Raw genomic sequence first — 55,005 nt, forward strand, 5'->3', positions numbered from 1 at the left:
GACGCCACCAACATCCGCTGCAGCATCCGCCGCGAAGGCGACGAATACGTCATCAACGGGCGCAAGTGGTACATCACCGGCGCGATGCACGAGCGCTGCGAAATCTTCGTGCTCATGGGCAAGACCGACCCCGACAACGCCGACCGCCACAAGCAGCAGTCGATGGTGCTGGTGCCCAAAAACACGCCCGGCGTGACCATCGTGCGCGACATGCAGTTGCTCGGCATGTACGACCCGCCGTTCGGCCACCCAGAGATCGTGTTCGACAACGTGCGCGTGCCGGTCGGGAACATCCTGCTGGGCGAGGGCCGCGGCTTCGAGATTGCGCAGGGCCGCCTCGGCCCGGGCCGCATCCACCACTGCATGCGCGCCATCGGCATGGCCGAGTCGGCGCTGGAAATGATGTGCCAGCGGCTGGTGTCGCGCACCGCGTTCCACAAGCCGTTGTCGGAGCAGGGCGTGTGGCGCGAGCGCATCGCCGAGTCGCGCATGCTCATCGAGCAGTCGCGCTGGATGGTGCTCAACGCCGCCTACCGCATGGACACCGTGGGCAACAAGGTCGCCGCGAAGGAAATCGCGATGATCAAGGTGCTCACGCCGAACAACTGCGTGAAGGTGATCGACTGGGCCATGCAGGCCTTCGGCGCCATGGGCCTGAGCCAGGACACCCTGCTTACGCACTTCTACGCCTACGAGCGCCACCTGCGCGTGGCGGACGGCCCCGACGAGGTGCACCGCAACGCCATCGCCAAGCAGGAGCTGGCGGCCTACCGCTGAGAAAAAAGAAGGCAGAACGCGGCGCCGCGCCGCGTTCAGTTCCCGGCTTCGGCCGGCGCCTCCCACGCGAAGCCCACGCCATACACCGAGCGGATCCAGTCGTGTGCCGGCGTCACCGCGCCCAGCTTGCGGCGCAGGTTCTTCACGTGGCTGTCGATGGCGCGTTCGGTCACGTCCACCGTGTCGTCGTAGGCCAGCTCCAGCAGGCGGGCGCGCGAGAAGATGCGCCCCGGGTGCCGCGACAGCACCTGCAGCAGCCCGAACTCGCGCCGCGTGAGGTTCAGCGGCGCGCCTTCGAGCGAGGCGCGCCAGTGCACGTCGTCCAGCACCAGCCCTGGCCCCTCGTCCGCCGAGGCCGAGCCCTGTGCGCCGGACGCCGGGCCTGCGGTGCGCCGCAGCACCGCGCGCACCCGCGCCACCAGCTCGCGCGGCGAGAAGGGCTTGCACACGTAGTCGTCCGCGCCCAGCTCCAGGCCGAGCAGGCGGTCGACCTCCTCGATGCGCGCGGTGAGCATGATGATCGGGTGCGTCGTGTGCTCGCGCGCGCGGCGCAGCACCTCGATGCCGTCCAGCCGCGGCAGCATGATGTCCAGCAGCGTGAGGTCGGGCGGCGCGGCCACGATGCTCTCGAGGGCGCTTTGCCCGTCGGTGAAATGCGTGGTCTCGTAGCCCGCGTGGCGCAGGTAGTCCTGCACCACCGAGGCGATGTCGGTCTCGTCTTCGACGATGGCAATTCGGGTCATGACGGTGCGGCCAATGGAAGGGTGATGGTCACGCGCAGCCCGCCCAGCGGCGAGGCCGACGCGTCGATGGTGCCGCCGTGCGCCTCGACGGTGGCGCGGCAGATCGACAGGCCCAGCCCGGAGCCGCCGTGCTCGCGGCTGCGCGAGGTCTCGCCGCGGAACAGCCGGTCGAACAGGCGCGGCAGCTCGCTCTCGGGCACGCCGGGCGAGCTGTCGTCCAGCAGCAGCGTGAGGCAGTTGCCGGTCCATGCGCCTTCCACCGTGACGTCGATGCGCAGCGTGCCGCCTTCGTCGGTGTAGGCCAGCGTGTTCTCCAGCAGGTTCATGAACACCTGGTGCAGCCGGTGCGCGTCGCCGTCCACGGTGGGCTGCGAGAAGCTGTCGATGCGGTCGATGGCGCTGCGGTCCACGGCAATGGCGCGCTTGGCGAAGCGGTCGCGCGTGTGGTCGAGCGCCTCCTTCAGCAGCGACAGCGGGTACACCGTGGCAGTGAGCAGGCCGCCCTGCGGCTCGCGCATGCTGCTGCGCAGGTCGTCCACGAGCTGGCCGAGGCGGATCACCTGGCGGTGCAGGCGCAGCGCGGTGCGTTCGTCGAAGGTGCGCACGCCGTCCTGCAGCGCCTCGATCTCGGCGCGCATGGCGGCCAGCGGCGTGCGCAGCTCGTGCGCCGCGTCGGCCAGCCAGGCGCGGCGCGAGGCCTCCACCGTGTCCAGTCGCTGCGCCATGTCGTTGAAGGTCTTGCCCAGCAGGGCCAGCTCGTCCGAGCCCTGCACGGTGACACGGGTGGACAGGCGCCCACGGGCTACGTCCTGCGCGGCCTGCGTGAGCTCGTCGATGGGCTTGAACCAGCGCCGCGCCAGCAGCCACGACAGCACGAGCGCAAAGCCCAGGCCGCACAGGCCCGTGAGCACGATCACGCCCGACTGGCGCGCAATGAAGGCGCGGTCGGCCTCGCTCTCCAGCCCCTGCAGCGGCGCGAGCGCCAGGTAGCCGATGACCGACTTGTTGTGCCGGATCGGCATGCGTGCGGCATTCGGCAGGTCGATGTCGGCGCCCACCACGCGCGCGCCGTTCGCGTCGAGCACGGCCAGGCGCTGGTAGATGGCGTCGTGCATGCCGCGCGGATCGGGAAACACCCAGGGCGGCGGCATGCCCGGCAGCCGCCGCGCCAGCAGGTCGAGCTGCGCGGACGGCGGCGGGCTCCCCTCGGATGCGCCGTCGGGGGGCGCGCCGTCGGGCGGCGCGCCGCGCATGGCGCGGTATTCGTACCAGGGCGGCAGGCGCCGCTCGTCGCCGTTGGCGGCGGCGCTGTCGAGCACATTGGCGAAGCGGCCCATCTGCAGGCGCTGCCAGGCGTCGTCGTTGTCGCGCAGGTTCTTCCAGTCGCCGTGGGCCACGTAGTTCTTCAGCACCAGCTGCGACAGCCAGTCCATGCGCCGGATCTCGATCTCGGCCACATAGGAGCCCAGGCCGCGCTGCAGCGCAATGATCGACAACCCCGCGAAGCTGATGAGCAGCACGATCAGCAGCGCCGCCAGCGCCAGGAAGATCTTGCGGGAAAGGGTCAGTTGGGGCATGGGCACAGGGGAGGCATGGCCGCATTCTGCGACATGCTCGACGATCGGACTTGCGGAGGTGTAGCGGGGAAGGAGGCCGATGATGTCGCCCGAATGTGGAGAAAATTGGGAGACGGTTTCCCCATGTTTCTCCATCATTCCTCCCGAATGCGGCCGCAACATGGGTTCATGACACCGGACCTGAACTTTGCGCTGCTGGGTGCGATCACCGTGTTTTTCTGGCTGGTCGCGCAGGCGTGGGCGCTGTTCGTCCTGTGGGCCGAGGGGTGTGCCACCCGAGCGGACGGTGCCGGACCCCACAACCAGCAGGACAACCCATGACACGGCCACAGGCTTCGCCCGCCGGCCGCCGCGGCCTGCTGGCCACCCTTGGCGCGGCGGCCCTGGGCGCGGCTTCCGCGCGCCCGGCAGAAGCTGCCGCGCCCCCGGCCAGGGCCGCCGCATCTCTTCTGCCGCTGACCGCGCAGACCACCGAAGGCCCCTATTACCTGGACCTTGCGCAGGTCCGCCGCGACATCACCGAGGGGCTCGAGGGCGTGCCGCTGGAGGTGCGCTTCAGTGTGTGCGACACCGCCGGCAAGCCGCTGCCCAGGCTGCGCGTGGACCTCTGGCACTGCGACATGCAGGGCCGCTACTCGGGCTTTGCCGGGCAGGGCGACGACCGCGCGGGCACCTTCGAGGGCAAGACCTTCCTGCGCGGCAGCCAGTTCACCGACCGCGACGGCACCGCCGTGTTCGCCACGGTCTACCCCGGCTGGTACGCGGGACGCACCACGCACATCCATATGAAGGTGCTCCATGGCGCGCGCGCCGTGCTCACCTCGCAGTTCTTCCTGCCCGATGCGTTGAGCGAGTTCCTCTACACGCAGGTCTCGCCCTATCGGCGTGCGCGGGTGCGCGACACGCTCAACAGCCTCGACGGCATTGCGCTGAAGGCCGGCGACACGGTGCTCGGCGCGGTGCGCGAGGAGCGCCAGCGCTATGTGGCCACGCTCGCGCTGGTGGTCGACCCGGCCGCGTCCCCGGTGGTCGACCGGCCGCCGCAGCCGGGCGGCATGCCGCCGCCCGGAGCGATGCCGCCCCGGGGTGGCATGGGCATGCCCGGCATGCCGATGGGTGCCGGAGGTCCTGCGCGCGGCCGCGCGCTGGAAGGCGCCGCGCGCGTCAAGGCGCTGGTGCCGCCGCGCACCGCGGGCTGAGCGCACGCGCGCGGGCGCCGGCCCTGGTCGCCGCTCAGCCCGCCGGCCGATCCGCAAAGCAGAAGCCCACGCCGTAGACCGAGCGGATCCAGTCGTGCGCGGGTGCGGCGTCCGCCAGCTTCTTGCGCAGGTTCTTGATGTGCCCGTCCACCGCGCGCTCGTTCACCTCGAGTGCCTCGGCAAACGCCGCTTCCAGCAGCTTCGAGCGCGTGAACACCCGCCCCGGATCGTTCGACAGCGTGCGCAGCAGCAGCCACTCGCGGCGCGTGAGCGCGAGCGGACGACCCTCCAGCCGGGCATCGCCCCGCCGGCTCGGTCCGCCGGCGAAGTTCACCGCAGCCGAGGGCCGGCCGGCGTCCTGGCGCTGCGCATGCCGGCGCAGCACGGTGTTCACGCGCGCCACCACTTCCCTCGCAAAGAAGGGCTTGCACACGCAGTCGTCGGCGCCCGCATCCAGTGCCAGCAGCCGGTCGGACGCCTGCGCGCGCGCCGTCAGGACAATGACCGGGTGGTTGCCGTGCGAGCGCACCTCCTGCAGCACCGCGATGCCGTCCTCGTTGCCCAGCAGCGTGAGCGCCGGCGGCGCCGTCAGGATGCGCGCCAGCGCCGCCGCCGCGTCGTCGGTCTGCTCGACCTCGTGGCCCGCGCCGTGCAGGTGCGCGAGCAGTTGCGAGGCGCTGTCGCGATCGTCTTCCACCAGCAGGATGCGACCCATGGCTTGCGTTCTCCCGTCAGAAAGACGTGCCGATCTGGAACTGGAGGCGCTGCGTTCGGTCGGCCGCGATGTTGTTGGCCGTGTCTGCCTTCTGGTAGCGCAGCGGCACCGCGTACGCCAGCCGCAGCGGCCCGAGCGGCGAGATCCAGCTGATGCCGATGCCGGCCGACGCGCGAAGGCGGTTCTGCGCCTTCCACTGCGCATCCGTCATGCTGGCGGTGCGGTCGGCGAACACATTGCCGGCATCGAAGAAGGAGTACAGCCGCAGTGTCTTGTCGTTGCCCGCGCCGGGGAAGGGCGTGCTGAACTCCATGTTGAAGATCGCCTTGCGCGTGCCGCCCAGCGCCCCCTCCGTGACCGCGTCGGTCGGACCCAGGGAGTTCTGCTCGAAGCCGCGGATCGAGCCCAGCCCGCCGGCATAGAAGTTCTTGAAGATCGGGAACGTGCTGTTGCCCAGTGCCCGCGCATAGCCCAGCTGGCCGTTGACCGCGAGCGTGTACTGCTTGGACAGCGGAAAGTACTGCTGGTATTGGTAGTTGGACTTCAGGTAGCGCAGCTCGCTGCCCACGCCCACTTCCAGGTTGGCGCTCTGCAGCTTGCCGCTCGTGGGCACCAGCGCGCTGTCGCGGTCGTCGCGGGACCACCCCAGCGTGGCCGGGATGCCCACGATGTTCGGCTTGGCACAGCTCACGTTCGGCACCGTGCCCGTGCACTTGAAGTAGTCCAGGTAGGCCTGCGGCGTGGCCGTGTACACGTACGACCCGTCGACCAGCGTGTAGCTGCCGTTGGTGCCCGGCGTGAACGAATAGCGCTCCACGCCGATGCCCAGGAACACCGTGTCCTGCTCGCCCACCGGAAAGCCGAAGCGCACCGAGCCGCCGTCGCTGGCGAGCTTGTAGTTGCCGTCGGCCTCGTAGTAGGGCCGCGTGGTGGTGTGGAACACGTTCAGCGTGCGCGAGATGCCGTCCTTGGTGAAGTACGGGTCGGTGGCCGTGAGCGAGATGGTGCGGTTGTACGAGCTGGTGTTGACGTTCAGCCCCAGGTAGTTGCCGCTGCCGAACACGTTCTCCTGCGTGATGCCGAAGCTCAGCGACACCTTGTCGGTGGACGAATAGCCCGCCCCCAGCTGCAGCGAGCCGGTCGGCTTCTCGGTCACGTTCACCGCCAGGTCGACCTGGTCCGGCGAGCCGGGCACGTCGACGGTGTCGATGTTCACGTCGGTGAAAAATCCCAGCCGGTCGATGCGGTCGCGCGAGGCGCGGATCTTGTTGCCGTCGTACCAGGCGCCTTCGTACTGGCGAAACTCGCGGCGGATCACCTCGTCGCGTGTCTTGGCGTTGCCGCCGATGTTGATGCGCCGCACGTAAGCGCGCCGCGAGGCCTCGGCGTTCAGCACCAGGGTGACGCGGTTGTTCGCGCGGTCGATCTCCGGCACGGCCTTCACGCGTGCGAAGGCATAGCCGAAGGTGCCGAAGTAGTCGGTGAAGGCCTTGGTTGTGGCCGCCACCTGCTCGCCGTTGTAGGGCGCGCCGGGGCGAATGGTCACCAGCGTCTTGAACTCGTCGTCGCGGCCCATGTAGTCGCCCGCGAGCCGCACGGCGGCCACCACGAACTTCTCGCCCTCGGTGATGTTGATGGTGAGGGTGAGTGTCTGGCGGTCCGGCGATATGGCCACCTGCGTCGAGTCGATGCGGAACTCCAGGTAGCCGCGCGTGATGTAGTAGGAGCGCAGCGTCTCCATGTCGCCGTTGAACTTGGTGCGCGAGTACTGGTTGGACTTGGTGTACCAGGCCAGCCAGCCGCCGCTGTCCTGGTCGAACAGGTCGAGCAGGGTGCTTTCGCTGAAGGCCTTGTTGCCCACCACATGCACTTCCTTGATGCGCGCGGGTTCGCCTTCGGTCACGGTGAAAGTCAGGTTCACGCGGTTGTTCTCCAGCGGCGTGACGGTGGTGACCACCCGGGCGTTGTAGAGGCTGCGGCTGATGTACTGGCGCTTGAGCTCCTGCTCGGCGCGGTCGGCCAGCGCCTTGTCGTAGGCCTGCCCCTCGGCCAGGCCGATCTCGCGCAGCGCCTTCTGCAGCGCGGCCTTGTCGAACTCCTTGGTGCCCACGAAGTCGACGTCGGCGACGGTGGGCCGTTCTTCGACCACCACCACCAGCACGTTGCCGTTCACGTCGATGCGAACGTCCTTGAAGAGGCCGAGCTTGAAGAGTTCGCGAATGGCGTTGGTGCCGCGCTCGTCGTTGTAGGTGTCGCCGGCCTTCAGGCCCATGGTGGCGAACACGGTGCCGGGCTCCACGCGCTGAAGGCCTTCGACGCGGATGTCGCGCACGGTGAACGGATCGGTGGCCCATGCGGGGAGGGCAGCCAGCGAGGCAAGCAGCACGGCGGCCGCTGCGAGGGACTTCGGTAAATGCATCGCCGCATGGTCTTCGCCAATGTCGGAGAAATTTGGGACTACCCCAGCGCAGTCGGGGCTGTACCGCGTCTTTACCTGGCGTGCTGCGCCGCGTTGTCCAGCGATACCGCGCAGCGTGCCCTGCGCGCGCGCTGCTAACACACAGCAAGCTACTGCAAGACCAGGCCGCGCGCTTCTCCCTGCAGCTCCAGCAGCCGTTCCACCGTGCGATCGATGCCTTCTGCGTCCAGCAACCGATACGTGCGAGACGTTCGCCCGTTGTTGCGCACCAGGCGCGCGATGTAGGGAAGGTCCTGCTGCGTGACGACAGCCGCCGGCATCACGCCCTCGAGCTCGATGCCTTCACATGGCAGCAGCACGAAATACTGCAGCCGCAGGTCGTCGGGCAGCAGGCTGCGCAATTGCGTGGTCTTGCGACCGCCCTGCCATGCGGGGTCTTTCACCTCGCGCGCGTTCTGGCAGCCGTTGAGCCGCAGGAACCAGCGCGGCGGCGACTGGTCCGACTTCTTGCGATAGACAAAGGCGTTGCGCCAGGCCTTGATCTCGAACAGGTAGACGCCGGTCTCGCATACCACCACGGCATCGATGCGCGCGGTGCGTGCCGCATGCCCCTCGGGCATGGGAATCACGAGGTCGCGAAGAATGCGCAGGTGCGAAAAGGTGGGGCTGAATGCGTTGGCGAGCTGTTGCACGCCCAGTGTCGCGGCGGTGTTGCTTTGCAAGGCAATGGTCATGGGTGACTCCTTCGGTCGCCGAGCATCGCGCGGCTTTTGGGAGACTTTTCGTACGAGGTGTTTCCGTAGGGCTCAGGCCGCGTGTGCACGCAAACAACATTCCGTGCAAAGAGAAGGCAATCACAAGATTCCTCCGAAATTGAACGAGACCATGCGTGTCTGCTGCTCGCTGAAGAGCCGCTGAAACCGGAGAAACCCAATGAAGAAAACCCTCACGGCATTCGCTGCCCTGGCCGTCTGTGGCCTGGCCTCTGCCCAATCGTCCGTCACGCTGTTCGGTGTCGTCGACGCCGGCGTGACCTACCAGTCGGCCACCGCGCGCGACTCGCTCACGGGCGCCTCGGTCAAGCAAAGCAAGACCAGCCTGGCCAACTCCGGCTACAACTCCAGCCGCATCGGCTTCCGGGGCACCGAAGACCTGGGCGGCGGGCTGGCTGCGAGCTTCTGGCTCGAAGCGCCCATCACCAACGACGACGGCGCCACCGGCATCTCCACCTTCGCGCGGCGCTCCACCGTGAGCCTGTCGGGTGGCTTCGGCGAGCTGCGCCTGGGCCGCGACTACACGCCCACGTTCTGGAACGACACCGTGTTCGACCCGTTCGGCACCAACGGCTCGGGCACCAACGTGATCAGCACCGTCAGCGGCAACAGCACCATCAACAACGCCAACTACGTGCGCGCGAGCAACTCGGTGGGCTACTTCCTGCCGCCGAACCTGGGCGGCTTCTACGGCCAGCTGCAGTACAGCTTCCACGAGAACACCAGCACCGACGCCACCAGCACCACGGCCGCGAGCAGCAGCAGCGCGGGCCGCTACGTGGGCGGGCGCTTCGGCTATGCCAACGGCCCGCTGGACGTGGCCCTGGGCGTGGGCCAGAGCGTGGTGGTGGACACCGCCACGCTGGAGCGCAAGGTGCAGACCATCAACCTGGGCGCGTCGTACGACTTCGGCCCGGTGAAGCTGTTCGGCGAGCTGTCGAACGTGCAGAACAAGTTCGACACGGCGCTGAGCAACACGCACGACACCTACAACGGCTACCTGATCGGTGCGACCGTGCCGGTGGGTGCGGGCCTGATCCGCGCGTCGTACTCGGTGGTTCGCTACAACGAGGGTGCGGCCGGCATCACGGGCGAAGACCCGCGCGCGCAGAAGCTGGCCATCGGCTACGTGCACAACCTGTCCAAGCGCACGGCGCTGTACGCCACGGTGGCGCGGGTGAACAACCGCAACGACGCCAACTACACCGGCAGCCTGGTCTCGGCGAGCACCACGGGCTACGGCAGCGCGGGCGTGGGCTTCTCGGGCGTGCCGCGTTCTTCGACCGGCTACGACTTCGGCATTCGCCACGCGTTCTGACGCGAGGCGCGCTCTGTGCGCGGGAAGAAGGGCTCGCCCTTTCTTCCTGTGCGCAGCCCGTCCATTCAGCAATGAGCTTTCAATGAACCGAATTCGACTTCTGGCGGGCGCCCTGGCGGCCACCAGCCTCGCAGGCTGCATCGTGCTGCCGCCGCCGCCCATGCCTTGCCGCGCGCCGCCACCGGGCTTTCGCGGCGAAGCGCCGCCCATGCCTTTCGGCGGCGCCCGCATGCCGCCGGCACCCGGGTGGGAGGACTGCGATGGCCAGCGCAGCGGCCCGGGCAACGGTTGCATGCGCGCCGCGCCGGGCGGCCCCGGCGCGCCTGTGCCGGGAGCCCGTTGATGGCCGCGGGACAGCTTCAGTCCGGCAACCTCGGCGTGGTCATTGCCGGCGTGATCCTTCTGGGTCTCGGCGGCGTGATCTGCCTGATGGGCTCGCTGTTCCTCGCCAACCTGCGCCAGGGCGCGAAGGCGCGTGAACTCGCCGCGCAAGCCAGGCAGGACGCGCAGCGGCGGCTGGGCGCCAGCCGCGTGCAAGACCTTCGGCCGCTGCTCGACGCGGCCACGGGCGACACGCACGGCAAGGCCATCCGCTTCGAAGTGCAGCTGCCGCCGCAAGCGGTGCCCGTGCTCGCGATCGAGGCCGAGCTGCGCGAACTGCTCGCCAAGGTCACGGCCTATGCGGCCAGCGTGATGCGCGCGGGCGCGACGCTGCAGGTGTCCGCGCACGCGGAAGGCGAGCAGGCCGTGATCCATTGGCGCGACCTCGATGCCGTCGATGCACGACCGCCGCTCGCGAGGTTCTTCGACAGCGCGCACGCAGCCGGCGCCAGCGCCCGGGCCTGCGAGCGCATTGCCGACCACCACGGCGGGCGCATCTACTCGGCGCCGTGTGCGGGCGGCGTGCTGGGCCTGACGCTGCGCCTGCCGCTGCAGGCCTAGCCGGCAACGGCAGGCTTGCGCCGACATGGACAAACGGTAATGAAGCGGCCGCGCTTTCTCGGGTTCAATCGCGGCTAGGATGGTCCCGGCGGCGCCCGGATGGACGGTGGGCCGGCCGACTCCATCGCCATGAGCAACCGAACGCAGTCACTCCCCGATCTTCTTGTTTCCCCGGCCCCTCGCGTTGCCCCGCACGAGGGCGCGGCAGCGGCGTGCTAGGCCCCACCGCCATGTGGCGCTGCCTCATCGTCGAGGACGACGCCGACAACGCGCGCTACATCGCCGACGGCTTCCGTTCGCTCGGCCACGTGGCCGTGATCAGCCGGGACGGTGCCGATGCGCTCGCGCGCGCCACGGGCGAGCCGTGGGACCTGGTGATCCTCGACCGCATGCTGCCCAACGACGTGGACGGCCTGTCGATCCTCTCGACCCTGCGCGCCCTCGGCAAGAAGACGCCGGTGCTGGTGCTCAGCGCATTGAGCGCGCTCGACGAACGCGTGCGCGGCCTGAAGGCCGGCGGCGACGACTACCTGGCCAAGCCCTTCGCCTTCTCGGAACTGGCGGCACGCGCCGAGGCGCTGGTGCGGCGCTCGCGCACCGGGCCCGAGATCCGCACGCTGCAGCTGGCCGACCTCACGCTGGACCTGGCGCGCCGGCACGTGGAGCGCGGCGGCCGGCCCATTGCGCTGCAGCCGCGCGAGTTCCGGCTGCTGGCCTACCTGATGATGCATCCGGGCCAGGTGGTCACGCGCACCATGCTGCTGGAGGCCGTGTGGGACTACCAGTTCGACCCGCAGACCAACGTGATCGACGTGCAGGTGAGCCGGCTGCGCGGCAAGCTCGACGCGGGCGGCGCGCCCACGCTGATCCACACCGTGCGCGGCGTGGGCTACACGCTGGCCCCGCCGCAATGATCCGCACGCTGCGCCAGCTGTGGCGCTCGGTGGGCTTCCGGCTGGCCTTCTACTACGGCCTGCTGGTGGCCATCACGATGCTGGCCGCGCTGGCCATCGTCTACATGCAGACGGTGGGCGTGCTGCAGCAGCGCATGGTGCGCCAGGTGGAGGCCAGCGTGCAGCAGCTGATGGTGCGCTACGACGCGCGCGGCGCCGACGGCGTGGCGGGCGAAATTTCGAATGCGCTGTCGGACGGGCGCAACTCCGACAACGAGATCTACCTGCTGACCGACCGCGAAGGCAGCAAGCTCGCGGGCAACCTCGACCAGGTGCCCTCGGCCGCGCCCGACGCGGGCGACGGCGTGCACCGGCGCGTGGTGCGCGCGGGGCAGACCGTCATCGCCTACATCGTGCTGCGCCCCCTGCCGGACGGCGGGCAGCTGGTGGTGGGGCACGACCTGCGCGACCAGGAATCGATCGAATCGCTGGTGGCGAGCGCCAGCGCGGCGGCGGGCATCGTGGCGGTGCTGCTGCTGATCGGCGGCACCTTCGTGTTCCGCCAGGAGCTGGAGCGCAGCGTGGGCGCGGTGCGCCGCACGGCCGCGCGCATTGCGGCCGGTGAGCTGCAGGAGCGCGTGGCGCCGTCGGGCGAGGAGGACGAGTTCGCGCTGCTGGAGCACGACATCAACGCCATGCTCGACCGCATCCAGTCGCTGATGGACGGCGTGCGCCATGTGTCCAACACCATCGCGCACAACCTGCGCACGCCGCTCACGCGCGTGCTGGTGCGGCTGCGCGCTGTGGAAGCCGCGCTGCAGCAGCAAGACCCGCAACGCGAGGCCGTGGCCACCGCCATCCGCGAGCTCGAGGAACTCGCGGTGGTGTTCGAGAAGCTGCTGCAGATCGCCGAGGTCGAGGCCGGTGCGCGCCGGCAGCAGTTCGCGCCGGTGGCGCTGCACGTGATTGCCGACGACGTGGCGGAGTTGTACGAGGCCGTGGCGGAGATGCAGGGCATCGCGTTGCTGCGCGAGCCCGCCGACATCGCGGTGGCGCTGGGCGACCGCGACCTGCTGGCCGGCGCGGCGGCCAACCTGCTGGACAACGCCCTGAAGTACGCAGGCACCGGCGCCACCGTGCGCATCGGCACGCACACGGTGGACGGCCGGGCGCAGCTCTTCGTGCAGGACAACGGCCCCGGCATTCCTGCCGCCGAGTACGAGCGCATCGGCGTGCGCTTCCACCGGCTGGACCGCAGCACGCCGGGCCACGGGCTGGGGCTGGCCAGCGTGCAGGCGGTGGTGGCGCTCCACGGCGGGAGGCTGCAGTTCGCGGATACGCGCCCGGGGCTGCGCGCGTGCATCGACCTGCCGGTGGCGGACGGCTGAACGCGCCGCGTGCGCTCGCCACATTGCCGAACGGCAATGTCTTGGTCATGCACAAAAGTCCGTTGAATTCCTAGGATCGCTCGGCGCACAACGCGTGCCGATCAACGCAGTTCCAGGAGACATCAACGGTGAGAATCAAGAGTCAGAGAGACTTCTGCTCGGGCGTGCTTTTCAGCGCCTTCGGCGTGGCCTTCGCATGGGGCGCCACGACCTACAACGTGGGCTCGGGCGCCCGCATGGGCCCCGGCTACTTTCCCCTGATCGTGGGCATCCTCATTGCCCTCATGGGCGTGGCCATCACGCTCAAGGCGCTCAGCGTCGAGGCGGAAGACGGCGAGCCCATCGGGCGCATCGCATGGAAGCCGCTGGTGTTCATCATCGGCGCGAACCTGATCTTCGGCGTGCTGCTGGGCGGCCTGCCGAGCATCGGGCTGCCGTCGATGGGGCTCATCGTGGCCATCTACGCGCTGACCTTCATTGCCAGCCTTGCGGGGGACAACTTCGGCTGGAAGGGCGTGACCGTGCTCGCGACCGTGCTGGCGCTGGGCAGCTACCTGGCCTTCGTGGTCGCGCTGAAGCTGCAGTTCCAGGTGTGGCCGACCTTCATCGCCGGCTGATTCGCACAAGAACAAGACAAGACAAATGGACCTGATTTCCAATCTCTCGATCGGCTTCGGCGTCGCCTTCACGGCGCAGAACCTCGTCTATGCCTTCGTCGGCTGCCTGCTGGGCACGCTGATCGGGGTGCTCCCGGGCATCGGCCCGGTCGCGACCATCGCGATGCTGTTGCCTGCCACCTATGCGCTGCCGCCCGTGTCGGCGCTCATCATGCTGGCCGGCATCTACTATGGGGCCCAGTACGGCGGCTCGACCACGGCCATCCTGGTCAACCTGCCGGGCGAGTCTTCGTCGGTGGTGACCGTGATCGACGGCTACCAGATGGCAAGAAAGGGGCGCGCCGGACCGGCGCTCGCCGCGGCCGGGCTGGGCTCGTTCTTCGCGGGCTGCGTGGGCACGCTGATCCTGGCTGCCTTTGCGCCGCCGCTGACCGAGCTGGCCTTCAAGTTCGGCCCGGCCGAGTATTTCTCGCTGATGATCCTGGGCCTGATCGGCGCCGTGGTGCTGGCCTCGGGCTCGCTGCTCAAGGCGATCACCATGATCCTGTTCGGCCTGGCGCTGGGCCTGGTCGGCACCGACGTGAACTCGGGCGTGGCGCGCTACAGCTTCGACATTCCCGAGCTCACCGACGGCATCGGCTTCATCGCCATTGCGATGGGTGTGTTCGGCTACGGCGAAATCATTGCCAACCTGGCGGTGCCCGAGCACGAGCGCGAAGTGTTCACCGCGAAGGTCAAGGGCCTGTGGCCCACCAAGCAGGACTTCAAGGACATGACGCCCGCCGTGCTGCGCGGCACGGCGCTGGGTTCGGCGCTGGGCATCCTGCCCGGCGGTGGCGCGCTGCTGTCGGCCTTCGCGGCCTACACCATCGAGAAGAAGATGAAGCTGAAGGCGGGCGAAGTGCCCTTCGGCAAGGGCAACATCCGCGGCGTGGCGGGCCCCGAGTCGGCCAACAACGCCGGCGCGCAGACCTCCTTCATTCCGCTGCTGACGCTGGGCATTCCGCCCAACGCGGTGATGGCGCTGATGGTGGGCGCCATGACCATCCACAACATCCAGCCCGGTCCGCAGGTGATGACCAGCAACCCCGAGCTGTTCTGGGGCCTGATCGCCTCGATGTGGATCGGCAACCTGATGCTCATCGTGCTGAACCTGCCGATGATCGGCATCTGGATCAAGCTGCTGACCATTCCCTACAAGTGGCTCTTTCCGTCGATCGTGCTGTTCTGCGCGGTGGGCGTGTACTCGGAGAACAACAACACCTTCGACGTGTGGATGGTCGCGATCTTCGGCATCGTGGGCTATGCCTTCCTGAAGCTGAAATGCGAGCCCGCGCCGCTGCTGCTGGGCTTCATCCTGGGGCCGATGATGGAAGAGAACCTGCGCCGCGCGCTGCTGCTGTCGCGCGGCGACTGGAGCGTGTTCGTCACGCGGCCGCTGTCCGCGGGGCTGCTGGTGGTGGCCGGGTTGCTGCTGGTCATCGTGCTGCTGCCGTCGGTGAAGGCCAAGCGGGAAGAGGCTTTCGTCGAGGAGTGACGCATCGCACGGCCCTGGAAAAAGCGGCGCCACGGAACTCCGCGTCATACTCGCGGTCCCATGGTTCCGCCGCTTTTTCCCCGATGCCGAACGTGCGCCTCTACGCTCCCCTGACTCTTCTTCGTGCGCTTGCCGCGAGCGCGGCCCTTCTCGCAGCGGGCGCACCGCATGCGCAGACGCTGCCTCCGGGCGTGCGTCTGGGCATGTCGGCCGAGGCGTTGCAGGCCGCATTGCCTGCCGCCGAGCGCGTGCAACGGCCCCAGCGCCTGAGCGGCGGACTGGTCGGCAGCTGGCACGGCGCACCTGTGGAAATGGCCGGGCTGCTGTTCGAGCCGACCTTCTTCTTTGCCGCTTCCGAGTTGCGTCGCGTCGAGTACGTGGCCACGGCTCAGGCCACGCCGGACAGTGGCGCTTCTGCCTTCGCGGCGCTCGTGCAATGGGGCCGCGGCGTGTTCGGCGCCGAGCTCGCCTCGCGCGACCCCGGCAGCGCCTACGCCGCCTGGGTGAGCAACGACACCGACGTCTACGTGCAGCAGGTCAGCGACCCGCGCCGCGCCAGCGTGCGGCTCGTGTACAAGGCCCGGCAGCTGCGCGACGGCAGCGAACTCTGAGCGGGCGCGCCCATCGGCGGCGCGGCGGGGCAGCGGTGTGGCGGCGCTTCAGCCGCCTCCGCGCTGCGCGAGCTCGTGCAGCGCGGCCGACAGCGCCTCCACATCGACCGGCTTCAGCAGGTGGTGGTCGAATCCCGCCCGCGCGATGCGCAGCCGGTCGTCGGCCTGACCCCAGCCCGTGAGCGCGATCAGCCCCATGCCGTGCAGTCGCGGATGGGCCCGAAGCCGGCGCGCCAGCTCGCAGCCGTCCATGCCCGGCATGCCGATGTCCAGGATGCCGAACGACGGGTTGAAGTGTTCGGCCTGTTCCAGCGCGTCCGCGCCGCTGAACGCCACGGCGGTTTGCGCACCCAGCAGGCCCAGCAGCGCCGCGAGCGACTCCGCGGCATCTCGGTTGTCGTCCACCACCAGGATGCGGTGCTTCGCTGCGATGGTCTCCTGCGACGCGCGGGCCTTGGCGCCGGCCCGCACCCCGTGCTCGAGCAGCGGGAGCGAGACGATGAATTCGCTGCCCTGGTTCGCACCCTCGCTCTTCGCGACGACCGTGCCGCCGTGCAGTTCCACCAGGCTCTTCACCAGGGTGAGGCCGATGCCCAGGCCGCCCTGCGCGGCCCGCGCGGTGCCGCTCACCTGCACGAACATGTCGAAGATGGCGCCGAGCATCTCGCCGGGGATGCCCGCGCCGCTGTCCTTCACGCGCACCACCGCGTGGCCGTGGTCGTCGCGCTCGACGAAGACATCGATGCGCCCGCCCTCCGGGGTGTACTTGGCGGCGTTGTTCAGCAGGTTGGAGAACACCTGGGTCAGGCGCACGCCGTCGCCTTCCACCGCCAGCGAGGCGTCGGCGATGTGCAGCGAGAGCGTGTGCTTGCCGGCGTCCATCAGCGGGCGGCTGAGCTCCACCGCGCTGCGGATCACCTGGCTGAGCGCCAGCTCCGCGGGCTGCAGTTCGATCTTGCCGCGCGTGATGCGCGAGACCTCCATCAGGTCGCTCACGAGCCGCACCATGTGCTCCAGCTGGCGGCCCATGAGCTCGTAGTAGGGCAGGGCGGTTTCCGGCGTCAGGGCCTTGCGCTTCAGGATGGCCAGCGCGGTGCTCAGCGGGGCCATCGGGTTGCGCAGCTCGTGCGCCAGGGTCGCGAGGAATTCGGTCTTGCGCTTGTCGGCCTCGTTGAGGTCTTCCAGGATGCGGCGCAGTTCGTACTGCCGGCGCCGCGCACGCAGCGCGCTGCGCAGCGCACTCACCAGCGACGCCACGCGGATCGGGCGCTCCAGCACGGTGACATTGGCCATGCCTTCCATGGCGGTGGAAATGGCGCGCGAGTCGGCGCCCTGCCGCGCCAGGATCAGCACCGGCAGGTCGGACCACGGGGGCTGCGCGGCCACCGCGGCGGCGAGCTCCGAGGCGCCGCTGCCCGAGAGCATTTCCTCAGACACCAGCAGTGCGCCTGCGCCTTCGCCGACCGCGCGCAGCAGCTCGGGCAGATCGGCGCACACCTGGGTCTCGATGCTGGCGCTCGAGAGCACGGCGGAGGCCATGACGGCGTCCCGCGTCGTGGCCGTTCTCATCAGAACGCGCAACTGCGGGTTTTGGAGGGGGAGGGTGTCCGTCACGGCGAAGGCGTGGCGACGCCGTCGACCGGCACCGGCACACCGGTCAGGATGCCGCGGAAATGGCGCAGCGGCTCGCCCACGTTCAGGCCTTCGCTGTTCATCGAGAAGGCCCGGATGGAGCGCTCATGCGCGCCGCCGCGCTTCTTGAGCACCGAGATGGCCTGGCGCACCTCGCCTTCGGCTTCGAAGTAGCGCATGAGCACCACCGCATCGGCCAGGTAGCTCGCGTCGACCGGCGTCTGCATCTGCATGCCGATCAGCCCGTGCTGCGCGCCGACAAGGATGGTGGCCACGCCGGACTGGCCGAGGTAGGTGAGCAGTTCGTGCAACTGCACGATCAGGAAGCGCTCGTCGGGCATCGCGTTCAGGTAGCCATTCAGGCTGTCGATGACGACCACCTTCGCGCCGTGTTGGGTCACCGCCATGCGGATCTCGTGCACCAGCTCGCCGGGAGACAACTCCGCCGGGTCGACCTGCTTGATGCGGATCTGGCCCGACCGAAGGTGGGGCTCCAGCGTCATGCCCAGGCCGGCGCAGCGCGTGCGCAGGGTGTTGACGCTCTCGTCGAAGATGAACAGCGCCGCCGACTCGCCCCGCTGGGCCGCCGCAATGGCGAACTGCACCGCCACCGACGACTTGCCTGTGCCGGGTGCGCCGACCAGCAAGGTGCTGGTGCCCTTTTCGAGCCCGCCTCCGAGCAGTGCGTCGAGTTCCTCGATGCCGCTGGGCAGCTTGGTGAGGGTCGTGTCCGCCACGTGCTCGGCCGCCACCAGGCGCGGGAACACCTGCAGGCCGCCGCGGTGGATCTTGTAGTCGTGGTAGCCGCCGCGAAACGACTGCCCGCGGTACTTCACGACCAGCAGGCGGCGGCGCGACGCGCCGTAGTCGGAGTTCGACTGCTCCAGCCGCACGACCGCGTGCGCGATGCTCTGCACCTGCAGGTCGTGCTCGGTGGCGGTCATGTCGTCGAGCAGCAGCACCGTGCACTGGCGCCCCGCGAAGAACTGCTTGAGCGCCAGGATCTGCCGCCGGTAGCGCAGCGACGTGCCCGAGAGCAACCGCAGCTCGGACAGCGAATCGAACACGATGCGCGAGGGCTTGAGGGCTTCCACGTCGCTCAGGATGCGCAGCGTGGTCTCGCTGAGCTCCACCTCCGAGGGGTGGAACATCGTGTACTGCTCGTCGGGCTGCAGGCTGTCCTGCGTGGGCAGCATCTCGCGCACATGGATGGGCGAGACGTCCCAGCCGTGTGAGGCGGCCACGCCGCGCAGCTCGGTCTCGGTTTCCGACAGCGTGACGTACAGCACCGATTCGCCGAGGCGTGCGCCTTCGAGCAGGAACTGCATCGCAATGGTGGTCTTGCCCGCGCCAGGCGTGCCTTCGAGCAGGTACAGGCGGTTGGGCTCCAGGCCGCCGCCGAGCACGTCGTTCAGGCCCGGTACGCCAACACTCAGCAGTCGCTGGTGGTGAGGCTCCATGTTGCTTCTCCGTATTGAAAGAGGTTGGCCAAATTCAAACATCGAAGTATCCGGGCGGCTTGCAGGACGGCGCCGCCAACAGCTGGCGGAAGCTTTTGTCGGTGGCACGGGGGCGGGGCAATGTCCTGCACGGCGCGTCGGAATCGTCCGGCTGGCGCGGCGCGGCGGCCATGGAAACTGCGTTTCCTGCCTGTCCCGACCCCAACCCCAGAACTACCCACCTTCAGCTCTTCAGGAGAACACGATGCGCGAAGACACCGAGATCCGCATTCCCCAGGACGATGAACGCATCGATGTCACCGACCTCAAGGAGGTCGACTACTGGACCCAATGGTTCGGGGTGAGCGAGGCACGGCTGCGCACTGCAGTGGCCTCGGCGGGCACGGTGAAGGACGACCTGCGCGTCTACCTCGGCCTGCCCTGACCCTCGGCGGGTTCAGCCCTCGGCGAGCATGCCTCGCGCTTCGATGAACGCCACCACCTCGGCCACGCCGGTGTGGGTCTTGAGGTTGGTCATCACGTAGGGGCGCTGACGGCGCATGCGCTGCGTGTCCTGCTCCATCACGTCGAGGTTGGCGCCCACGTAGGGTGCCAGGTCGGTCTTGTTGATCACGAAGAGGTCGCTCTTGGTGATGCCAGGGCCGCCCTTGCGCGGGATCTTCTCGCCGGCCGCCACGTCGATCACGTAGATGGTGAGGTCGGATAGCTCGGGGCTGAACGTCGCTGCCAGGTTGTCGCCCCCGGACTCGACGAACACGATGTCGGCGTCCGGAAAGTCTTCGAGCATGCGGTCGATCGCCTCGAGGTTGATCGATGCATCTTCGCGGATGGCGGTGTGCGGGCAGCCGCCGGTTTCCACGCCCATGATGCGCTCGGCCGGCAGCGCGCCGGCCACGGTCAGCAGGCGCTGGTCTTCCTTGGTGTAGATGTCGTTGGTGATGGCGACCAGGTCGTACTTGTCGCGCATCGCCTTGCAGAGCATTTCGAGCAGCGTGGTCTTGCCGGAGCCGACCGGGCCGCCGATGCCCACGCGCAGCGGGGGCAGTCTCTTGGTGCGATTCGGGATGTGGTGCAGGGCGGAGGTCATGGCGGGTGGGCTCGGTTCAACTTCGGAAGAGGCGGGAATATTGTGTTTCGTGGCGGGCCGAGAGCACGGCCAGCAGCGGGGCGAAGGCCTGGCGGTCGTCGTCGCCCAGGGCCATGGCGCGGGTGACGGCGGCGGGTATTTCTTGGGACAGCCGCCCCAGGATGCGCTGGCCCGCGCTCTGGCCCAGTGGCACGGCCTTGACGGCGGCGCCGACCATGTTCTCGGCCCAGCCGAACGCGAAGGCCAGGCAGCCGTCGTGCACGCTGGCGCCGGTGCGGCTCACCGCGAAGGCGAAGGCCACGGGGTAGCTGGCGGGCAGGCCGGCAAAGACTTCGGCGGTGTCGGCATGGTGCAGCTTGAGCCACTCGACGAAGGAGCGGCCCATCTGCTCGGTCTGCAGGAAGAATTCGGCGGATTCGCGGGTGGTCATGACCCACTGGTTGAGTTCGCGCACGCGCGGCATGTCGTTGGCGCGCCAGGCTGCAACGGCCTGCGCGAACACGGCGAGGTCGCCGCGCGCAAAACTCAGGTGCAACTGGTCCGAGAGCCACTCGGCGGCCTTGGCTTCCGAGTCGATGCCCGCCCATTCGACGGCCGCCTCGACGCCTTCCGAATACGAGAAACCGCCCACGGGCAGGGCGGGGGAGGCCAGCCAGATGAGCTGCAGGAGGCTGTGGGCGCCGGCTGGGTCGGACATGTCAGTGGTACGCCGCGCTGGTTCAGTGCGAGTGACCGTGGTGGTCATGGCCGTGCGAATGGCCATGGTCGTCGAGCAGTTCCGGTGCGAGCACGAGCGGCTTCGGCCCTTTGCTGCTGCCATGCGATGGCGCATGGTCGTGCGCATGGTCATGGCTGTGACCGCCGCCGTGCGACCCATACGCGCCGCCCTCGGGCTCGAAGGCTTCGTCGACCGCCACCACGATCAGGTGCATCGAACGCAGCATGTCGGCCAGCACATGGTCGGGCTCGATCTTCAGGTGGTCGGGCTTGAGCTCGATCGGCACATGCCGGTTGCCCAGGTGGTAGGCCGCGCGCGTCAGGTCGAAGGGCGTGCCGTGGGCGGTGCAGTGCGTGATGCGCAGCACGGGCTGCGGCGCCGCGATCACGCGCACCAGCGAACCGTCTTCGGCCACCAGCACGTCGCCGCCCCGCACCGCCGTGCCGCGCGGCAGGAACACGCCGATCTGGCGGCCCTGCGAATCGGTGGCGTCGAAACGGCTTTTCTGGCGGACGTCCCAGTCGAGCTCGATGGTGGCGGCGCGCTTGAGCAGCACGGGCGCAAGGCCGCGGCCCTGGGGCATGAGTTTGTTGGCGGTGAGCATGGTGGCTTGCGGCTCCAAATAGGGCGGGCTAATATAACGCTTGTTATAACTTCTGTTCAACGGAGCGTCCCATGTCCGCCCTCAAATTGACTCAGATCGGCAATTCGGTCGGTGTCATCCTGCCCAAGGAAGTCCTGGCGAGCATGAACGTGGGCAAGGGCGACACGGTCTACCTCACGCAGGCCGCCAACGGCGGGGTGACGATCACGCCATACGACGACGAGTTCGAGCGCCAGATGGAAGCCGCGCGCCGCATCATGAAGAAGCGGCGCAACGTCCTGCGCGAACTTGCCAAGTGAGCGCTGCCAACCGGCGCTGGGTCTGGCTGAACCTCCAGATGATCCAGTTGGTGCATGAAGAACAACTCGCCGAGCATGGGGGACCGGGCGGTGTGCGCGACGAAGGAATGCTGGCATCCGCGATGGGGCGACCGCAGAACCGGGCGATGTACGAGTCTCCCGATGCCGCAACGCTGGCCGCGAGCTACGCCTTCGGCATTGCCCGCAATCACCCGTTCGTGGACGGCAACAAGCGAACCGCGTTCGTGGCCATGGAAACCTTCCTGGCCCTCAACGGATTCGAGCTTCTCGCATCCGATGAGGACTGCGTGCTGAAGACGCTCGGCCTTGCGGCAGGGGACACCGATGAAGCGTCCTTCGCGCAATGGATTCGCGATCACCTCGCGCCGCGTGACCTCTGACATTCAGAACAGGAAATACCGCTGCGCCATCGGCAGCAGCTTCGCGGGCTCGCAGGTCAGCAGGTGCCCGTCGGCGCGCACCGCGTAGGTCTGCGCGTCGATCTCCATCTTCGGCGCGTAGCCGTTGTGCACCATGTGCTGCTTGCGCACGCCGCGGATGTTCTTCACCGCGCTCAGGTGCTTGGACAGGCCGTAGCGCTCCTTGATGCCCGAGGCCAGCCCGGCCTGCGACACGAAGGTCAGCGAACTCTTTGCCAGCGAGCCGCCGTAGGCGCCGAACATCGGGCGGAAGTGCACCGGCTGCGGCGTCGGGATCGATGCGCTGGGGTCGCCCATCGCCGCCATGGCGATGGTGCCGCCCTTCAGGATGGTGAAGGGCTTCACGCCGAAGAATGCGGGCTTCCAGATCACGATGTCGGCCCACTTGCCGACTTCGAGCGAGCCGACTTCGTGCGCGATGCCGTGCGCAATGGCCGGGTTGATCGTGTACTTGGCGATGTAGCGCCTGGCGCGGAAGTTGTCGTTGCGTTCGCTGTCTTCGGGCAGCGTGCCGCGCTGAACCTTCATCTTGTGCGCGGTCTGCCAGGTGCGGATGATCACCTCGCCGACGCGGCCCATGGCCTGGCTGTCGGAGCTGAACATGCTGATGGCGCCCAGGTCGTGCAGCACGTCTTCGGCGGCGATGGTTTCCTTGCGGATGCGCGACTCGGCAAAGGCCAGGTCCTCGGCGATGCCGGCGTCCAGGTGGTGGCACACCATGAGCATGTCGACGTGCTCGTCGAGCGTGTTCACGGTGTAGGGCATCGTGGGGTTGGTCGACGACGGCAGGAAGTTGGCCTCGCCCACCACGCGCAGGATGTCGGGCGCATGCCCGCCGCCGGCGCCTTCGGTGTGGAAGGCGCAGATGGCGCGCCCGCCGACCGCCGCGATGGTGTTCTCCACGAAGCCCGATTCGTTGAGCGTGTCGCTGTGGATGGCCACCTGCGTGTCGGTGGCGTCGGCCACGTCCAGGCAGTTGCTGATGGCCGCCGGCGTGGTGCCCCAGTCTTCGTGCAGCTTCAGGCCGATGACGCCGGCGTCGATCTGCTCGTGCAGCGCGTCGGGCAGGCTGGCGTTGCCCTTGCCCAGGAAGCCCAGGTTCATCGGGAACGCGTCGGCCGCCTGCAGCATGCGCTCGATGTGCCAGGGGCCGGGCGTGGCGGTGGTGGCGAAGGTGCCGGTGGCCGGGCCGGTGCCGCCGCCGAGCATGGTGGTCACGCCGGAGGACAGCGCCTCCTCGATCTGCTGCGGGCAGATGAAGTGGATGTGGCTGTCGATGCCGCCGGCCGTGACGATGTTGCCCTCGCAACTGATGATCTCGGTGCCCGGGCCGATGACGATGTCCACGCCCGGTTGCACGTCGGGGTTGCCGGCCTTGCCGATGGCGGCGATGCGGCCGTCCTTCAGGCCGATGTCGGCCTTGACGATGCCCCAGTGGTCCAGGATGAGCGCGTTGGTCAGCACGGTGTCGACCGCGCCTTGCGCCCTGGTGCGCTGCGATTGCGCCATGCCGTCGCGGATGGTCTTGCCGCCGCCGAACTTCACCTCTTCACCGTAGCCGCCGGCACGCAGGGTGTAGTCGGCCTCGACCTCGATCAGGAGCTCTGTGTCCGCCAGGCGAACGCGGTCACCCACGGTGGGGCCGAAGATTTCGGCGTAGGCACGCCTTGAAATGGTCGCCATCAGAGCTTTCCTTGAACGAGGCCGCGAAAGCCGTAGACGATGCGAGCGCCCGAGTAGTCGACCAGCTCGACCGTGCGCTGCTGGCCCGGCTCGAAGCGCACCGCGGCGCCCGAGGCGATGTTCAGCCGCATGCCGCGCGCGGCCTCGCGGTCGAAGCCGAGTGCGCCGTTGGTCTCGGCGAAGTGGTAGTGCGAGCCGACCTGGATCGGGCGGTCGGCGGTGTTCTGCACCACCAGCGTGAGGGTGCGGCGGCCGGGGTTGAGCGTGTGCTCGCCGTCGTCGGTGAGGAGTTCGCCGGGGATCATGGCCGGCCTCAGATGGCCTGGGCCAGCAGCGTGGCGCCCAGGCCGACCACCGCGGCACCGGCCACGCGCGGCAGCCAGGCGTTGGCATGGCGCAGCGACCAGCCCAGCGCGATGCCCGCGCCGTGCAGCAGCACCGTGGCGCCGACCATGCCGGCCAGCGTGAGGGCCGCGCCCTGTTCGCTGGCCAGTTCGTGGCCGTGCGCCACGCCGTGGAACACGGCGAACACGCCGACGACCGCCATCGCGGCGCCGGCCGGCAGGTGCACGCGCGTGACCACCAGCAGCCCCAGCACCAGCAGCGAGGCCGCGATCATCGGCTCGACCGCCGGCAACTGCACGCCGGCCAGGCCCATCAGCGCGCCCACCAGCAGCATGCCGGCGAAGGCCAGCGGCGCCCACAGCAGGTCGGGCCAGGCGCGGCGCGCGGCCAGTGCGCTCCAGAAGCCGACCGCGACCATGGCGGCCAGGTGGTCGGCACCGGTCAGCGGGTGCAGGAAGCCGGTGGTGAAACCATGGTGCATGCCGCCGTCGACACCGACGTGGGCGCTGGCTGCGAACGGCAGCAGCAGGGTGGCAAGCAGGGGGAGGGTCTTGAGGGTGTGGGCGAGGCGCATGAAAAGGTCTTTCTTCTTTTTGGCGGAGGTTCAGACGATCGGCTGGTGGACGGTCACGAGCTTGGTGCCGTCCGGGAAGGTGGCCTCGACCTGGATGTCCGGGATCATCTCGGCGATGCCGTCCATCACGTCGGCGCGCGTGAGCACGGCGCGCCCGTCGCTCATGAGCTCGGCCACGCTCTTGCCGTCGCGGGCGCCCTCCATCACGGCGGCGGAAATCAGGGCGATGGCTTCGGGGTAGTTGAGCTTCAGGCCGCGGGCCTTGCGGCGTTCGGCCAGCAGCGCCGCGGTGAAGATCAGCAGCTTGTCTTTTTCGCGCGGGGTCAGTTCCATGGGATCGGCATCGGGTGGCGGAGGGAGGCGGCCATTATGGGCAAGCAAGCTTCTTTGCAACAGTCGTGCCCTGTTCGCCAAAAGCCGTACGGATGGCACGAAAGATGCACCGAAACGGTGTGAATCCAGACGCCCCGCCCCTGCCTCCAGACGACGCCCCGCAGCGCATCGTCAAGGTCCGGCGCGACTACAACAGCTGGGTGGCCAGCGAAACGCTGGAAGACTACGCCCTGCGCTACACGCCGCAGCGCTTTCGCAAGTGGTCCGAATGGCGGGTCGCCAACACCGCCTTCGGGGCGGCGTCGTTCCTGATCCTGGAGGCGGTGGGCGCCACGCTGCTGGTGCAGTACGGCTTTGCCAACGCCTTCTGGGCGATCCTGGCGACCGGGCTCATCATCTTCCTGGCGGGCCTGCCGATCAGCGTGTACGCGGCGCGCTACGGCGTGGACATGGACCTCCTCACGCGCGGCGCGGGCTTCGGCTACATCGGCTCCACGCTCACCTCGCTGATCTACGCGAGCTTCACCTTCATCTTCTTCGCGCTCGAGGCGGCGGTGATGGCCTATGCGCTGGAGCTGGCGCTGGGCATCCCGCCCGTCTGGGGCTACCTAGTGTGCGCGCTGGTGGTGATTCCGCTGGTCACGCACGGGGTGTCGGCCATCAGCCGGCTGCAGCTGTGGACGCAGCCGCTGTGGCTGCTGATGCTGGTGGTGCCCTTCGGCTATGTGCTGGTGCGCGATCCTGGTGCGTTTGCGGGCATAACGCACTACAACGGGGTTAGAACCGGAACGCAAGGCTTCAATCTGCACCTGTTTGGCGCGGCGCTCACGGTCGGCATTGCGCTGATCACCCAGATGGGCGAGCAGGCCGACTACCTGCGCTTCATGCCCGCGCGCACCAAGGCGACAGCGGGCCGCTGGTGGGCCGGGGTGCTGGCTGGCGGGCCGGGCTGGGTGGTGCTGGGGGTGTGCAAGATGCTGGGCGGCGCGCTGCTGGCGTACCTTGCGCTCACGCACATGGTGCCGGCCGACCGCGCGGTCGACCCGAACCAGATGTACCTGGCGGCCTACGAGTACGTGTTCCCGAATTACGGCTGGGCGGTGGCGGCCACGGCGCTGTTCGTGGTGATCTCGCAGCTCAAGATCAACGTGACCAACGCCTACGCCGGCTCGCTGGCCTGGAGCAACTTCTTCTCGCGCGTGGCGCACAGCCACCCGGGGCGCGTGGTGTGGGTGGTGTTCAACGCGCTCATCGCCTTCATGCTGATGGAGATGAACGTGTTCGAGGCGCTGGGCGACGTGCTGGGCCTGTTCGCCAACATCGCCATCGCCTGGATGATGGCGGTGGTGGCCGACCTGGTCATCAACAAGCCGCTGGGGCTGTCGCCGCCGGGCATCGAGTTCAAGCGCGCGCACCTGTGGGACATCAATCCGGTGGGCGTGGGCGCGATGGCGCTGGCCTCGGTGCTGTCGATCACGGCGCACCTGGGTGTGTTCGGCCCGCTGGCGCAGGCGTTCTCGGCGCTGATCGCGCTGGGCACGGCGCTGGTCGCCTCGCCGTTGCTCGCCTGGGCCACGGGCGGCAAGTACTACCTGGCGCGCGGCTCCGACGAAGCCCATGGCGCGGTCCCCTTCGCGCCCGCCGAGGGCCCGCGCGCGGTGCGCTGGGCGCGCGTGGAAACCGGCAGCTACCAGCGGCTGAAGGTGCAGCACTGCGTGATCTGCGAGCGCGAGTACGAGGGGCCCGACATGGCCCATTGCCCGGCCTACCAGGGTGCGATCTGCTCGCTGTGCTGCACGCTGGACGCGCGCTGCGGCGACCTGTGCAAGCCGCATGCGAGCCTGTCGTCGCAGTGGTCGGCGGTGCTGCGCTGGTTGTTGCCGCGGCGCAGCTGGCGCTACCTGGACACCGGCCTGGGCCACTTCCTGTTGCTGATGCTCGTCATCGTGCCGCTGCTGGCCGTGGTGTTCGGCGTGCTCTACCAGCAGGAGCTGCGCGCGTTCGGCGAGGGCGCGCTCGAACTGGCCTCGCAGGCCGACGTGGCCGCGGCGCTGGCCGGCGTGCAGAAGCTGTCGCTGCGCTCGGGTTTCCTGAAGGCCTACATGGCGCTGCTGGTCATCGCGGGCATCGTGGCGTGGTGGCTGGTGCTGGCGCACCAGAGCCGCAAGGTGGCGCAGGAAGAGTCGAACCGCCAGACGCACCTGCTGGTGCGCGAAATAGAGCTGCACCGCGAGACCGACCGCGCGCTGCAGGCCGCCAAGCAGGCGGCCGACGAGGCGCGCGAGATCGCGGAGCACGCCAAGCTCGCGGCCGAGCAGGCCAAGCAGGCCGCCGACCAGGCCAACCAGGCCAAGAGCCGCTACATCAGCGCCATCAGCCACGAGCTGCGCACGCCGCTCAACAGCATCCTGGGCTACGCGCAGCTGATGGGCGAAGACCACTCGGTGCCGCCGCACCGCCAGCAGGCGGTGGCGGTCATCAAGCGCGGCGGCGAGCACCTGCTGTCGCTCATCGAAGGCACGCTGGCCATTGCGCACATCGAGGCCGGCAAGCTCACGCTGCATGCACAGCCGATGCGTTTTGCCGACACGCTGCGCGAGCTGGCCGACATGTTCGAGCTGCAGGCGGCGGAGAAGGGACTGCAGTTTCGCTTCGAGGCCGCGGGCCTCTTGCCCGAGGTGGTGCGCGCGGACGAGAAGCGCGTGTGCCAGATCCTCATCAACCTGCTGGGCAACGCGATCAAGTTCACGGCGGCGGGGCAGGTCACGCTGCGGCTGGCCTATGCGCGCGAGTTCGCGTCGGTCGAGATCGAGGACACCGGGCCTGGCATGCCGGCCGAGGAGATCGAGCGCATCTTCGAGCCCTTTGCGCGCGGCAATTCCGCCGGCGCGTCGTCGGCGCCGGGCGCGGGGCTCGGGCTGACCATCGCCAAGATGCTGACCGACCTGATGGGCGGCGAGATGAAGGTGAGCAGCACGCCGGGCGTGGGCTCGCTTTTCTGCGTGCGGCTGTTCCTGCCGCGCGTGCACGACACGGTGGCGGGCGTGAACCGCCCGGTGCAGGTGCAGCAGCGCGCGCGGCGCGGCTACGAAGGCGCGCGCCGCCGCCTGCTGGTGGTCGACAACGAGGAGGCCGACCGCGACCTGCTGGGCCATGTGCTCGCGCCGCTGGGCTTCGAGCTGCGCAGCGCGGCCAGCGGGCACGACGCGCTGGACCTGATTGCCGCGGGCTACCGGCCCGACGCGATGTTCGTCGACCTCGCGATGCCGGGCATCGACGGCTGGGAAACCATCCGCCGCGCGCGCAAACTCGGGTTGACCGACGCCTCGGTGGCCATCGTCTCGGCCAACGCCTTCGACAAGGGGCTGGACAACGACGTGGCCATTGCGCCGGAAGATTTCTTCGTCAAGCCGGTGCGCCACACCGAGCTGCTCGACTGGCTCGAACGCCGGCTCGGGCTGCAGTGGACCGACGCGGCCGCCAAGCCCGCGCCGGTGGCGCCGCGCGCGCTGCAGGCGCCCTCGCTGGAGCGCCTGCGCGGGCTGGAAGAAGCAGTCAGCCTGGGCTACTTTCGCGGCATCATGAACCAGCTCGACGCCATCGACGCGGCGCAGCCCGAATGCGCGGGCTGGTCCGAGGCCCAGCGCGTGCTGGCGCGCCAGTTCCAGTTCGAAGCCATGAGCCGCGCGCTCGCCGCCGCCGTTGAAAGCGCCGCATGACCCAGAACCAGACGCCACCCCCCATGGACACCTCGCCCCTCGCCCGCACGCTGCGCGAGCAGCAGGGCGCCAACAGCGACCTGGTGCTGATCGTCGACGACGTGCCCGACAACCTTGCGGTGCTGCACGACGCGCTGGACGAATCGGGCTACACCGTGCTCATTGCCACCAACGGCGAGCAGGCGCTGCAGCGCGCCGCGCAGGCGCGGCCCGACATCGTGCTGCTCGACGCGATGATGCCGGGCATCGACGGCTTCGAGGTGGCGCGCCGGCTCAAGGCCGACGCGGCCACGGCGCACATTCCCATCGTGTTCATGACGGGCCTGACCGAAACCGAGCACCTCGTTGCGGCGCTGGAGGCGGGCGGTGTGGACTACGTCACCAAGCCCATCAAGCCGAAGGAAGTGCTGGCGCGCATGAACGTGCACCTGCAGGGCGCGCGCCGCGCGCGGCAGGACGCGCGGCAGGCCGGCCAGGCGCGCAACGCGCTGGACGCCTTCGGCTACGCCAGCATCACCGTGCGCCTGCCCGAGGGGCGGCTGATCTGGCAGACGGCGCTGGCGCGCGACCTGCTGCAGCGCTACTGCGAAACGCGCGCCCCCGAGACGCCGCCCGCGGTGCTCGAGTGGCTGCGCCGCCACACGCCCGATGCGCGGCAGCGCGGCATCGAGCCGCCGGCGCTGTCGATCGCGCAGGGTGCGGGCAGCCTCACGCTGCGGCTGCACCAGCAGACCAGCAGCGACGACGACGGCGACGAGTGGATGATCATCATGCGCGAGGTGTCCGACACCGGCGTGATCGAGGCGATGAGCCTGAGCCTGAAGCTCACCGCGCGCGAGGCCGAGGTGCTGTACTGGGTGGTCAAGGGCAAGACCAACAAGGACATCGGCGAGATCCTGGGCAGCAGTCCGGCCACGGCCAAGAAGCACCTGGAGCGGGTGTACGTGAAGCTGGGCGTGGAAACACGCACGGCCGCGGCCGGCGTGGCCATCAAGCGCATCCGCGAGCTGCAGCCGCAGTTCGAGATCTGATGCTGCCGGGGCCCTGCGGCGCGTCATGGCGCCGACTTTCCGCGTCCCTAGAATGGGTCGAGGGCCTCCGGGATGCGCGCGATGAAGAACAACAGCAGCCAAAGAACGACGACCCGGCCGTCATGCGGCCGGATGCTTGCGGCTTGCTGCCTGCTTCTGGGCCTGGGCATGAGTACCGGCGCGCAAGCCTCGGGGCATTTCGACGTGGACGACGCCAGCATGCTCGATGCGGGCCAGTGCCAGTACGAAACCTGGTGGGGCCGCACGGGCGTGGAGCCCGTCACGGGGTTTCACTTCGGGCCCGCATGCCGGGTCGGCCCGGTCGAACTGGGCCTGAACTTCGACCGCACCTCGGTGGACGGCATTCATTCGGCCAGCGGCGGCCCGCAGCTCAAGTGGACTTTCTACGGCCAGGCGCCCGACGCGTCGCTGAGCGCGGCGGTGTCGATGGGCGCGGTGTTCGACCTGAAGCGCGGCGGCCGCGCGGGCGGACAGTTCGTCGTGCCGGTGACCTGGCGGCCGCTCGACAGCCTGCAGGTCCATGCCAATGTCGGCGCCGACTGGGCCACCGGCACCGGTGTGCGCACCTCGCGCATGGGCGCGGCCCTGGAGTGGGCGTTGAACGACACCGTCTCGCTCATCGCCGAGCGCAATCGCGCGTCGAACGCGTGGACTTCGCGCATCGGCGGGCGCTTCAGCCTCACCCCGCTGATCAGCGTGGACGTGAGCACGTCGCGCACCCGGCTCCCTGGCATGCAGGGCACGCGCGGCTTCGTCATCGGGCTGAACCATGAGTTCACGTGGAAGTGATCGCCGGGTCTCGCGTACATCGAACGTGACCTTGTGCCCGGCGAAAGCCGCGCTTCGGCAGGGCGCAGCGACAAATTCGGGACCGGTCGAGCCGTCCGGGCGGCCTGAGTCATGCGCTGTTGCATAAAATTTGGGCACGATCTCCAATTCACAAATTCCCCGTGAACCCCCTGTGATGACATCGCCCGTTCTGGACTTCAAGTTCGCCGTTCCTCCCTCTGACTTTCCTGCGCAGCTCTCGGGAAATCCCCTGGGGTTGGTGAGGGACCGAACGCCCAAGCCGCTGCGCAACCCGAACCTGCGCGGGCTGCAGTGCCTGCGCTGCGATGCGCTCTACCCGGTCACGCTGACGCACGACGGCTGCCCAGCCTGCCGGAACGCCGGCTTTCACGTGGCCTTGCGCGCCAGCTACCTGCCCGACAGCGTCGAGGCGGTGCCGCTGCCCTATAGCGCTGGTGTCACGCTGGGCGAAGGCCGCACGCCGCTGCAGGACATGCCCGAACTGGCGCGGCAGTTCGGCGTGGCGCGGCTGGCGTTGAAGGACGAGTCGTGCAACCCGACCGGCTCGCACAAGGACCGGATGACCGCCGCGGGCGTGGCGCAGGCGCTGGACTTCGACGCCCACACGCTGGTGCTGGCCTCCTCGGGCAACGCGGCGGTGTCGGCGGCGCACTATGCCTGGGCCGCGGGCCTGGGCTGCGAGGTGGCCACCTACGAAGGCATGCCGGCTACCTATGCGCGCCAGCTTGATGCACTGGGCGCGCGGCGCTACGAGTTTGCCCACAACGCGGCCCGCTGGGCCTTCGTGCGCGAACGTGCGCAGCACCCCGGCTACTTCGCGCTGACCAACTACCGCCTGCCGGCGCTGGGCAGCGCGCCGCTGGCCATCGAAGGCTACAAGCCCATCGCGCAGGAATGCCTGACGGACGGCGGCTTGCCTGACCACATCGTGATTCCCACCGGGCGCGGCGACCTGGCCTGGGGCATCTACGCGGGCTTTCGCGACCTGCTGGCCGCGGGCCGTATTGCGCACCTGCCCAGGCTCTGGCTGGTGGAGCCGTTCCCGCGCCTGTCGCGCGTGCTGGCAGGCGGGTCCGTCAATGGCAGCTACCCGGGGCACACCGCGCAGCTTTCCACCGCGGGCGCCACCGTCACCTACCTGCAGTGGCAGGCGGCCACCGCGACGGGCGGCGGTGCCGTGGTCGTGAACGACGACCAGGCCCGCGAGGCGCGCAGGCTGCTCACGGCGGCCGGCGTCAGTGCCGAGCTGTGCGCGGCCGGCGGCCTGGCCGCGCTGCGGCAGCTGCGCGAGAGCAACGACGTCGCGCCCGATGCGCACGTGGTGCTGATGCTGACCGCCAATGCGGCCAGCGACCCGAGCTGGCCCGACCGCGCCGCCTGACTCGGCTACTTCGCGTCGCTGTACACGGTGGCGCGCGACACGCCCATGTGCGCCGCGGCAATCTCCGCGCCCCGGCGCACTTCGAGCAGGCCCGCCTTCTTCAGCTCCTGCACCAGTTGCTTGCGGTCGACCGGCTTCAGCGAGCGCGAGGTGGTGGCGCGCGCGGCCGCGAACTCGTCGATGCGCGCGTGGATGCGCTCCGAATGGGCGCCGCCCGTGTCCAGGTGCTCGTGCACGTCCTTGTCGTCGATGCGCGTGAACTGCGCGATCGCGCCCTGGAAGCTCTGGAACAGCGTGAGGTCGACGTTCAGGCACAGCGCGGCCACGTACTCGCCGCTCTCGTCCTTGATGCCAATGGAGGTGCTCTTGACCTTGCGCCCGTCGGGAAAGGTGTTGGCGTAGTTCGCAATCACCGCCGGAAATTCCGGGTCGCGGATGCGCGCCAGGCCCAACTCGGTGACCGACTGCCCGACCTCGCGCCCGCTCAAGCTGTTCTCGATGGCGTAGATCGCGTTCTTCGGGTTGCTGAGGTCGTGCACCACCACCTCGCAGAAGGGTGCAAAGGTTTCGCCCAGGCCCTGGGCCAGGTGGCGCAGCGTTTCCAGGACGTGCTTGTTCGACGGCTTTTTCATGTCGCCCAATGTATCCAGCTCTGGACGAAGCATCCAGAATATACGAAAAGTCTAGTGTTGGATGTATTATCCAGATCTTCCCAATCGTCCGGATTTCTCCAGGAGCCGCGAATGACCCAGAAAGAACGCGCCCGCTATGTCGATCCCCGCACCGGCAGGCACCATGAACTGTCCGAACGCCGCTGGCGCTCGGACGACGGCAACCCCATGCTGGTCACGCCGCTTCCCGGCATCGGGCGCGACGACATCGACTCGCGCACCCGCTCGCTGTGGCGCTACCGCGCGGCGCTGCCCGTGGTCATCGAGCGGCCTGCGAGCATGGGCGAGGGCTGCACGCCGCTGGTGCAGAAGCGCTGGGGCGCGCTCGAGCCGTACTTCAAGCTCGAGTGGTTCAACCCGACCTGCAGCTTCAAGGACCGCGGCGCGGCCGTGATGATGTCGTTCCTGCGCCAGATCGGTGTCGACGCGGTGCTGGAAGACAGCTCGGGCAACGGCGGCGCGGCCATCGCCGCAGCCGGCGCGGCGGCGGGCATGCGGGTGAAGGTGCTCGCGCCGAGCTACACACCCGCGCCGAAGGTGGCGCAGATCAGGGCCTTCGGCGCGCAGGTGCAGCTGGTGCCGGGGCCTCGCGAGGAGTCGGAATACGAGGCGGTGCGCCAGTCGGCGTCGATCTTCTATGCGAGCCACAACTGGCACCCGTTCTTTCTGCAGGGCACGAAGACGCTGGCCTACGAGCTGTGGGAAGACCTGGGCTTCGTCGCGCCCGACAACGTGGTGATCCCGACCGGCGCGGGCAGCAATGTGCTCGGCTGCTGGATCGGCTTCAAGGAGCTGCTGGCGGCGGGGCAGATCAGCAAGCTGCCGCGCATCTTCGTGGCGCAGCCGTTGAACTGCTCGCCTGTCGATGCGAGCTTCACGGCCGGCGTCGACACGCCGGTGGAGCGCCTCGTGCAGCCCACGATCGCCGAAGGCACGGCGATCAAGCGGCCCGTGCGTCTGCGCGAAATGCTGCAGGCGCTGCGCGAAACGAACGGCAAGACGGTGGCGCTGACCGAGGCGCAGATTGCAGCGGCGGTGCGCCAGCTGGCGGCGAGCGGTCTCTATGCGGAGCCGACGTCGGCCTCCGCCGCGGCGGCCATCGACGTGCTGGCGCAGCGCGGCGACATCCGGGCCGGCGAGACCACGGTCGCGCTGCTGACCGGCACGGGATTGAAGTCGACGCAGTTCATGACGGAGCTGTTCGGCGGCACGGCCGCCGGCGCCGCCTGACAACCGCTACCAGGGCCACGCGATGCGCGTGCCGGTGCCGGTTTCCGTCGCGCGAACGTGGAGCCGGCGCGCGACCGTGAGGTCCTGCAGCGCGAGGCCGGTCATGTCGAAGACGGTGATGTCGCCCGGGGCGCGCACGAAGGGCGTCTTGCCGCTCAGCAGGTCGCCGAGTTCGGTGCTCTGCGTGCCGGGCGCCCATTGGGTTTCGCCGATCTGCAGTGCCTGCGTGCGGTCGTCGACCACCAGGCGCACGCTCGACAACGACAGCAGGCCCTCGGGCAGTTCGCGCTTGCCCTTCGTGTCGGCGCCCACGCAGTTCAGGTGCGTGCCGGGTTGCACGGCGTCCAGGTCGAACAGCGCGCCGCCCCCCGGCGTGGCGGTGATCACGATGTCGCTGTGCGCGACGGCGCTGTTGCGCTCGCTCGCGGGGGCGATGCTGCAGCGGTCGGCAAATTGCGCCTCGAACGCGGTGTTGCGCCGGCCGTCCACGCCCACATAAAGAACCTCGTGCAGCGAGGGCATCAGGCGCAGCGCGAAGTCGAGCTGGATGCGCGCCTGCACGCCGGTGCCGAACAGGCACAGCCGCGTGCTGTCGGGCCGTGCGAGCTGTTGCAGGCCCAGACCGCCGGCCGCGCCGGTGCGAACCGTGGTCACCGTGTTGCCGTCGATGACGCACAGCGGCCGGCCGGTGGCGGGGTCGATCAGCAGGATCGTTGCCTGGTGCGGCTCGCCGCCGCGTCCGCGGTTGGCGGGCCAGAAGCCGGCCGCCTTGAAGCCGAGCAGGCCCTGGGCCTGCACGTCGCCGGACTTGATGCCGAACACGCCGCCCGTGGCGAGCGGCTCGCGCACCACCGGGAAGACGCGGCCTTCGCGCTCGCTGTGCAGCACGAAGGCTTCGCGCACGGCCTGGAGCACGTCGTCGGGGGAGAGGAGGGCGTCGACCTGGTGCTTGTCGAGCAGCAGGAGCCGGGCGTCCGCGGGGGCGTGGGAGAGTGTCATTTGGAAATATTATCTACTTCCAGACAAAAAATCAAAAATAAGACGCCGCGATCGCATCGGCGCCTGGTGTTCAGCGCCCGGTGTGCACCTTGATCCGGATGGTCGCCACGTCCCAGCCCCGGTTCTTCAGCCGGGTCACCAGCATCGGCGACAGCTGGCGCAGCTTGGCGGCCGCGGCGCTGCCCTTGACCAGCAGGCACCAGACGTCGCCTTCTGCCGGACCGGGCTGGATGGCCGCGCGCATGGCAGGCGGGATCAGCCCTTCCACGGCTTTCAGCCGCTCGGCGGTGTCGCGGGCGCGCGCCATCAGGCTGCCCAGGGTGGGCGAACCTTCCGCTGCCTGCTGCAGCGAGATGGGAGGGGGCGTGCGGCGATACATGGGTAATCCAGGGGTTAGAAACAAGACAGCTAAAATGCCCGGTTTGCCGACGTTCGCGCCGGAAAAAGGGCCGCTTGCTTTCACGGAAAGCGCGCCCAACTGCTTTCACCATATCTTAGGGAATCCGGTCGAAGTGCCTGTCGTCTCAGGTGCCCGTCCATCTCCACCCATGGCAACCAACTTCCTGACCCAGATTTTCGGCAGTCGCAACGATCGGCTCCTCAAGCAGTATCGCAAGACGGTGGAACGCATCAATGCGCTCGAACCCGAGTTCGAGAAGCTCACAGACGACGGGCTGCGTGCCAAGACGCAGGAGTTCAAGGACCGCGTCGCCAAGGGCGAAAGCCTCGACGCCCTGCTGCCCGAAGCCTTCGCCGTCGTGCGCGAGGGCTCCAAGCGCATCATGAAGATGCGGCACTTCGACGTGCAGTTGCTCGGCGGCATGGCGCTGCACAACGGCAAGATCTCCGAAATGCGCACCGGCGAAGGCAAGACGCTGACCGCCACGCTGCCGGTGTACCTGAATGCGCTGTCCGGCCAGGGCGTGCACGTGGTCACGGTGAACGACTACCTGGCCAACCGCGACGCGACCTGGATGGGCCGCCTGTACAACTTCCTGGGTCTTTCGGTGGGCATCAACCTGCCGCAGATGCCGCGCGAGGAAAAGCAGGCCGCCTACGCCAGCGACATCACGTACGGCACCAACAACGAGTACGGCTTCGACTACCTGCGCGACAACATGGTCTACGAGCCCGGCGACCGGGTCCAGCGCGTGCTGAACTACGCCATCGTCGACGAGGTGGACTCGATCCTGATCGACGAAGCCCGCACCCCGCTGATCATCAGCGGCCAGGCCGAAGACCACACCGACCTGTACCTGGCCATCAACAAGGTGGTGCCCCTGCTGACCAAGCAGGAAGGCGAAGCCGACCCGCGCACCGGCGAAGGCGTCACGGTGCCCGGCGACTTCACGGTCGACGAGAAGACGCACCAGGTGTTCCTGACCGAAGACGGCCACGAGAACGCCGAACGCATCCTGGGCGAATTCAAGCTGCTGCCCGAGGGCGCCTCGCTCTACGACCCGGCCAACATCACGCTGATGCATCACCTGAATGCGGCATTGCGTGCGCGCCACCTGTACCACCGCGACCAGCACTACGTGGTGCAAGACGGCGAAGTCACCATCGTCGACGAGTTCACCGGCCGCCTGATGACGGGCCGCCGGTGGAGCGACGGCCTGCACCAGGCCGTGGAAGCCAAGGAAGGCGTGGAGATCCAGGCCGAGAACCAGACGATGGCCTCGATCACCTTCCAGAACTACTTCCGCCTGTACGGCAAGCTGGCCGGCATGACCGGCACTGCCGACACCGAGGCCTACGAGTTCCAGGAAATCTATGGTCTGGAGACCATGATCATTCCGCCGAACCGCATCAGCAAGCGCGATGACCAGCTCGACCGCGTCTACAAGACGACGCGCGAGAAGTACGAGGCCGCCATCCAGGACATTCGCGAGTGCTACGAGCGCGGCCAGCCGGTGCTGGTGGGCACCTCGTCCATCGAGAACTCCGAAATCATCGACGCGCTGCTCACCAAGGCGGGCCTGCCGCACCAGGTGCTCAACGCCAAGCAGCACGCCCGCGAAGCCGACATCGTGGCGCAGGCCGGCCGCACGAAGATGGTCACCATCGCGACCAACATGGCCGGGCGCGGCACCGACATCGTGCTGGGCGGCAACATCGAGAAGATGATCGAGGCGGTCGAGAACGACGAAGGCCGCGACGAGGCCGCCAAGGAAGCCGACATTGCGCACATCCGCGCCGAGTGGGTCAAGGACCACGAGTTCGTGAAGTCGCTGGGCGGCTTGCGCATCATCGCGACCGAACGCCACGAGTCGCGCCGCATCGACAACCAGCTGCGCGGTCGTTCGGGCCGCCAGGGCGACCCGGGCTCGTCGCGCTTCTACCTGAGCCTGGACGATCCGCTGATGCGCATCTTCGCGGGCGACCGCGTGAAGGCGATCATGGACCGCCTGAAGATGCCCGACGGCGAAGCCATCGAAGCGGGCATCGTCACGCGCAGCATCGAGAGCGCGCAGCGCAAGGTCGAGGCGCGCAACTTCGACATCCGCAAGCAGCTGCTCGAGTACGACGACGTGTCGAACGACCAGCGCAAGGTGATCTACCAGCAGCGCAACGACATCCTCGACGCGGGGGACCTCACGGCGCAGATCGCGGCGCTGCGCGAAGGCTGCTTCACCGACCTCGTGCGCCAGTACGTGCCGCGCGAATCGGTGGAAGAGCAGTGGGACCTGGCCGGCCTGGAGAAGAGCCTCGCCAACGAGTGGGGCCTGGACATGCCGCTCAAGAAGGAAGTGGAAGCCGCGGACGCCATCGCCGACGAAGACATCGTCGAGAAGGTGCTGGCGTACGCCAACGAGACCTTCGACGCCAAGCTGGCGCTGATCGGCCAGGAAAACTTCACCCAGTTCGAACGCATGGTGCTGCTGCAGAGCATCGACACCCACTGGCGCGAACACCTGGCCTCGCTCGACTACCTGCGCCAGGGCATCCACCTGCGCGGCTATGCGCAGAAGCAGCCCAAGCAGGAATACAAGCGCGAAGCCTTCGAGCTCTTCGGCCAGTTGCTCGACTCGGTCAAGAACGAAGTCACGCGCCAGCTGATGACGGTGCGCGTGCAGTCGGGCGAACAGCTCGAGGAAGCCGCCGAAGCGCTCGAAAGCCGCGCCGAGAACGTCGCCAACATCACCTACACCGCGCCCACCGAGACCGGCGAGGTCGAGGTGCGCGTCGACGAGGAAAGCCAGCGCCGCCTCGCGGCCGCCGGTGCGGGCGTGATCAGCGCCGAGGCTGCGGCCTTCGGCCGCGTCGGTCGCAACGACCCGTGCCCCTGCGGCAGTGGCAAGAAATTCAAGCAGTGCCACGGCAAGCTCTCCTGACCCCGTAACTTCCGAAGAGAACCCTTCATGCCTGTGAACCTGTCCGCCCCTGATCCCGCCGCCTTGTTCGCGGTGCCCGGCGTCCGCATCGGCGTGGCCGAAGCGGGCGTGCGCAAGGCCAACCGCAAGGACCTGACGGTCGTGCTGATCGACGAAGGCTCGGCGGTCGGCGGGGTGTTCACCCAGAACCGTTTCTGCGCCGCGCCGGTGCAGGTCTGCCGCGCCCACCTGGCCGCCAGCTACGGCATTCGCGCGATGGTGATCAACACCGGCAACGCCAACGCCGGCACGGGCGAAGACGGCCTGATGCGCACGCGCTCCACCTGCATCGCGCTGGCGCGCCAGCTGGACATCGCGCCCGAGCAGATCCTGCCGTTCTCGACCGGCGTGATCATGGAGCCGCTGCCGGTCGAGCGCATCGAAGCCGGCCTGCCGGCCGCGCTGGCCGATGCCGATGCGAACCACTGGGCGCGCGCGGCCGAAGGCATCATGACCACCGACACGATCCCCAAGGCGTTCAGCCAGCAGGTGCAGGTCGGCGGTGCGACCGTCACCATCACCGGCATCAGCAAGGGCGCCGGCATGATCCGCCCGAACATGGCGACCATGCTGGGCTTCATGGCCACCGACGCGAAGATCGACCCGTCGCTGATCCAGCCGCTGGCCACGCTGCTGGCCGACGCCTCGTTCAACCGCGTGACCATCGACGGCGACACCTCGACCAACGACTCGTTCGTGGTCATCGCCACGCAGAAGGCGGCGCACGCCCCCATCACCTCGCTCGACTCGGCCGACGGCAAAGCGCTCGTGGCGGCCATGCAGAACGTGGCCCGCCAACTGGCGCAGGCCATCGTGCGCGACGGCGAAGGCGCGACCAAGTTCATCACCATCCAGGTCGAAGGCGGGCGCGACGCGGCCGAATGCAGGCAAGTGGCGTACGCCGTGGCGCATTCGCCGCTGGTGAAGACCGCCTTCTTCGCCAGCGACCCGAACCTGGGCCGCATCCTGGCGGCGGTCGGCTATGCGGGCATCGCCGACCTCGACCAGACCGGCATCGACCTGTTCCTGGACGATGTGCACGTGGCCGTGAAGGGCGGGCGCAACCCGTCGTACCGCGAGGAAGACGGCCAGCGCGTGATGAAGCAGAGCGAGATCACGGTGCGCATCGGCCTGGGCCGCGGCAACGCCAGCGAAACCGTGTGGACCTGCGACCTGAGCCACGAGTACGTGACCATCAACGCCGACTACAGATCATGATGACCCCCACGCTGCGCACTTCGTGTCGTCGCTGCCCCCCGAGGGGACGTTCAACGCCCTGCGGGCGGTCGGGCGGGCGTCGATGAATGAGCAATTTCAGAGGCTGATCGAGCGCGCAGAGCAGCTCATTACCCGCATCGAATCGGTCCTGCCCCAGCCGCTGTCGGCGCCGGCCGACTGGAACGCCTCCATCGCTTGGCGCTACCGCCGCCGCAACTCCGGCCATGGCGTGCTGGAGCCGGTGCGCCACGTGGCCGCGATGTCGCTCGATTCGCTCAAGGAAATCGACGTCCAGAAGGAAAAGATCGCGCGCAACACGCAGCAGTTCGTCGAAGGCAAGCCGGCCAACAACGTGCTGCTGACGGGCGCGCGCGGCACGGGCAAGTCGTCCCTCATTCGCGCCTGCCTGCAGACCTATGCGCCGCAGGGCCTGCGCCTGATCGAGGTGGACAAGGCCGAGCTGGTCGACCTGCCCGACATCGTCGAGGTAGTCTCGCAGCGGCCGGAAAAGTTCATCGTGTTCAGCGACGACCTGAGCTTCGACGAGGGCGAGCCGGGCTACAAGGCGCTGAAGTCGATCCTGGACGGCTCGATTGCCGCTTCGACGCCCAATGTGCTGATCTACGCGACCAGCAACCGGCGCCACCTGCTGCCCGAGTACATGAAGGACAACCTTTCGTACACCCACACCGACGATGGCGAAGTCCATCCCGGCGAGGTGATCGAGGAAAAGATCTCGCTGTCGGAGCGCTTCGGCCTCTGGGTGAGCTTCTATCCCTTCAGCCAGAAAGAGTACCTGGCGATCGTGGCCCAGTGGCTGTCTTCGTTCGACGTGACGCCGGCCGCCATCGAGGCGGCGCGGGCCGAGGCGCTGGTGTGGGCGCTGGAGCGCGGTTCGCGCAGCGGCCGCGTGGCCTACCAGTTCGCGCGCGACTACGCAGGGCGGAGCACCGCGTGAGCCAGGCCGCCCCCTCCGCGCGCAAGCACACCGAAGTCGCAGTCGGCGTGCTGATCCGCCTGGACGACGACGCGCTGCTGCTCTCGACCCGTCCCGAAGGCAAGGCCTACGCGGGCTTCTGGGAGTTTCCCGGCGGGAAGATCGAGGCGGGTGAAACGGTCGAGCAGGCGCTGCGGCGCGAACTGCAGGAAGAGCTCGGCATCACCATCGAGGGCGCCGAGGTCTGGAAGGTCACCGAGCACGACTACCCGCATGCGCTGGTGCGCCTGCACTGGTGCAAGGTGACGGCGTGGAGCGGCGACTTCGAGATGCGCGAAGGCCAGCAGATGGCCTGGCAGCAGTTGCCGTTGGCGGTGAGCCCGGTGTTGCCAGGCGCATTCCCCGTGCTGCAGTGGCTGTGCGAGGAGCGCGGCCTGTCGTTCGTGGCGCCGCCGGTGGTTGCGCCGACCGACTGATTGATGCATCCCAAGTACCGTCCGGACATCGACGGCCTGCGCGCGCTCGCGGTGGGCTCGGTGGTGCTGTATCACGCCTTTCCGACGGCGTTGATGGGCGGTTTCATCGGGGTGGACATCTTCTTCGTGATCTCGGGCTTCCTGATCACGACCATCATTCTCCAGAGCCTCACGGCGGGCGATTTCAGCTACCGCGACTTCTACGCACGGCGCATCCGGCGGATCTTTCCGGCGCTGATCGTGGTGCTGCTGGCCACGCTGGCCGCCGGCTGGTACCTGCTGCTGTCCGACGAGTTCGCGGAGCTGGGCAAGCAGACCGTGGGCGGCTCGGCCTTCATTGCCAACCTGGTGTTCTGGAGCGAGTCGGGCTACTTCGACACGGCCGCCGAGACCAAGCCGCTGCTGCATCTGTGGTCGCTGGGCATCGAGGAACAGTTCTACATCTTCTGGCCGCTGCTGCTGGGCCTGGCCTGGCGCAAGCGCTGGCCGATCGTGCGCGTGGTGCTGGCCGTGGCGGCGGTGTCGCTGGTGATCAACGTGGCCACGGTGCATCCGCTGCCGGCGGCGTCGTTCTATTCGCCGGCTTCGCGCTTCTGGGAGCTGATGGTGGGCGGCATCCTGGCCTGCATGCGGCTGAAACCGCCGGCCCCGAACGCATGGCGCAGCCATGCGCAGTCGGTGCTGGGCGTGGGGCTGATCGTGCTGGGGCTGGTGATGATCCGCAGCAACAAGGCCTTCCCCGGCTGGTGGGCGCTGCTGCCCACGCTGGGCGCGGTGAGCTGCATTGCCGCCGGCCCCGCGGGCGTGCTGAACAAGTACCTGCTGTCCAACCGGGTGATGGTGTGGATCGGGCTCATCAGCTATCCGCTGTACCTGTGGCACTGGCCGTTGCTGGCGTTCGTGCGCATCGTGGAGGCCGACCCGCTGCATCCGTCGCCGGTCTACCGCGCGGGCGCGATGGTGGCGAGCGTGCTGCTGGCCTGGGCCACCTACCGCTTCGTGGAGCGCTTCGCGCGAAACCGTCCCGGCACCGGCACGCTCAAGCTGTTGGGCGGCGGCATGGTGCTGGCGGCCGTGGCAGGCGCCGCTGTCTTCTTCGGCCTGCCCGAGCCGCGCAACAACAGCGCCCGGCTGCAGGTCGTGGCCAACGCCACGCTGGACGCCGACTATTACGACGGCTTCAAGCTCGACCAGCTCGGCGAGCAGCTGATCTACAAGGTCGGCGGCGGTCCGAAGCGGGTGCTGTTCCTGGGTGACAGCCACATCCAGCAGTACGCGCCCCGCGTGATGGAACTGGCGCGCACGCTGGCCATGCCCGCGGACACGTCGGCCTGGTTCGCGACCCAGGGCGCATGCCCGGCCGTACCGGGTGTGCATGCGGACAAGAACATCGGCTGCGCCGAGCGGCGCGACGCCATGCTGGCCTACGCGCTGGGCCCGGAGGTCGATTCGGTGGTGATCGGCGGCTGCTGGAACTGCTACTTCGTGGGGCAGGGTGCCTTGGCTTACTACTTCCGCGACGCCGACAACAAGGTCCATCCGTTCCAGGGCGGCGACGGCATCGAGCGCGCGCTGGCTTCGATGGAGTTCACGCTGCGCGAGCTGGCACGGCACAAGAAGGTCTACCTGCTGCTCGACAACCCGGGCGGTCCCGAGTTCGAGCCCAAGCGCCTGATCGAGGGCAGCCGCCTCACGCACATGGAGGCCATGCGCTCGACGCCGACCGCGCCGTTGCCGGCCGACCAGAAGCAGCTCAACGACCGGTTGCGCGCGATTGCGCTGGCCGCCGGCGCCGAACCCATCGATGCGATGGCGGTGCTGTGCAAGGACGACCAGTGCCTGCGCACGCTGCCCGACGGCGCGCCCGCGTACAAGGACGCCGACCACCTGCGCCCGCGCTATACGCGGGAAGAGGCCAGCTACTTCGACCGGACGGTGCGCGCAGCGCCTGCCGCCGCGCCACAGCCGGCGCGCTGAGCGCGCCTTCGCGAACCATGCATCCCAAGTACCGCCCGGACATTGACGGCCTGCGCGCCATCGCGGTGGGCTCGGTGCTGGCGTATCACGCGTTTCCGAGCCTGCTGCCGGGCGGCTTCATCGGGGTCGACATCTTCTTCGTGATCTCTGGCTTCCTGATCACGACCATCCTGCTGCAGAGCCTGGCCGCGGGCGACTTCAGCTACCGCGACTTCTATGCGCGGCGCATCCGGCGGATCTTTCCCGCGCTGGTGCTGGTGCTGCTGGCCACGCTGGCCTTCGGCTGGTACGTGCTGCTGCCGGGCGAGTTCTCGCAGCTGGGCAAGCAGACCACCGGCGGGGCCGCCTTCTTCGCCAACCTGGTCTTCCTGGGCGAAGCCGGCTACTTCGACGCCACGGCGGAGACCAAGCCGCTGCTGCACCTGTGGTCGCTGGGCATCGAGGAGCAGTTCTACATCTTCTGGCCGCTGTTGCTGGGGCTTGCCTGGCGCAAGCGCTGGCCGATTCTTCGGGTGACGCTGGCGGTGGCCGCGATCTCCTTCCTGGTCAATGTGCTCACGGTGCAGCCGCACCGCGCGGCGGCGTTCTATTCGCCGCTGTCGCGCGCGTGGGAGCTGATGCTCGGCGGGCTGCTGGCGGCCATGCGTCTGCAGGCCGCGGGCGCGCCGGCGGGCACCGCGGATTCGCGTGCCTGGACGAAGCATGTGCAGTCGGTGGTCGGCGTGGGTCTGATCGTGCTGGGGCTCTTCATGACGCGCAGCACCAAGGCGTTTCCGGGCTGGTGGGCGCTGCTGCCTGTGCTGGGCGCGGTGAGCTGCATCGCAGCGGGACCGAACGGCGTGCTCAACCGCTACCTGCTGTCGAACCGCCTGATGGTGTGGATCGGCCTCATCAGCTACCCGCTGTACCTGTGGCACTGGCCGCTGCTGTCGTACGCGCGCATCGTCGCGGGTGGCGAACCTTCGCTGCAGATGCGCATCGCGATGGTGGTGGCGTCCGTGGTGTTGGCCTGGGCCACCTACCGCTTCCTGGAGCGCTTCGTGAAGCTGCATCTGTCGCAGGGCATGCTGCGCGGCCTGGCGGGCGGCGGCGCGGCGCTGGCGCTGGCCGGCGTGCTGGTGTTCCTGGGCACGCCGCTGCCGCGCAACGACAGCCCGGCACTGCAGGCGGTGGCCGATGCCACGCGCGAAGACAACTACTACGACGGCTTCGAGGAGTCCGCGCTGGGCGGGCAGTTCGTCTACCGCGCCGGCAGCGGCAGGCACAACGTGCTGCTGATCGGCGACAGCCACGTCGAGCAGTACGCACCGCGCGCGCTCGAGCTGATGCGCACGCAGCCCGGCAAGGCGCGCACGGTCTACTTTGCGACCAAGGGCTCCTGCCCGCCGGTGCCGGGCCTGTTCAGCGGCAGCGACACCAGCTGCGACGAGCGGCGCGCGGCGGTGCTCGACCTGGCGCTCAAGCCGGAGATCGATTCGGTGGTGATCGGGGCCTGCTGGAGCTGCTACTTCACCGGCGCCGGGCCCACGGTGAACTACTTCGTGGACGACAGGAAGGCGGTGCACCCGTTCCTCGGCGGGGACGGCGTCGACCTGTCGCTGAAGTCGCTGGGCGAAGTACTCAAGCGCCTGTCGGCGCACAAGAAGGTCTACCTGGTGCTCGGCAATCCGGTGGGCATGGATTTCGATCCGCTCAGGCAGATCCAGGGCAGCCGGCTCGGCGGCATGACGGCCGCCAGCGGGCAGCTGAAAGCGCCGATGCCACAAGACCAGGCGCAGTTCAATGCGCGGCTGAAACAGGTGGCCGAAGCCAACGGGGCGCAGGTCATCGCGCCGTTCGACAGCTTGTGCGCGGACGGCCAGTGCATCCGCAGCATGCCGGACGACGGCTCGCCGGCCTACAAGGACATCGGGCATCTGCGGCCGCGGTATGCGCGCAGCTTCGCGACCTACATCGATCCCGCGCTGCTGGACGAGGGAACGGGCGGCAAGTAGCCCGCGCCTGGCGGCTGCTACTGGATCTTCGGATCGCCGAAGGGGTTGTCGTCGGGCGGCGCCTCGGCCGGCATGCGGAACTCCTCGCTGGCCCAGGCGCCGAGGTCGACGCCCTTGCAGCGCGCGCTGCAGAACGGCCGGTAGGCATTGCTCGGCGCGTAGATGCTGTCGCCACCGCACGTGGGGCAGCGCACGATGCGCTCGCCGTTTGCGTTCAGCTTGCTCATTGGCGTACCTTCGTGCGCCGCACTGCGGCGTTCATGCGCACAGCGTCAGCTCGAAGGGCGCGTCGTCCGAGCTTTGGTGCAGGCGGTCGTCCTTGTCGTGGCGCATGAGGCGCACCGACACCATGAGACGGTTGCCGCTGATTTCGGGAACCAACCCCAGCCGCGGGTCGATGCGCAGGCGCAGCAGCTGGAAGCTGCGGCCCTGCGGCAGGTTCTGCTGGAACTGGCCGTGGGTGGCGATGACCTTGTAGGGCACGTCGGCATCGCGCAGCAGCTTGAGCAGCAGGTAGATCGACGAGGCCAGCGGGGACAGTGTGTTCGACCAGCGTTCGAGGTCGGCGCGGCGGTCCTTGGCGGGGCGATGCTGCCAGGCGTAGTAGGCCGGCAGGTCGAACTCGCAGGTGCCGCCCGGAATGCCGGCACGGCTGCGAATGCTCATGAGCCACTCGTTCTCCGTGAGCGCCTGGCCGGCCTTGCCAGACACGCCGTTGAGCGTCGTGAAGTTGCGCTCGAGCTGGCCGACGACCTGGTCGAGCACGGCCTCGGCGATGGCCGGATTGCCGCGGTAGCTGTTGAAGACGTTCTTGTGCTTGTCCAGGTCGCGCAGCACATCGGCCTTGAGGTCGGCCCGCGCGGCGACGTCCATGATCTCGAAGATCGTGATCAGGGCGAAGTGATGGGACAGCGGCGATTCAGAGGGCACCAGCTCGCCGAGCCGGCGAAACAGGTGCTCCAGCCGCAGGTAGGTGCGGATGCGCTCGTTGAAGGGGTACTCGTAGAGGATCACGCGTATCGTTTTTTCAAGTCAGGTTCGAGCTCATTGCGGTCTGGCAGGCGGTGCGGGCAGCACCTGGCGCACAGCCTCCAGCATACGCTGACCGAAAAGAATGTAACCCCTGGTCGAGACATGGGTCTCGTTGGCGGGGAAAAGGTCCATGACCTTGAAGCGGTGCTGTTGCGCCAGCTCGAAAAGGTCCGGCCCGATATTTTGCGGGTTGAACGCGGCCCTGAATTCGTCGGCATGGTTTTGTTGCAAATACACCGTGCTCTTGTTGGGGACCACCATCCACACGACCTTGTACGGCGCGGCCGTGTCCTCGAAGCTCTTCATGAAGCGCGCGGACTTGGCCGACAGCGGGGCGTTGACCCGGTCTTCGGCGGTCATCAGCAGCTTGTCGCAGGCATGGTGGCTGAACTGCTTGCAGCCGTCGGGTACCACGCGCGCATCGATCAGCGGGCCCCAGCGCTCGGGCGTGTTGGTCCAGCTGTCGGAGCGCAGGATGGCCTTGGTGTTGTGGTACGTGTACCAGCCGCTGAGCAGTTCGGCGTCCCAGTTCAGCTGGAAGCCGGGAGCGGGCTTGGCCGGGTTCTCGAAGGGTGGCGGCGTCGGCTTGAAGGCGTGCGCCATCGTCTTGCAGCCTTCGGATTTCTCGATGCGGTCTTCGAGCAGGCGCTCGATGCTCTCGATGATCACCACCTTGCCCTTGAAGCCGGATTTCTCGAGCCATCCCGGGAAGTCGCCGCACACCACGCCGCCCAGGTTGTCCCAGTGGGTGGTCGTGAGCTTGTAGCCCGCGCCCACGAGAGACGCCTGCCAGGCGTAGCGCACAGAGAAGCTGTCGCCGATCACCAGGATGTCGGATTCGTTGATGGGCCAGGTCTTGACGTCCGCGTCCGGAATGGGCGGGGGCGGCGCATGCCAGCCGAACTCGCGTTCGGAGATGCGCCCGATCCGGGTCAGGTCGCCATAGGGAATGGGGGTGAACAAGCTGGCGACCAGCAACGCGCAGCACACCAGGAAACCCGCGGCGAAGATGCGAAGCCAGGTCTTGGCCGATGTCGTGTCTTCCATGTCAGAACTGGAAATAGAGGAATGGGCTGTAGTTGCCGAACTTCGACACGCACAGGCCAAAAAGATAGACGCATCCCAGCCCGGTGACCCAGGTGGCCACGCGCTGCAGGTGAGGCCGTCCGGCCAGGCCCGCGACGTTGGGAATCCAGCGGTCGAGCGTGATGGTGGGCGGCAGCGCCAGGCAGATCACCAGGCCCACCAGGAGGGTCTGGAAGAACTCGGGCTTGCGGAACGGCACGCGGAATTCGCTGAAAGCCGAAACTGGTGCGCCATGCAGGCCCAGCATGCCCTTGTAGATCTCGATGGCGGCCGTCAGGCTGTCGGCGCGGAACACCACCCAGGCGATCATGACGCACAGGAAGGTGATGAACCAGCCGACCACGCGGCCGTACCACGTGGTCTTGGTGCTGCCGCGGCGCACCTTGGCGTTCCAGAAGTGGTTGACCATCAGGAACGCGCCGTGCAGCGCACCCCAGATCACGAAGGTCCAGGCGGCGCCGTGCCACAGGCCGCCCAGCAGCATCGTCAGGAAGAGGTTGATGTAGCGGCGCGCCGGCCCCTTGCGGTTGCCGCCCAGCGGCACGTAGAGATAGTCGCGCAGGAAGGTCGACAGCGAGATGTGCCAGCGGCGCCAGAACTCGATCATGTTGGTCGACTTGTAGGGCGAGCGGAAGTTGAGCGGCAGCTGCACGCCCACGCACAGCGACAGGCCGACCGCCATGTCCGAGTAGCCCGAGAAGTCGAAATAGATCTGCAGCGTATAGGCCAGCACGCCGAACCACGCGGTGTACAGCGAAGGCAGAACGCCTTCGTGCACGCCCTTGAACATCATGTCGGCGTACTGCCCCAGCGGGTCGGCGATGAGCATCTTCTTGGCCAGGCCGAAGACGAAGATGCCCAGCCCCAGCGCCATGTGGTTGGCGTTGAATTTGTAGGTGGCCGGGCTGTTGAACTGCGGCATCATCTGCGCGTGATGCAGCACCGGGCCCGCGATCAGGTGCGGGAAGTAGGTCACGAACAGCGCATAGTGGACGAAGCTGCGCTCTTGCACCTTGCCCTGCCAGCAGTCGACCAGGAAGGCGATCTGGGTGAACGTGTAGAACGAGATGCCGATCGGCAGCACGATGTGCACCAGGTCGATCTGCGCGAAGCCGGCGGCGGCCAGGCCGGCATCGATGTTTTCCAGGAAGAAGTTGGCGTACTTGAAGACCGCCAACACCCCGAGGTTGACCACCAGCGCGATGATCAGCAGGGCCTTGCGGTGCTTGTCTTCCCGGCTCGGGGAAGGCGTGAGTCGCAGTCCGAACCAGTAGTTGATGCAGATCGACCCCAGCAGCAGGGGCAGCGCCTTGACGCTCCACCAGCCGTAGAAGAAGAGCGAGGCCAGTGCCAGGAAACCCGCCGCCGCTCGGGGACTGCGCGCGCCGATCAGGAAGAAGCCGATCAGGACCAGCGGGAAGAAAACGAAGATGAAGGGATACGAATTGAAAAGCATCGTGAGGGGCGCTAAGGCGTGCGCCGTTTGACGTGACCGTCGTGTCGCCGCTGCGGCGTCAATGCCAAATTATCGCGTGCCCGCCACAACCCAACGTTCCCAGAGACCCCACACCTGCGCACCGAGTTGCTCCAGGGTCAGGGACTCGTTGTAAATGACCGCGTCCGCGGCCGCCCTGCGCGCCTTGCGCGGGGCCTGTTGGGCGATGACTGCCTGGACGGCTTCCGGTGCCCAACCTGAGCGCGCGACCACGCGTTTCATTTGCGTTTCCTCGGTGGCATCGACCACCAGCACCCGGTCGACGAGGGTGCGCCAGCGGCCGGATTCGACCAGCAGGGGAACATCGAAGACCACCACCGCATCGTCACCGGCCGCCGCGGCCTGGCGCTCGGTTTCGGTGCCGATGAGGGGGTGCAGGATGGCTTCCAGGCGACGCTTGGCGCCGGCATCGGCGAACACGATCCGGCGCATGGCGGCCCTGTCGAGGCCGCCGTCCGGAGCGATGACGCCGGGGCCGAAGTCGGCCTCCAGGGCCGGCATCGCGACGCCCCCGGGCTGCGCGATGGCACGCGCAATGGCGTCGGTGTCCACCAGCACGGCTCCCTGCCGCACCAGCAAGCCGGCCACCGTGCTCTTGCCGCTGCCGATGCCGCCGGTCAGGCCGACGCGCCGCACCATGGACGGCGTCAACGGACCAGCGCGCCCAGGGGGAAGGCGAACGGAATCCATTGCCTCACGACCTCCGGGCCCGCCACCAGACAGATGAGGCCCGCGCCGGCCAGGAAGGGGCCGAAGGCGATCGGGATGTCCTTGTGCGCCAGCTTGCCGGCCACGCGCAGCGTCACGCCGATCACGGCGCCCACCAGCGACGAGACGAGGATGATCGCAATGAGGTAGTCGGCGCCGAGCCAGGCGCCCAGCGCGGCCAGCAGCTTGAAGTCTCCATAGCCCATGCCTTCCTTGCCCGTGACCAGGCGAAAGGCATGGTACACAAGCCACAGGCTCAGGTAGCCGAACACGGCGCCCCAGACGGCTGAACTCAAAGGCACCCCGGTCCAGCCCGCCGCCGCGCCGATCAGGCCAAGCCACAGCAGGGGGTAGTTGAGCGAATCGGGCAGGAACTGGGTGTCGAAATCGATCAGGAACTGGCAGACCAGCAAGGCGCCAAAGGCGGCCCAGAGCGCGCCCGCGGGCGTGACACCGAAGCGCCAGGCGCACAGGGCGAACAGGGCGCCCGTGACGAGCTCGACCAGCGGGTAGCGTGGGCTGATCGCGGTCCTGCAGGCGCCGCAGCGGCCGCGCAGCACCAGGTAGCTCAGCACGGGGATGTTCTCGTACCAGCGGATCCTGTGGCCGCAGGCGCCGCAGCGCGAGGCGGGACGCGCCAGGTCGAAAGGGGGCTGCGCTTCGATGACCGCCGCGGCCCTGTCGGCCGCTACCTCCAGCCCGGCGGGGGGCGCGACCTTCGAGCCGAAGGCCAGCGACCACAGCGAGGGGGCATCCTTCGACGACATGAGGTTCGCGACGGCGTCGGCGAGCCAGTCGCGGTACATCATCACCGGCGTGCGGTAGATGACGACGTTGAGGAAACTGCCGATCAATAGCCCCAGCACACCGGCGAACGCGGTGTCGAATTCCCTCGACACGAGCATCAGACGACCTGGCCGAGCTTGAAGATGGGCAGGTACATCGAGACCACGATGCCGCCGATGATGGTGCCCAGGAACACGATGATGATGGGCTCCATCAGGCTCGACAGGCCCGCGACCATGTCGTCCACCTCGGACTCGTAGAAGTCGGCCGCCTTGCCCAGCATGTGGTCGATGGAGCCGGACTCTTCGCCGATGGCGGTCATCTGGATGACCATCGACGGAAAGAGGTTGGCATTGGTCATGGCCGCAGTGAGGCTGGTGCCGGTGGAAACCTCCTGCTGGATCTTCGCCGTGGCGTCGCCGTAGACGCTGTTGCCCGAGGCCCCGCCCACCGAGTCGAGGGCTTCGACCAAGGGGACGCCGGCGGCGAACATGGTTGCCAACGTTCGGGTCCAGCGGGCCACGCAGGATTTTTCGATCAATGTGCCGAAGATGGGAATGCGCAACAGGACGCGGTCCATGACCTTCTGGAAGCGCTCATTGCGTTTCCACGCCTGCAGGAAGAAGTAGATGCCGCCGCCGATGCAGCCGAAGATCAGCCACCAGTACGAGACGAAGAATTCGCTGATGGCCATCACGAACAGCGTGGGCGCAGGCAGATCGGCACCGAAAGAAGTGAACACCTGCTTGAACGCCGGAATCACGAAGATCATGATGATGGCCACCACCACGAAGGCCACGACGACCACGGAGGTCGGGTACATCAGCGCCGACTTGATCTTGGACTTGATCGCCTCGGTCTTTTCCATGTACGTGGCGAGGCGGTCCAGCAGGTCTTCCAGGATACCGGCGGCTTCGCCGGCTTCCACCAGGTTGCAATAAAGGTTGTCGAAGTACTTCGGAAACTTCCGGAAGGCCGCCGACAGCGAAGTGCCGGTTTCCACGTCGGTGCGAATGTCGTTGAGCAGCTTGGCCACGCTCGCGTTCGCGTTGCCGCGTCCGACGATGTCGAAGGACTGCATCAAAGGCACGCCGGCCTTCATCATCGTTGCCAGCTGGCGCGTGAAGATCGCGATGTCCTTGGGCTTGATGGCCTTGCCCGAGCGCATCCGGCGCTTCTTGATCTTCGACGCAAGCACGCCTTGGCGGCGCAATGCCGCCTGCACCTGGTTCTCGCCGGCGGCCCGAAGTTCGCCGCGCACCATCTTGCCGTTGCGGTCCTTGCCCTCCCACTCGAAGACAAACTCCTTGTGCGTGGGCTTGGAGCGGGGGGATGCCACTGTTGCCATTCGATCTCCGGTTTCTCGGTGTGTTCGTTACAGGTTGGTGCAGGCGACCACTTCTTCCAGCGAAGTGAGACCTTGCATGACTTTGCGCAACCCCGACTGGCGCAGCGAGCGCACGCCTTCGGCCTCGGACTGCTGGGCGATGTCGAGCGCGCTGCCGTCGCGCAGGATGATTTCCTGGATCGCCTCCGTGATCGGCATCACCTGATAGATGCCCACGCGCCCCTTGTAGCCGCCGCTGCATGCGGAGCAGCCGACGGGGCGATAGGGCTTCCACGTTCCGTCCAGTTGTTCTTCCTGGAATCCGGCGTCGAGCAGCGCTTCGCGCGGTACTTCGGTGGGCACGCGGCACACCGTGCACAGCCGCCTGGCCAGGCGCTGCGCAGTGATCAGGATCACGCTGGACGCAATATTGAATGGCGCGATGCCCATGTTGCGCATCCGCGTGAGCGTGGTCGGTGCGTCGTTGGTGTGCAGCGTGGAGAGCACCAGGTGGCCTGTTTGCGCGGCCTTGATCGAGATGTCCGCAGTTTCCAGGTCGCGGATTTCGCCGACCATGATGATGTCCGGATCCTGGCGCAGGAAGGCGCGCAGCGCGGCCGCGAAGGTGAGCCCCGCCTTTTCGTTCACGTTGACCTGGTTGACGCCGGGCAGGTTGATTTCCGAGGGGTCTTCCGCGGTCGCGATGTTCACGCCCGGCTGATTCAGCAGGTTCAGGCAGGTGTACAGCGACACCGTCTTGCCTGAGCCCGTGGGGCCCGTCACCAGCACCATTCCGTAGGGACGCCCGATGGCGTGAAGGAGGCGCGCCTTTTCGTCTGCGTCGTAGCCCAGCGCATCGATGCCCAGGCGAGCGCTGCTGGGGTCAAGAATACGGATGACGATCTTTTCGCCGAACAGCGTGGGCAGGGTGCTCACGCGAAAGTCGATGACGCGGTCCGGGCCGATCTTGAGCTTCATGCGGCCGTCTTGCGGCACGCGCTTCTCGGAGATGTCGAGCCGCGAGATGACCTTGATGCGCGAGGCCAGCTTGTCCTTGATGACGGTGGGCGGGCTGGCGATTTCGCGCAGCTCGCCGTCGATCCGGAACCGCACGCGGTACTGGTGCTCGTAGGGCTCGAAATGGATGTCCGAAGCCCGCATGCCGATCGCGTCGAGCAGCATCTTGTGAAGAAAGCGCACGACCGGCGCGTCTTCGACTTCGGCAATCGCCTGGTCGGAGGCTTCGCTCGAAGTTTCGGAGGTGACTTCGTCGAACTCGAACTCGCTGCCGACAATGTTGTTGATGGTCTCCGCCGCGCTCACCGCAGCGGCTTCGATCATTCGAGAAAGCTTGTCGTACTCCGCAATGACCCAGTCGACGCCCATCTGGGATGCGAACTTGATCTTTTCCGCCGCTTGCTGGTCGGACGGGTCGGCTGTTGCAACAATCAGACGGTTGTTGCGCTTGCTGAGGACGACGATGCGGTACGCGTGGCACAGCTTGGCGTCGAGCAGGTCCTTGGGCAGGCGCTGCGGATCGATCGCATCGAGGTCGAGAAGCGGAGCGCCGAAGGCGCTTGAAAGCGTGTGGGCCAGATCGGCCGCTGAGACAGCGCCAGAGCCAGTGAGCTCGGCGATGAAGCTGGTGCGCCCGCTCAGCGACTTCTGATAAATGTCCTCAGCGGACTTGGCGGGGAGCTTGCCGGCCGAAACCAGGGCACGTGCGAGCCCTGGGAGCGCAATCTGCGCAGGTTCTTTGACGGGAAGTTCGGCAGCGGCCATTCAGCGAATGCAAAAGATGTGAAAAAATGCTTCACGATCATCGCTGAACACTCCTGCGCTGTAAATCGCCATACAGCAACAGGCGCGGCCATTTATTTATGCCAGCCAAAGGCTGGTCGGGGTGAGAGGATTCGAACCTCCGGCCTCTACGTCCCGAACGTAGCGCTCTACCAGGCTAAGCTACACCCCGATGGTTGCAAGAAAAAAGTAATCGCCCTAGATGCCAACTCAGTGAGGTGTTCAGGTACGTCGCTCAAGCAACTGAGCCGCCAATTGTAGCAAACCTGAGGCGTACAAATTGGACGGAAAGTCTTTCAAAGCGTGAATCGCGCGTTGTGCCTCGGCGGCAGCTGCTGCGCGCGAGGCATCCAGCGCCCCCGTTTCGCGAACGATTTCGACGATTTTTCCCAGTTGGGCGGTGTCTCCAGCCTCGATGGCTGCACGCACGAGTGCGCTCTGCGCAGGGGTGCCGCGCTGCATCGCGAAGATGAGTGGGAGCGTGGTCTTGCCTTCGCGCAGGTCATCGCCCACGTTCTTTCCGGTTTCCTGGGCATCGCCCGCGTAGTCGAGCACGTCGTCGATCACCTGGAAGGCGGTGCCCAGCGCCTGGCCGTAAGTGGCGCATGCCTGCTCCGTGTCTGCAGACGCGCCTGCGAGCACGGCGGCGAGCCGGGTGCTGGCTTCGAAAAGCTTGGCGGTCTTCGAGCGGATCACGCGCAGATAGGCTTCTTCGTCCAGTGACGCGTCGTGCATGTTCATCAGCTGGAGCACCTCGCCCTCGGCAATGATGTTGGTGGCCTCAGCCAGGATTTGCATCACGCGCATGTTGTCGGCGTCCAGCATCATCTGGAAAGCGCGCGAATAGAGGAAATCGCCGACCAGCACGCTCGCCGGGTTGCCGAAGGACTCATTGGCTGTCGCCCGGCCGCGCCGAAGGGTCGACTCGTCGACCACATCGTCGTGCAGCAGGGTTGCCGTGTGAATGAACTCCACCACGGCCGCGAGGTTGAAGCGCTGCTCGCCGGTGTAGCCCAGCGCCCCCGACATCAGCAGCAAAAGCGCAGGCCGCAGGCGCTTGCCGCCCGCGGAGATGATGTATTTCGAGACTTGGCTGACCAGCGGCACGCCCGTGTCGAGGCGGTGGGCAATCACACGGTCGACTTCGACCATGTCGCCCGCAATCAGGTCCAGCACAGTGGCGGTGGGGGAGGTGTCGGCGGCGGGAACTGGCAAAGCGTGGGCGCGGGGCGCTGCTGGAAATGATGGCGGCCCCTTCTATGAAGGGAGGGCCGGAAATGCCAAATTATAGGGAGCCGCCGTGGCTTCCCCATCCTGCTGGGCCTCTGGCTGGGCGGCAAGTACAAACCGCGCTATAATCTTGGGCTCTGCGGAATTCGCCGTGGGGACTCAATTTCTAAGAGGTTTACATGTACGCGGTCATAAAAACCGGCGGCAAGCAATATCGCGTTGCTTCCGGCGAAAAAATTAAAGTAGAACAGATTGCTGCGGACGTAGGCCAGGAAATCGTGATCGATCAGGTTCTGGCTGTCGGAAACGGCGCTGAAATCAAGGTTGGCACGCCCCTGGTGTCCGGCGCAACGGTGACAGTCACGGTACTGTCGCACGGCAAGCACGACAAGGTTGGCATCTTCAAGATGCGCCGTCGCAAGCACTATCAGAAACGTCAAGGCCATCGCCAGCAGTTCACCGAACTGCAAATCGGCGCGATCGCCGGCTAAGGAGCACATTCCATGGCACAGAAAAAAGGCGGCGGCTCAACGCGAAACGGGCGCGATTCCAAGCCCAAGATGCTCGGCGTGAAGACGTTCGGCGGCGAACTGATCAGCGCAGGCTCGATCATCGTGCGCCAGCGCGGCACCAAGTTCCACCCCGGCGTGAACGTCGGTCTGGGCAAGGACCACACGCTGTTTGCCCTGGTCGACGGCCATGTGTCGTTCGGTTTCAAGGGTGCATTGAACAAGCACACGGTCAACGTGACTCCCGCGGCGTAAGCCTCGCAGTCATTTCGATCACCCGAGGCCCCGCATTGCCGGGGCTTCTTCATTTGTAAACTGGACATCCCATGAAGTTCGTCGACGAAGCCTTCATCGACATCGCTGCCGGCGATGGCGGCAACGGCTGCGTGTCGTTCCGTCATGAGAAGTACAAGGAATTCGGCGGCCCCAATGGCGGTGACGGCGGCCGCGGCGGCCACGTCTTCGCAGTGGCCGATTCGAACCTGAACACGCTGGTCGATTTCCGCTATT

General features: G+C 67.7%; 54 protein-coding genes and 1 tRNA gene (2 of these 55 only partly in view). 28 read left to right on the top strand and 27 right to left on the bottom strand.

The features are described from left to right. Positions 1 to 777 carry the 3' portion of an acyl-CoA dehydrogenase family protein gene (locus ACSFBM_RS15910; protein ID WP_435485187.1) on the top strand. The gene continues 441 nt to the left of window position 1, outside the view, so only the last 777 of its 1,218 coding nucleotides appear in the window; its start codon lies off the left edge, out of view; its stop codon occupies positions 775 to 777. A gap of 35 nt (positions 778 to 812) precedes the next feature. Here the strand turns inward: ACSFBM_RS15910 and ACSFBM_RS15915 are convergent, their stop codons facing one another. Together ACSFBM_RS15915 and ACSFBM_RS15920 are read right to left on the bottom strand one after the other, a co-directional pair. Then, positions 813 to 1,520 (bottom strand): response regulator, encoded by a 708-nt coding sequence (locus ACSFBM_RS15915; protein ID WP_435485188.1) that lies wholly within the window; start codon positions 1,518 to 1,520, stop codon positions 813 to 815. Continuing rightward, a complete protein-coding gene (locus tag ACSFBM_RS15920; RefSeq protein ID WP_435485189.1) occupies positions 1,517 to 3,097 on the bottom strand; it encodes an ATP-binding protein in 1,581 nt (526 codons plus the stop codon). Before ACSFBM_RS15920 ends, ACSFBM_RS15915 begins: the two co-directional genes overlap by 4 nt. Before the next feature lie 168 nt (positions 3,098 to 3,265). On the opposite strand from ACSFBM_RS15920, the gene ACSFBM_RS15925 reads away from it, so the two are divergent. Together ACSFBM_RS15925 and ACSFBM_RS15930 are read left to right on the top strand one after the other, a co-directional pair. Beyond that, positions 3,266 to 3,418 carry a hypothetical protein gene (locus ACSFBM_RS15925; protein WP_435485190.1) on the top strand — a complete coding sequence of 51 codons (153 nt, stop codon included), beginning with the start codon at positions 3,266 to 3,268 and terminating at the stop codon, positions 3,416 to 3,418. Further along, a complete protein-coding gene (locus ACSFBM_RS15930) occupies positions 3,415 to 4,296 on the top strand; it encodes an intradiol ring-cleavage dioxygenase (RefSeq protein ID WP_435485191.1) in 882 nt (293 codons plus the stop codon). Before ACSFBM_RS15925 ends, ACSFBM_RS15930 begins: the two co-directional genes overlap by 4 nt. A 34-nt stretch (positions 4,297 to 4,330) precedes the next feature. Here the strand turns inward: ACSFBM_RS15930 and ACSFBM_RS15935 are convergent, their stop codons facing one another. The 3 genes from ACSFBM_RS15935 to ACSFBM_RS15945 form a co-directional block, all read right to left on the bottom strand. After that, a complete protein-coding gene (locus tag ACSFBM_RS15935) occupies positions 4,331 to 5,011 on the bottom strand; it encodes a response regulator transcription factor (RefSeq protein WP_435485192.1) in 681 nt (226 codons plus the stop codon). A 16-nt stretch (positions 5,012 to 5,027) separates the two neighbouring features. Further along, positions 5,028 to 7,430 (bottom strand): outer membrane protein assembly factor BamA, encoded by a 2,403-nt coding sequence (gene bamA / locus ACSFBM_RS15940; protein ID WP_435485193.1) that lies wholly within the window; start codon positions 7,428 to 7,430, stop codon positions 5,028 to 5,030. A gap of 149 nt (positions 7,431 to 7,579) precedes the next feature. After that, complete coding sequence (locus ACSFBM_RS15945; protein ID WP_435485194.1) at positions 7,580 to 8,164, bottom strand: nuclease-related domain-containing protein; 585 nt, start codon at positions 8,162 to 8,164, stop codon at positions 7,580 to 7,582. 199 nt (positions 8,165 to 8,363) lie between these two features. Here ACSFBM_RS15945 and ACSFBM_RS15950 point away from each other — a divergent pair, with 199 nt between their 5' ends. The 8 genes from ACSFBM_RS15950 to ACSFBM_RS15985 all read left to right on the top strand — a co-directional run bounded on the left by ACSFBM_RS15950 (position 8,364) and on the right by ACSFBM_RS15985 (position 15,509). After that, positions 8,364 to 9,521 (top strand): porin, encoded by a 1,158-nt coding sequence (locus ACSFBM_RS15950; RefSeq protein ID WP_435485151.1) that lies wholly within the window; start codon positions 8,364 to 8,366, stop codon positions 9,519 to 9,521. Positions 9,522 to 9,603: 82 nt separating this feature from the next. Beyond that, on the top strand, positions 9,604 to 9,864 hold the full coding sequence (locus tag ACSFBM_RS15955; protein ID WP_435485195.1) for a hypothetical protein: 261 nt from the start codon (positions 9,604 to 9,606) through the stop codon (positions 9,862 to 9,864). Continuing rightward, positions 9,864 to 10,463, top strand: a complete 600-nt coding sequence (locus tag ACSFBM_RS15960) for a sensor histidine kinase (RefSeq protein ID WP_435485196.1) — start codon at positions 9,864 to 9,866, stop codon at positions 10,461 to 10,463. Before ACSFBM_RS15955 ends, ACSFBM_RS15960 begins: the two co-directional genes overlap by 1 nt. 230 nt (positions 10,464 to 10,693) lie before the next feature. Further along, the gene (locus ACSFBM_RS15965; RefSeq protein ID WP_435485197.1) at positions 10,694 to 11,377 is read left to right on the top strand and encodes a response regulator transcription factor; all 684 of its coding nucleotides are present in this window, start codon (positions 10,694 to 10,696) and stop codon (positions 11,375 to 11,377) included. Then, the gene (locus ACSFBM_RS15970; RefSeq protein WP_435485198.1) at positions 11,374 to 12,744 is read left to right on the top strand and encodes a sensor histidine kinase; all 1,371 of its coding nucleotides are present in this window, start codon (positions 11,374 to 11,376) and stop codon (positions 12,742 to 12,744) included. Before ACSFBM_RS15965 ends, ACSFBM_RS15970 begins: the two co-directional genes overlap by 4 nt. 128 nt (positions 12,745 to 12,872) lie before the next feature. Then, on the top strand, positions 12,873 to 13,361 hold the full coding sequence (locus ACSFBM_RS15975; RefSeq protein ID WP_435485199.1) for a tripartite tricarboxylate transporter TctB family protein: 489 nt from the start codon (positions 12,873 to 12,875) through the stop codon (positions 13,359 to 13,361). Positions 13,362 to 13,386: 25 nt separating this feature from the next. Then, on the top strand, positions 13,387 to 14,898 hold the full coding sequence (locus ACSFBM_RS15980) for a tripartite tricarboxylate transporter permease (RefSeq protein ID WP_435485200.1): 1,512 nt from the start codon (positions 13,387 to 13,389) through the stop codon (positions 14,896 to 14,898). 83 nt (positions 14,899 to 14,981) lie between these two features. Continuing rightward, positions 14,982 to 15,509 carry a hypothetical protein gene (locus ACSFBM_RS15985; RefSeq protein ID WP_435485201.1) on the top strand — a complete coding sequence of 176 codons (528 nt, stop codon included), beginning with the start codon at positions 14,982 to 14,984 and terminating at the stop codon, positions 15,507 to 15,509. Between the two features lie 48 nt (positions 15,510 to 15,557). Here ACSFBM_RS15985 and ACSFBM_RS15990 read toward each other — a convergent pair whose 3' ends face one another. Both ACSFBM_RS15990 and ACSFBM_RS15995 read right to left on the bottom strand, forming a co-directional pair. Further along, on the bottom strand, positions 15,558 to 17,048 hold the full coding sequence (locus ACSFBM_RS15990; RefSeq protein WP_435485202.1) for a hybrid sensor histidine kinase/response regulator: 1,491 nt from the start codon (positions 17,046 to 17,048) through the stop codon (positions 15,558 to 15,560). A gap of 71 nt (positions 17,049 to 17,119) precedes the next feature. After that, entirely contained in the window at positions 17,120 to 18,601 is a 1,482-nt protein-coding gene (locus tag ACSFBM_RS15995) for an ATPase domain-containing protein (protein WP_435485203.1), read from the bottom strand. Positions 18,602 to 18,845: 244 nt separating this feature from the next. Between ACSFBM_RS15995 and ACSFBM_RS16000 the strand changes: the two genes are divergently transcribed. Further along, complete coding sequence (locus tag ACSFBM_RS16000) at positions 18,846 to 19,025, top strand: DUF3606 domain-containing protein (RefSeq protein WP_435485204.1); 180 nt, start codon at positions 18,846 to 18,848, stop codon at positions 19,023 to 19,025. A 12-nt stretch (positions 19,026 to 19,037) separates the two neighbouring features. Here the strand turns inward: ACSFBM_RS16000 and ureG are convergent, their stop codons facing one another. The 3 genes from ureG to ureE are packed head-to-tail and all read right to left on the bottom strand — an operon-like array spanning position 19,038 to position 21,010. Next, positions 19,038 to 19,688, bottom strand: coding sequence for an urease accessory protein UreG (ureG, locus tag ACSFBM_RS16005; RefSeq protein ID WP_435437208.1), 651 nt, complete (start codon positions 19,686 to 19,688; stop codon positions 19,038 to 19,040). Positions 19,689 to 19,704: 16 nt separating this feature from the next. Continuing rightward, positions 19,705 to 20,385, bottom strand: a complete 681-nt coding sequence (locus tag ACSFBM_RS16010; RefSeq protein WP_435485205.1) for an urease accessory protein UreF — start codon at positions 20,383 to 20,385, stop codon at positions 19,705 to 19,707. Between the two features lie 22 nt (positions 20,386 to 20,407). Then, positions 20,408 to 21,010: an urease accessory protein UreE gene (ureE, locus tag ACSFBM_RS16015; protein ID WP_435485206.1), complete on the bottom strand. Its 603-nt coding sequence runs from the start codon at positions 21,008 to 21,010 to the stop codon at positions 20,408 to 20,410. 71 nt (positions 21,011 to 21,081) lie between these two features. On the opposite strand from ureE, the gene ACSFBM_RS16020 reads away from it, so the two are divergent. Together ACSFBM_RS16020 and ACSFBM_RS16025 are read left to right on the top strand one after the other, a co-directional pair. Further along, positions 21,082 to 21,309 (top strand): AbrB/MazE/SpoVT family DNA-binding domain-containing protein, encoded by a 228-nt coding sequence (locus tag ACSFBM_RS16020; protein ID WP_435485207.1) that lies wholly within the window; start codon positions 21,082 to 21,084, stop codon positions 21,307 to 21,309. Then, positions 21,306 to 21,710, top strand: coding sequence for a type II toxin-antitoxin system death-on-curing family toxin (locus tag ACSFBM_RS16025; RefSeq protein ID WP_435485208.1), 405 nt, complete (start codon positions 21,306 to 21,308; stop codon positions 21,708 to 21,710). The genes ACSFBM_RS16020 and ACSFBM_RS16025 overlap by 4 nt, the downstream gene beginning before the upstream one ends. Before the next feature lie 3 nt (positions 21,711 to 21,713). On the opposite strand, the gene ureC is transcribed toward ACSFBM_RS16025, so the two are convergent. From ureC to ACSFBM_RS16045, 4 genes are read right to left on the bottom strand one after another with little or no spacing between them, the layout of a single operon-like run. Then, complete coding sequence (ureC, locus tag ACSFBM_RS16030; protein ID WP_435485209.1) at positions 21,714 to 23,432, bottom strand: urease subunit alpha; 1,719 nt, start codon at positions 23,430 to 23,432, stop codon at positions 21,714 to 21,716. After that, complete coding sequence (locus ACSFBM_RS16035; protein ID WP_435485210.1) at positions 23,432 to 23,737, bottom strand: urease subunit beta; 306 nt, start codon at positions 23,735 to 23,737, stop codon at positions 23,432 to 23,434. Before ACSFBM_RS16035 ends, ureC begins: the two co-directional genes overlap by 1 nt. A gap of 8 nt (positions 23,738 to 23,745) precedes the next feature. Beyond that, a complete protein-coding gene (locus ACSFBM_RS16040) occupies positions 23,746 to 24,351 on the bottom strand; it encodes a HupE/UreJ family protein (RefSeq protein WP_435485211.1) in 606 nt (201 codons plus the stop codon). Positions 24,352 to 24,381: 30 nt separating this feature from the next. Then, a complete protein-coding gene (locus tag ACSFBM_RS16045) occupies positions 24,382 to 24,684 on the bottom strand; it encodes an urease subunit gamma (RefSeq protein WP_116909187.1) in 303 nt (100 codons plus the stop codon). A 104-nt stretch (positions 24,685 to 24,788) separates the two neighbouring features. Between ACSFBM_RS16045 and ACSFBM_RS16050 the strand changes: the two genes are divergently transcribed. From ACSFBM_RS16050 to ACSFBM_RS16065, 4 genes are all read left to right on the top strand, one after another. Beyond that, a complete protein-coding gene (locus ACSFBM_RS16050) occupies positions 24,789 to 28,403 on the top strand; it encodes a hybrid sensor histidine kinase/response regulator (protein WP_435485212.1) in 3,615 nt (1,204 codons plus the stop codon). Between the two features lie 23 nt (positions 28,404 to 28,426). Next, complete coding sequence (locus ACSFBM_RS16055) at positions 28,427 to 29,434, top strand: response regulator transcription factor (RefSeq protein ID WP_435485213.1); 1,008 nt, start codon at positions 28,427 to 28,429, stop codon at positions 29,432 to 29,434. Positions 29,435 to 29,602: 168 nt separating this feature from the next. Beyond that, the gene (locus ACSFBM_RS16060) at positions 29,603 to 30,244 is read left to right on the top strand and encodes a hypothetical protein (protein ID WP_435485214.1); all 642 of its coding nucleotides are present in this window, start codon (positions 29,603 to 29,605) and stop codon (positions 30,242 to 30,244) included. Between the two features lie 175 nt (positions 30,245 to 30,419). Continuing rightward, positions 30,420 to 31,646, top strand: a complete 1,227-nt coding sequence (locus ACSFBM_RS16065) for a threonine synthase (RefSeq protein ID WP_435485215.1) — start codon at positions 30,420 to 30,422, stop codon at positions 31,644 to 31,646. Between the two features lie 5 nt (positions 31,647 to 31,651). On the opposite strand, the gene ACSFBM_RS16070 is transcribed toward ACSFBM_RS16065, so the two are convergent. After that, positions 31,652 to 32,278, bottom strand: coding sequence for a helix-turn-helix transcriptional regulator (locus tag ACSFBM_RS16070; protein ID WP_435485216.1), 627 nt, complete (start codon positions 32,276 to 32,278; stop codon positions 31,652 to 31,654). A gap of 111 nt (positions 32,279 to 32,389) precedes the next feature. Here ACSFBM_RS16070 and ACSFBM_RS16075 point away from each other — a divergent pair, with 111 nt between their 5' ends. Further along, complete coding sequence (locus ACSFBM_RS16075; RefSeq protein WP_435485217.1) at positions 32,390 to 33,547, top strand: threonine synthase; 1,158 nt, start codon at positions 32,390 to 32,392, stop codon at positions 33,545 to 33,547. A 6-nt stretch (positions 33,548 to 33,553) separates the two neighbouring features. Here the strand turns inward: ACSFBM_RS16075 and ACSFBM_RS16080 are convergent, their stop codons facing one another. Beyond that, positions 33,554 to 34,546, bottom strand: coding sequence for an ornithine cyclodeaminase family protein (locus ACSFBM_RS16080; RefSeq protein WP_435485218.1), 993 nt, complete (start codon positions 34,544 to 34,546; stop codon positions 33,554 to 33,556). A gap of 70 nt (positions 34,547 to 34,616) precedes the next feature. Beyond that, complete coding sequence (locus ACSFBM_RS16085; RefSeq protein WP_435485219.1) at positions 34,617 to 34,925, bottom strand: hypothetical protein; 309 nt, start codon at positions 34,923 to 34,925, stop codon at positions 34,617 to 34,619. Between the two features lie 169 nt (positions 34,926 to 35,094). Between ACSFBM_RS16085 and secA the strand changes: the two genes are divergently transcribed. The 6 genes from secA to ACSFBM_RS16115 all read left to right on the top strand — a co-directional run bounded on the left by secA (position 35,095) and on the right by ACSFBM_RS16115 (position 44,522). After that, positions 35,095 to 37,881: a preprotein translocase subunit SecA gene (gene secA / locus ACSFBM_RS16090; RefSeq protein ID WP_435485220.1), complete on the top strand. Its 2,787-nt coding sequence runs from the start codon at positions 35,095 to 35,097 to the stop codon at positions 37,879 to 37,881. A gap of 27 nt (positions 37,882 to 37,908) precedes the next feature. Continuing rightward, positions 37,909 to 39,138 carry a bifunctional glutamate N-acetyltransferase/amino-acid acetyltransferase ArgJ gene (argJ, locus tag ACSFBM_RS16095; RefSeq protein ID WP_435485221.1) on the top strand — a complete coding sequence of 410 codons (1,230 nt, stop codon included), beginning with the start codon at positions 37,909 to 37,911 and terminating at the stop codon, positions 39,136 to 39,138. Between the two features lie 82 nt (positions 39,139 to 39,220). Then, positions 39,221 to 40,096 (top strand): ATP-binding protein, encoded by an 876-nt coding sequence (locus ACSFBM_RS16100; RefSeq protein ID WP_435485222.1) that lies wholly within the window; start codon positions 39,221 to 39,223, stop codon positions 40,094 to 40,096. Next, entirely contained in the window at positions 40,093 to 40,551 is a 459-nt protein-coding gene (locus tag ACSFBM_RS16105; protein WP_435485223.1) for an NUDIX domain-containing protein, read from the top strand. Before ACSFBM_RS16100 ends, ACSFBM_RS16105 begins: the two co-directional genes overlap by 4 nt. A 3-nt stretch (positions 40,552 to 40,554) precedes the next feature. Beyond that, positions 40,555 to 42,528: an acyltransferase family protein gene (locus ACSFBM_RS16110; RefSeq protein ID WP_435485224.1), complete on the top strand. Its 1,974-nt coding sequence runs from the start codon at positions 40,555 to 40,557 to the stop codon at positions 42,526 to 42,528. A gap of 17 nt (positions 42,529 to 42,545) precedes the next feature. Next, a complete protein-coding gene (locus tag ACSFBM_RS16115) occupies positions 42,546 to 44,522 on the top strand; it encodes an acyltransferase family protein (protein ID WP_435485225.1) in 1,977 nt (658 codons plus the stop codon). A 17-nt stretch (positions 44,523 to 44,539) separates the two neighbouring features. Here the strand turns inward: ACSFBM_RS16115 and ACSFBM_RS16120 are convergent, their stop codons facing one another. From ACSFBM_RS16120 to ACSFBM_RS16165, 10 genes are all read right to left on the bottom strand, one after another. Then, positions 44,540 to 44,749 (bottom strand): DNA gyrase inhibitor YacG, encoded by a 210-nt coding sequence (locus ACSFBM_RS16120; protein ID WP_435485226.1) that lies wholly within the window; start codon positions 44,747 to 44,749, stop codon positions 44,540 to 44,542. A gap of 31 nt (positions 44,750 to 44,780) precedes the next feature. Next, positions 44,781 to 45,536 (bottom strand): cell division protein ZapD, encoded by a 756-nt coding sequence (zapD, locus tag ACSFBM_RS16125; RefSeq protein WP_435485227.1) that lies wholly within the window; start codon positions 45,534 to 45,536, stop codon positions 44,781 to 44,783. A gap of 30 nt (positions 45,537 to 45,566) precedes the next feature. After that, positions 45,567 to 46,601 carry an alginate O-acetyltransferase AlgX-related protein gene (locus tag ACSFBM_RS16130; protein WP_435485228.1) on the bottom strand — a complete coding sequence of 345 codons (1,035 nt, stop codon included), beginning with the start codon at positions 46,599 to 46,601 and terminating at the stop codon, positions 45,567 to 45,569. Between the two features lies 1 nt (position 46,602). After that, positions 46,603 to 48,096 carry an MBOAT family O-acyltransferase gene (locus ACSFBM_RS16135; protein WP_435485229.1) on the bottom strand — a complete coding sequence of 498 codons (1,494 nt, stop codon included), beginning with the start codon at positions 48,094 to 48,096 and terminating at the stop codon, positions 46,603 to 46,605. A 69-nt stretch (positions 48,097 to 48,165) separates the two neighbouring features. Further along, positions 48,166 to 48,774: a dephospho-CoA kinase gene (gene coaE, locus ACSFBM_RS16140; RefSeq protein ID WP_435485273.1), complete on the bottom strand. Its 609-nt coding sequence runs from the start codon at positions 48,772 to 48,774 to the stop codon at positions 48,166 to 48,168. A gap of 8 nt (positions 48,775 to 48,782) precedes the next feature. After that, complete coding sequence (locus ACSFBM_RS16145; protein ID WP_435485230.1) at positions 48,783 to 49,748, bottom strand: prepilin peptidase; 966 nt, start codon at positions 49,746 to 49,748, stop codon at positions 48,783 to 48,785. Next, the gene (locus ACSFBM_RS16150; RefSeq protein WP_435437235.1) at positions 49,748 to 50,977 is read right to left on the bottom strand and encodes a type II secretion system F family protein; all 1,230 of its coding nucleotides are present in this window, start codon (positions 50,975 to 50,977) and stop codon (positions 49,748 to 49,750) included. Before ACSFBM_RS16150 ends, ACSFBM_RS16145 begins: the two co-directional genes overlap by 1 nt. Positions 50,978 to 51,004: 27 nt before the next feature. Beyond that, positions 51,005 to 52,738: a type IV-A pilus assembly ATPase PilB gene (pilB, locus tag ACSFBM_RS16155; protein ID WP_435437236.1), complete on the bottom strand. Its 1,734-nt coding sequence runs from the start codon at positions 52,736 to 52,738 to the stop codon at positions 51,005 to 51,007. Between the two features lie 113 nt (positions 52,739 to 52,851). Then, positions 52,852 to 52,928, bottom strand: a tRNA-Pro gene (locus ACSFBM_RS16160). A gap of 50 nt (positions 52,929 to 52,978) precedes the next feature. Further along, positions 52,979 to 53,971, bottom strand: coding sequence for a polyprenyl synthetase family protein (locus tag ACSFBM_RS16165; RefSeq protein WP_435485231.1), 993 nt, complete (start codon positions 53,969 to 53,971; stop codon positions 52,979 to 52,981). 194 nt (positions 53,972 to 54,165) lie between these two features. Between ACSFBM_RS16165 and rplU the strand changes: the two genes are divergently transcribed. The 3 genes from rplU to cgtA all read left to right on the top strand — a co-directional run. Next, a complete protein-coding gene (rplU, locus tag ACSFBM_RS16170; RefSeq protein ID WP_042578903.1) occupies positions 54,166 to 54,477 on the top strand; it encodes a 50S ribosomal protein L21 in 312 nt (103 codons plus the stop codon). Between the two features lie 12 nt (positions 54,478 to 54,489). Continuing rightward, positions 54,490 to 54,750 (top strand): 50S ribosomal protein L27, encoded by a 261-nt coding sequence (gene rpmA, locus ACSFBM_RS16175; protein ID WP_435437239.1) that lies wholly within the window; start codon positions 54,490 to 54,492, stop codon positions 54,748 to 54,750. Between the two features lie 71 nt (positions 54,751 to 54,821). Then, positions 54,822 to 55,005, top strand: the beginning of a protein-coding gene (gene cgtA, locus ACSFBM_RS16180; protein ID WP_435485232.1) for an Obg family GTPase CgtA. 893 nt of this gene lie beyond the right edge of the window; 184 of the gene's 1,077 nt are visible here — the first part of the coding sequence; it begins with the start codon at positions 54,822 to 54,824; its stop codon lies beyond the right edge, outside the window.

Origin of the sequence: Variovorax pasteuri (genome assembly GCF_051216435.1) — a bacterium.
Lineage (GTDB): Bacteria > Pseudomonadota > Gammaproteobacteria > Burkholderiales > Burkholderiaceae_C > Variovorax.

Bases quoted from the DNA above. Each gene is read 5' to 3' on its own strand.
- ACSFBM_RS16065 (WP_435485215.1), top strand. From the start codon at position 30,420: ATGACATCGCCCGTTCTGGACTTCAAGTTCGCCGTTCCTCCCTCTGAC.
- ureE (WP_435485206.1), bottom strand. From the start codon at position 21,010: ATGCTCACCGCCAACAAACTCATGCCCCAGGGCCGCGGCCTTGCGCCC.
- ACSFBM_RS16120 (WP_435485226.1), bottom strand. From the start codon at position 44,749: ATGAGCAAGCTGAACGCAAACGGCGAGCGCATCGTGCGCTGCCCCACG.
- ACSFBM_RS16080 (WP_435485218.1), bottom strand. From the start codon at position 34,546: ATGACACTCTCCCACGCCCCCGCGGACGCCCGGCTCCTGCTGCTCGAC.
- ACSFBM_RS15915 (WP_435485188.1), bottom strand. From the start codon at position 1,520: ATGACCCGAATTGCCATCGTCGAAGACGAGACCGACATCGCCTCGGTG.
- pilB (WP_435437236.1), bottom strand. From the start codon at position 52,738: ATGGCCGCTGCCGAACTTCCCGTCAAAGAACCTGCGCAGATTGCGCTC.
- ACSFBM_RS15920 (WP_435485189.1), bottom strand. From the start codon at position 3,097: ATGCCCCAACTGACCCTTTCCCGCAAGATCTTCCTGGCGCTGGCGGCG.
- ACSFBM_RS15960 (WP_435485196.1), top strand. From the start codon at position 9,864: ATGGCCGCGGGACAGCTTCAGTCCGGCAACCTCGGCGTGGTCATTGCC.
- ACSFBM_RS16150 (WP_435437235.1), bottom strand. From the start codon at position 50,977: ATGGCAACAGTGGCATCCCCCCGCTCCAAGCCCACGCACAAGGAGTTT.
- ACSFBM_RS15970 (WP_435485198.1), top strand. From the start codon at position 11,374: ATGATCCGCACGCTGCGCCAGCTGTGGCGCTCGGTGGGCTTCCGGCTG.
- ACSFBM_RS16135 (WP_435485229.1), bottom strand. From the start codon at position 48,096: ATGCTTTTCAATTCGTATCCCTTCATCTTCGTTTTCTTCCCGCTGGTC.
- ACSFBM_RS16050 (WP_435485212.1), top strand. From the start codon at position 24,789: ATGCACCGAAACGGTGTGAATCCAGACGCCCCGCCCCTGCCTCCAGAC.
- argJ (WP_435485221.1), top strand. From the start codon at position 37,909: ATGCCTGTGAACCTGTCCGCCCCTGATCCCGCCGCCTTGTTCGCGGTG.
- rplU (WP_042578903.1), top strand. From the start codon at position 54,166: ATGTACGCGGTCATAAAAACCGGCGGCAAGCAATATCGCGTTGCTTCC.
- coaE (WP_435485273.1), bottom strand. From the start codon at position 48,774: ATGGTGCGGCGCGTCGGCCTGACCGGCGGCATCGGCAGCGGCAAGAGC.
- ACSFBM_RS15925 (WP_435485190.1), top strand. From the start codon at position 3,266: ATGACACCGGACCTGAACTTTGCGCTGCTGGGTGCGATCACCGTGTTT.
- ACSFBM_RS16115 (WP_435485225.1), top strand. From the start codon at position 42,546: ATGCATCCCAAGTACCGCCCGGACATTGACGGCCTGCGCGCCATCGCG.
- ACSFBM_RS15985 (WP_435485201.1), top strand. From the start codon at position 14,982: ATGCCGAACGTGCGCCTCTACGCTCCCCTGACTCTTCTTCGTGCGCTT.
- ACSFBM_RS15935 (WP_435485192.1), bottom strand. From the start codon at position 5,011: ATGGGTCGCATCCTGCTGGTGGAAGACGATCGCGACAGCGCCTCGCAA.
- ACSFBM_RS16070 (WP_435485216.1), bottom strand. From the start codon at position 32,278: ATGAAAAAGCCGTCGAACAAGCACGTCCTGGAAACGCTGCGCCACCTG.
- ACSFBM_RS15950 (WP_435485151.1), top strand. From the start codon at position 8,364: ATGAAGAAAACCCTCACGGCATTCGCTGCCCTGGCCGTCTGTGGCCTG.
- rpmA (WP_435437239.1), top strand. From the start codon at position 54,490: ATGGCACAGAAAAAAGGCGGCGGCTCAACGCGAAACGGGCGCGATTCC.
- ACSFBM_RS16060 (WP_435485214.1), top strand. From the start codon at position 29,603: ATGAGTACCGGCGCGCAAGCCTCGGGGCATTTCGACGTGGACGACGCC.
- ACSFBM_RS16100 (WP_435485222.1), top strand. From the start codon at position 39,221: ATGAATGAGCAATTTCAGAGGCTGATCGAGCGCGCAGAGCAGCTCATT.
- ACSFBM_RS15955 (WP_435485195.1), top strand. From the start codon at position 9,604: ATGAACCGAATTCGACTTCTGGCGGGCGCCCTGGCGGCCACCAGCCTC.
- ACSFBM_RS16010 (WP_435485205.1), bottom strand. From the start codon at position 20,385: ATGTCCGACCCAGCCGGCGCCCACAGCCTCCTGCAGCTCATCTGGCTG.
- ACSFBM_RS15930 (WP_435485191.1), top strand. From the start codon at position 3,415: ATGACACGGCCACAGGCTTCGCCCGCCGGCCGCCGCGGCCTGCTGGCC.
- bamA (WP_435485193.1), bottom strand. From the start codon at position 7,430: ATGCATTTACCGAAGTCCCTCGCAGCGGCCGCCGTGCTGCTTGCCTCG.
- ureC (WP_435485209.1), bottom strand. From the start codon at position 23,432: ATGGCGACCATTTCAAGGCGTGCCTACGCCGAAATCTTCGGCCCCACC.
- ACSFBM_RS16000 (WP_435485204.1), top strand. From the start codon at position 18,846: ATGCGCGAAGACACCGAGATCCGCATTCCCCAGGACGATGAACGCATC.
- ACSFBM_RS16045 (WP_116909187.1), bottom strand. From the start codon at position 24,684: ATGGAACTGACCCCGCGCGAAAAAGACAAGCTGCTGATCTTCACCGCG.
- ACSFBM_RS16035 (WP_435485210.1), bottom strand. From the start codon at position 23,737: ATGATCCCCGGCGAACTCCTCACCGACGACGGCGAGCACACGCTCAAC.
- ACSFBM_RS16020 (WP_435485207.1), top strand. From the start codon at position 21,082: ATGTCCGCCCTCAAATTGACTCAGATCGGCAATTCGGTCGGTGTCATC.
- secA (WP_435485220.1), top strand. From the start codon at position 35,095: ATGGCAACCAACTTCCTGACCCAGATTTTCGGCAGTCGCAACGATCGG.
- ureG (WP_435437208.1), bottom strand. From the start codon at position 19,688: ATGACCTCCGCCCTGCACCACATCCCGAATCGCACCAAGAGACTGCCC.
- ACSFBM_RS16075 (WP_435485217.1), top strand. From the start codon at position 32,390: ATGACCCAGAAAGAACGCGCCCGCTATGTCGATCCCCGCACCGGCAGG.
- ACSFBM_RS15980 (WP_435485200.1), top strand. From the start codon at position 13,387: ATGGACCTGATTTCCAATCTCTCGATCGGCTTCGGCGTCGCCTTCACG.
- ACSFBM_RS15995 (WP_435485203.1), bottom strand. From the start codon at position 18,601: ATGGAGCCTCACCACCAGCGACTGCTGAGTGTTGGCGTACCGGGCCTG.
- ACSFBM_RS16110 (WP_435485224.1), top strand. From the start codon at position 40,555: ATGCATCCCAAGTACCGTCCGGACATCGACGGCCTGCGCGCGCTCGCG.
- ACSFBM_RS15945 (WP_435485194.1), bottom strand. From the start codon at position 8,164: ATGACCATTGCCTTGCAAAGCAACACCGCCGCGACACTGGGCGTGCAA.
- ACSFBM_RS15990 (WP_435485202.1), bottom strand. From the start codon at position 17,048: ATGGCCTCCGCCGTGCTCTCGAGCGCCAGCATCGAGACCCAGGTGTGC.
- ACSFBM_RS16040 (WP_435485211.1), bottom strand. From the start codon at position 24,351: ATGCGCCTCGCCCACACCCTCAAGACCCTCCCCCTGCTTGCCACCCTG.
- ACSFBM_RS16085 (WP_435485219.1), bottom strand. From the start codon at position 34,925: ATGTATCGCCGCACGCCCCCTCCCATCTCGCTGCAGCAGGCAGCGGAA.
- ACSFBM_RS15965 (WP_435485197.1), top strand. From the start codon at position 10,694: ATGTGGCGCTGCCTCATCGTCGAGGACGACGCCGACAACGCGCGCTAC.
- ACSFBM_RS16145 (WP_435485230.1), bottom strand. From the start codon at position 49,748: ATGCTCGTGTCGAGGGAATTCGACACCGCGTTCGCCGGTGTGCTGGGG.
- ACSFBM_RS16055 (WP_435485213.1), top strand. From the start codon at position 28,427: ATGGACACCTCGCCCCTCGCCCGCACGCTGCGCGAGCAGCAGGGCGCC.
- ACSFBM_RS16130 (WP_435485228.1), bottom strand. From the start codon at position 46,601: ATGGAAGACACGACATCGGCCAAGACCTGGCTTCGCATCTTCGCCGCG.